We start from the raw sequence: 57,671 nt of genomic DNA, 5'->3' as shown, positions 1-57,671 counted from the left end.
CGCCCGAACCCAACTGCTCGACGGCGGCCAGCCGCGCAATCCCCGGCTGGACGCCCAGTCGCTGCGCCAGGCGCTGGTCGACCTCTACGAACTCTGGCTCACCAGCAAGGGCGCCGAACTGGGCATCGCGCCCGACAGCGGCCTGGCCGTGGTGGCCGTCGGCGGCCTCGGGCGCGGCGAGATGCTGCCGTACTCCGATCTGGATCTGGTGCTGCTGCACGACGACGTCGACCCGGCCCGGGTGGCCGAGGTCGCCGACCAGCTCTGGTATCCGCTGTGGGACGCGCACATCAAACTCGACCACAGTGTGCGCACCGTTCCGCAGGCGCTGCGGGTGGCCGCGGACGATCTGATCGCCGCGCTCGGCATGCTGGAGGCCAGGCACATCGTCGGCGACCAGGAACTGAGCAATCTGCTGATCGGCGGGGTGCGCCGGGAGTGGCGCACCGGCATCCGTTCCCGCTTCGACGAACTCATCGCCCAAGCCCAGGCCAGATGGGAGCGCAACGGCGAGATCGCGCACCGCGCCGAGCCCGACCTGAAGAACGGGCGTGGCGGTCTGCGCGACATCCAGCTGCTTGACGCGCTGGCCATCGCCCAGCTCACCGACGCGATGCCCGGCCTCGGACCGGACGTGCCGGGCGGTGGGTTGAAGCAGGCGCACCGGCGGCTGCTCGACGTGCGCACCGAACTGCACCGCGTGGCAGGCCGCGCCCGCGACCAGCTGCGCGCCCAGGACGCCGACGAGATCGGCGCGGCCCTGCGCATCGGCGATCGGTTCGACCTGGCCCGCACCCTGAGCGATTCGGCTCGGACGGTCAGCTACTCCGTGGACGTCGGGCTGCGCACCGCGGCCAACGCCCTGCCCCGGCGCGGGTTGGCGCGCCTGCGCCGGATGCCGGTGCGCAGGCCGCTGGACGAAGGCGTGGTCGAGCACGCGGGCGAGGTCGTGCTGGCCAGAGACGCCCGCCCCCAGCGCGATCCCGGACTGATCCTGCGCGTCGCGGCGGCGTCGGCGCAGACCGGTCTGCCGATGTCGGCCACCACGCTCAACCGGCTCTCCGAGGACGCTCCCGAGCTACGTGAGCCGTGGCCCAAGGACGCCCTCAACGACTTGCTGGTGTTGCTGGGCGCGGGCCGCGGCACGATCGACGCGATCGAGGCATTGGATCGCACCGGACTGTGGGGCAGGCTGCTGCCGGAATGGGGCGCGGTGCGCGATCTGCCGCCGCGCGACGTCCAGCACATCTGGACCGTCGACCGGCACCTCATGGAGACCGTCGCCTACGCGGGCGGTCTGAGCACCAGAGTGGCCCGGCCCGACCTGCTCGCCCTCGGCGCGCTGCTGCACGACATCGGCAAGGGCCGCGCGGGCGATCACAGCGTGGTCGGCGCGGAACTGGCCACCCACATCGGCCGCCGCCTCGGTCTGTGGCCGTCGGACGTGCGCACGCTCAGCGCGGTCGTGCGCCACCACCTGCTGCTGCCGGACACCGCGACCCGGCGCGATCTGTCCGATCCGGAGACGGTGCGTCATGTCGTCGACGCGCTCGACGGCGATCCGCAACTGCTGGAACTGCTGCATACGCTGGCGGAGGCGGACTCGCAGGCCACCGGTCCCGGCGTGTGGGGCGACTGGAAGGCGTCGCTGATCGGGGAACTGGTCCGGCGCTGCCGGTTGGTCATGGCGGGTGACCAGCTGCCCACCCCGGAGCCGATCGCGCCGGAATTGGTCGAGAAGGCCAGGGCGGGCGGTGTGCACGTCGATCTGAAGCCCGGCGAGAGCAAGCACACCTATGTCGTCACCGTCATCGCGCCCGACAGTTCCGGCTTGCTCTCCGACGCCGCCGGTGTGCTCGCGTTGCATTCGCTGCGCGTGCTGTCGGCGGCGCTCGGCGTCGAAGGCTCCTCCGCGGTGGACACCTTCGTCGTCGCCCCGAAATTCGGCGACCCTCCCGACCCGGGGCTGCTGCGCCAGGAATTGATCCGGGCCACGGCAGGCGACCTGGACGTGCCCGCGGCGCTGGCCAAACGCGAGCGCGAGGCGGACACCATCGGCCGTAGCCGCTACGCGCGGGCCCAGCCCAGGGTGATCTGGTCGGACACCTCGGTGCCGGGGCAGGCGATCCTGGAGCTGCGTGCCGAGGACCGGGTCGGCCTGCTCAGCCGGTTGGCCGCGGAGCTGGCCGGCTGCGGAGCCGACGTCCGCTGGGCCAAGGTGGTCACAATGGGCTCCGCGGTGGTCGACAGCTTCTGCCTCGATCTGGGAGCCGAGGACGGCCCGGCGCGCAGGGAAGCGATCGAGAAAGCGGTTCTCGCGGTGGTTCCCAGAATTGCGCCGAAACCTCCAGCAGACGGTGCTTCAGATCCGGAAAATAAGGATTAGCAGCACTTTTATCCGGTGATAAATCTGTTGCGCAATATTTGCTGCATCCCAACTCTCGGCTCGCGACCGCACCATACGATCTAGAGCGTCCGGCTGTCGCGAGCACGAGGGGAGCAGGTCGATGGCAATTGAGGTCGTTTCGGCGTCCACGATGACGAGTGACGAGACCACGCACATGGCGCGCTGCGTCGGCGGCGACCGGTGGGTGGTCTCCTGGCTTCCTGGTCGCACTTTGACCGGGCGGCAGGCGGTGACCGCGATGACGATCGCCTCCACGGTCGCCTGCTCGCCCATCCCGAGCACGGCCGAGTGGGCACTGCTCGACGGACTGGCCCTCGAGCTGGGCCTGACCGCCAACGAGGCGGTCTTCATGGTGGCCGAGGAGAACCACGACTACCGCAAAACGGCCAGGCCGCGCCGTCGCGTGCTCGACTAGCGAGCCCCGCCGCGCCGGGAAAGGACGCACCGCCTGCGCGAACACGCGGGCGATCCCATTACCCTGGGAGAGAATGTGACGTCCCCCGAGATCAGGAGCGCGATCGGTGTTCGAATCCCTGTCCGACCGGCTTACCGGTGCCCTCAAGGATCTGCGCGGTAAGGGGCGTCTGTCACCGGCCGACATCGACGCCACCTGTCGCGAGATCCGCCTGGCCCTGCTGGAGGCCGACGTCGCGCTGCCCGTGGTGCGCGGATTCATCGGGCGGATCAAGGAGCGCGCCAAGGGCGCGGAGGTCTCCGCCGCACTGAACCCGGCCCAGCAGGTCGTGAAGATCGTCAACGAGGAGCTCATCGGCATCCTCGGCGGCGAGACCAGGCGGCTGAACCTGGCCAAGAACCCGCCGACGGTGGTCATGCTGGCCGGTCTGCAGGGTTCCGGTAAGACCACCCTCGCGGGCAAGCTGGCGAAACTGCTGAAGGGGCAGGGTCATCAGCCGCTGCTGGTGGCGTGCGACCTGCAGCGTCCCGGCGCGGTCACCCAGCTGCAAGTCGTCGGCGAGCGCGCGGGCGTGCCCGTCTACGCGCCGCACCCCGGCACGTCGGTCGGTGGCGGGGAGAACCCGCTGGGCATCTCCGCCGCCGATCCGGTGGACGTGGCCCGCGGCGGTGTCGAGGAGGCGCGGCAGAAGCAGTACGACGTCGTCATCGTCGACACCGCGGGCCGTCTCGGCATCGACGAGGAACTCATGCGCCAGGCCGCCGGCATCCGCGACGCCGTGCAACCGGACGAGACCCTGTTCGTGCTCGACGCCATGATCGGCCAGGACGCGGTGAACACCGCCGAGGCGTTCCGTGACGGCGTCGGCTTCACCGGCGTGGTGCTCACCAAGCTCGACGGCGACGCCCGCGGCGGTGCGGCGCTGAGTGTCCGCGAGGTCACCGGCGTGCCGATCCTGTTCGCCTCGACCGGTGAGAAGCTCGAGGACTTCGACGTCTTCCACCCCGATCGCATGGCCAGCCGCATCCTCGGCATGGGTGACGTGCTCACGCTGATCGAGCAGGCCGAGCAGGTCTACGACGCCAAGCAGGCGGAGGAGGCCGCCCGCAAGATCGGCAGCGGCGAGCTCACGCTGGAGGACTTCCTCGACCAGATGCTGGCCATCCGCAAGATGGGCCCGATCGGCAACCTGCTGGGCATGCTGCCGGGCGCGGGCCAGATGAAGGACGTGCTCGCGCAGGTCGACGACAAGCAACTCGACCGCGTGCAGGCGATCATCCGCGGCATGACCCCGGCCGAGCGGGCGAATCCCAAGATCATCAACGCTTCCCGCCGCCTGCGCATCGCCAACGGCTCCGGCGTCCAGGTCTCCGAGGTCAACCAGCTCGTCGACCGCTTCTTCGAGGCCAAGAAGATGATGACGATGATGGGCCGCCAGATGGGGCTGCCCGGCGCTCGCCGCGGCAACGCCAAGAAGGGCAAGAAAGGCAAGAAGGGCGGTCGTGGCCCGACGCCGCCGAAGGTGCGCGGCGGTTTCCCGGGGATGGGCGGCATGCCCGGCCTTCCGGCGGGGATGCCCGACCTGTCCAACATGCCTGCCGGTCTCGACGAGCTGCCGCCCGGCTTGGAGGGTTTCGACCTCAGCAAGCTGAAGTTCCCGAAGAAGTAGGCCACCCCGTGCCGGCCGTGGGCGGCGCTGCGCTCTGCTGCGCGGCTCGGTCATGCGGCGAGCCCGGGGAGCGGCCTGCCGGACGGGCTTCGCGGCCGTTTCCCGCTCGGAGGACCGATCCGGGAATCGGACAGTAGGTTGGAGGCCGCCGACGAGTTCCTGGAGGTTGCCGTGCATCTACGCGGTGTGGTTCTGCCCGACGGCGAGGTGCGCGACCTCTGGGTGCGCGACGGCCTGGTGTCGTTCGAGCCGGTGCCCGGAGCCGAAACACTCTGCCGCGCAGGGTGGATCGTGCCGGGGTTGGTCGACGCCCACTGCCACGTCGGCATCCGGTACGGCGGGGGCCATGAGGACCGAGCGGGCGCCGTCGCGCAGGCCGAGACCGAACGCGACGCAGGGGCCCTGCTGCTGCGCGACGCGGGCTCGCCCATCGACACCCGGTTCATCGACGACCACGAGGAACTGCCCCGGATCATCCGCGCCGGCCGCCACATCGCCCGCCCGAAGCGCTACATCCGCGAACTGGGCATCGAGCTCGACGACGAACGCGACCTCCCGGAGATCGTCGCCGAGCAGGCCCGCCTCGGTGACGGCTGGGTGAAGATCGTCGGCGACTGGATCGACCGCTCCGTGGGGGACCTGCGCCCGCTGTGGAGCGACGCGATCCTGAAGGAGGCCATCGACGCCGCGCACGCCAACGGCGCGCAGGTCACCGCGCATGTCTTCGGCGAGGACGCGCTACCCGGCCTCATCGACGCGGGCATCGACTGCCTGGAGCACGGCACCGGTCTCACCGACGAGACCATCGAGATGATGGTCGAGCACGGCACCGCGCTGGTCCCCACCCTGATCAATATCGACACCTTCCCCGGCATCGCCGACAGCGCGGGCAAATTCCCCGTGTACGCCGCGCACATGCGCGATCTGCACCGGCGGGTGCGCGGCACGGTCGCCGCCGCGCACGAGGCGGGCGTGCCGATCTTCGCGGGCACGGACGCGGGCGGCTCCATCCGGCACGGCCGCATCGCCGACGAGATCGCCGCGCTCGCCGCCGCCGGCCTGTCCCGCCACGACGCGCTCGGCGCGGCCTCCTGGCAGGCTCGCACCTGGCTGGGGCGGCCCGGCATCGAGGACGGCGCTCCCGCGGATTTCGTCGTCTACGAGGAGGACCCGCGTACCCACCCCGAGACGCTCGGCACGCCGTACGCCGTCGTCCTGCGCGGGCGCGTGTACGGCGGGCACGGTCCGGTCACCGGCCATCGATAATTCGGCGCCGCGGCTCACGCTCGGGTGTCCGGAAGCGGCGTAAGGTCGGGTTTCGTGACAATTCGCCTCGGATATCAGATGCCCAACTTCAGCTACGGCAAGTCGGTGCGTGAGCTGTTCCCCACGGTGATCGCGCAGGCCAGAGAGGCCGAAGCCGCCGGTTTCGACACGGCCTTCGTCATGGACCACTTCTATCAGCTGCCCGGCATCGGCACGCCCGACGAGCCGATGCTCGAGGCCTACACCGCGCTCGGCGGCCTGGCCACGGCGACGCAGCGAATCCAGTTGTCGGCGTTGGTCACCGGCAACACCTACCGCAACCCGGCGATGCTCGCCAAGACGGTCACCACGCTGGACGTGGTCAGCGGCGGCCGCGCGGTGCTCGGCATCGGCGCGGGCTGGTTCGAGCTCGAGCACCGCTCCCTCGGTTACGAATTCGGAACCTTCACCGACCGCTTCGAGCGGCTCGACGAGGCGCTGCACATCATCCGGCCGATGCTGCGCGGCGAGCGGCCCACCTTCGAGGGCAAGTGGTACCGGGTGGAGGACGCGATGAACGAGCCACGGGTGCGCGACGATCTGCCGATCCTGCTCGGCGGCAGCGGTGAGAAGAAGACCTTCGGCCTGGCCGCCCGCTTCGCCGACCATCTCAACATCATCTGCAACGCCTCCGAGCTGCCGCGCAAGATCGAGGCGCTGCGGGCGCGCTGTGCCGAGGTCGGCCGGGATCCGGAGACCCTGGAGACCAGCTACCTGTGCTTCGTCATGATGGACGAAGACGGTGACCTCGTGCGCAAGCAGCAGCGGGATTACCTGAGCCGCATGGGTATCGACCTGTCGGACCTGTCGGACGCCGAGCGCGCGCAGAGTCCGGCCGACCGCCAGTTCGTCGGCACGCCCGACGAGGTTGCCGAGCAGCTGCGGACCCGCGTTCTCGACCACGGCGTCGACGGACTGATCATCAACATGGTGTTCAACGGGCACGAACCGGGCGCGGTCGAGCTCGCCGGGCGCACCTTCGCGCCGCTGGTGCGCTGACGAGCGAGAACCGGGCTCGAATGCGGTTGGCGCTGGATATGATCGGGCGATGATAGCCCCTCCGTGGCGCGCGTCATACGGTGTCGACGCGCCGTCGGTGCTGTTGTTGCTGGGAGTTCTCGCGGTCGGGTATCTCGCCGCAGGTCTGGTGGTGGCGCTGTTCCAGCAACTGCGTCCGAGCCTGCTGCTTCTGCTGATCGGCGTCGTGCTGGCCACGCAGTTCGGGTTGTTCCTGCACGCGACCCGCCGGGGCAAGTTCCGGGTCTGGGCTCGCCTGCTCGACGACCTCGAACTGCGTGGCGACGAACACCTACTCGACATGGGCTGCGGCCGCGGGGCCGTGCTGCTGGCCGCCGCGCGCCGCTTGCCAGCCGGGCGAGCGGTGGGCCTGGATCTGTGGTGCTCGGCCGACCACTGCGGGAACACCCCGGCCACCGCGGAACGGAACGCGCTCGCGGAGAACGTGGCCGATCGGATCGAGCTGCGCACCGGCGACATGACCCGCATGCCGTTCCCCGACGGCGTGTTCGACGTCGTCGTCTCCAGCTTGGCGATTCACGACATCAAGACCGCCGAGGGCCGGGCCTCGGCGGTCAGGGAGGCGTGCCGCGTGCTGCGTCCCGGCGGAAAGCTGGTCATCGTCGATATCGGCAACACCAGGCACTACCGTGCTGTCCTCGCGGCGAACGGCGCGACCGACCTGACCCACCGGCCGGTCGGCTGGCGGATGTGGTGGGGCGGCCCCTGGGTGCCCACCCGCGCGCTCGTCGCGACGGCACCGGGATAGTCCGCGCCTTTCGCCGTCGGCGAGCCGGACGCGATTTCTGGCGTGATCACCTCGTCTGGCACAATGGACCACCGTCCTTCCGGACAAGTGTCAGCCCGTCTCCGGTTCCGCACCGCGCGGCGGTCACACACTCGAAAGCGCAAAACCGGGCTCGCAGACCATGCGGGTCGCCGAATTGCGTCGTGACCAACCAACGAAAGGCAGATCAGCAGTGGCTGTTCGCATCAAGCTCACCCGCCTGGGCAAGATCCGCAACCCGCAGTACCGCGTCGTCGTCGCGGACGCCCGCACCCGCAGGGACGGCCGGGCCATCGAGTCCATCGGCAAGTACCACCCGAAGGAAGAGCCCTCGCTGATCGAGATCGACTCCGAGCGCGTGCAGTACTGGCTCGGTGTCGGCGCGCAGCCGACCGAGCCGGTCCTCCAGCTGCTGAAGATCACCGGCGACTGGCAGAAGTTCAAGGGCATCGAGGGCGCCGAGGGCACCCTGAAGGTCAAGCCGGCCAAGCCGTCGAAGCTGGACCTGTTCAACGCCGCGCTGGCCGCCGCCGACAACGAGCCGGTCGCCGAGGCGGTCACCCCCAAGAAGAAGGGCAAGAAGGACGCCGAAGAGGGCGCCGAGGCCGAGGCCGCCGAGTAATGATCGGGCGATACCCGTCCATCCGATACCCGTGGGGAGCCGTTCGCAGACCGGCCTCGACGACGGGTGAGTCGCGTCGCGAGGTGATGAAGCAGTGAGCGCCGTCGTCGCCGATGCCGTCGAGCACTTGGTGCGCGGCATCGTCGCCAATCCCGATGACGTCCGCGTCGAGCTGATCACCGGCCGCCGCGGACGCACCGTCGAGGTGCACGTCCACCCCGACGACCTGGGCAAAGTGATCGGACGCGGCGGACGTACCGCGACCGCGCTGCGCACCCTCGTCGCCGGGATCGGCGGCCGTGGCATCCGGGTCGACGTGGTCGACACCGACCAGTAGATGGAACTCGTCGTCGGACGGGTCGCCAAGTCGCACGGCGTGCGCGGCGAACTCGTCGTCGAGGTGCGCACCGACGAACCGGAGGCGCGTTTCGCGCCGGGCGCCAGGTTGCGCGGCAGACTGCCGCGCGCGACGGAGGTTCGCGAGTTCACCGTGGAGTCGGCCCGGGAGCACTCGGGCCGACTTCTGGTGTTTCTGGCCGGTGTGACCGATCGCACCGGAGCCGACGCGCTGCGCGGCATGCTGTTCGTGGTCGACAGTGCCGACCTCCCGCCTTCCGAGGACCCGGACGAGTTCTACGACCACGAGCTCGAGGGGTTGGAGGTCCGGCTCCTCGACGGCACCGTGGTCGGCTCCGTCCGCGAAGTGCTGCATTCCGCGGCCGGTGAGTTGCTGGAGGTGCGGGCCGCGGACGACGGACGGGAGATCCTGATCCCGTTCGTCACCGCCATCGTGCCCACGGTGTCGCTCGCCGATGGCGTGATCGTGATCGATCCGCCCGAGGGTTTGCTCGACCCGGAATGAGACGGTGCCCGATCGCGCCCGCCCCGGCCCGCGACGTGCGGCCCGGCGGCGCTAGGAGACAGGCATGAAACTCGACGTCGTCACGATCTTCCCGGAGTATCTGGAGCCGCTGCGCACTGCGCTGCTCGGTAAGGCGATCGACAAGGGGCTGATCTCGCTCACGGTGCACGACCTGCGCCGGTGGACCCACGACGTGCACAAGTCGGTCGACGATTCCCCCTACGGGGGCGGGCCCGGCATGGTGATGAAGCCGACCGTGTGGGGCGACGCGCTCGACGAGGTGTGCCCCGATGACGCGCTGCTCGTGGTGCCCACGCCTGCGGGCGTGCCGTTCACGCAGGCCACGGCGCACCGCTGGGCCGCGGAGCGGCATCTCGTCTTCGCCTGCGGCCGCTACGAGGGCATCGACCAGCGCGTCTTCGACGACGCCGCCCGCCGCGTCCGGGTGGAGGAGGTCAGCATCGGCGACTACGTGCTGATCGGCGGCGAGGCGGCCGTGCTGGTGATGGTCGAGGCCGTGGTCCGGCTGCTGCCCGGCGTGCTGGGCAATCAGCAGTCCCATCAAGAGGACTCGTTCTCCGACGGGTTGCTCGAAGGGCCGAGCTACACCCGCCCGGTCTCCTGGCGCGGGCTCGACGTCCCGCCGATCCTGCTGTCCGGCGACCACGCCAAGGTGGCCGCTTGGCGGCGCGAGCAATCCCTCGCGCGTACCCGCGAACGCCGCCCTGACCTGCTCGCGCAGCACGACACGACCGACTCCGAGCGGTAGACCGGAAGCGTTCGGCTCAGTGCCGGGTGCCCGCGTCCCGGCCTGGGGTCGTTCAGCGTGTGGGTGATGTCCTGCCGAGGCACCCGACCCGGTCGATGATCTCGCCCACCTCCGCGGGTGTGCGCGGGACTGTGCCCTGTCTCACGGCAGCAAGCCGTGGCGGCGCGCCGCCACCACCGCCTCGTGCCGGGAGTGGGCGTCCAGTTTCACCATCGCGTTGCGCAGGTAGCTCTTCACGGTTTCCGGGCCGAGTGAGAGACGTTGCGCCGCCTCCTGATTGGTGCAGCCCAGGGCGATCTGGGACAGCACGTCCAGCTCGCGGCGGGACAGTTTCGGGCTGTCCGGCCGCGGCTCGCCGGTCATGACCCGGGTGAGTCGTTCGCAGACCGCGTGCAGGCGTCCGCGTAACCGGTCGTCCTCGGTCGAACGGGCCATGCCGCGCAGTTCGGCGTGGATGTCGCGGAGTTCCTCCGTGATCGCCGGGGCCGCCGCCGCCGACGGGGCGGTGACCTCGAGCATCCGCAGCCTGCGGTCGACCTCGTCGCGCACGGCGATCTCGGTGGCCAGCCTGCGCCCGGCCTGGACGACGAGATCCGCGGTGCGGTCGCCCAGCGGGCTCGCGCCGCGCGTCGCGGCGTAGAGCACCGCGCGGGAGCGCTGGTCCACCACCACGGGTACGGCGAGCACCGAGCGGATGCCCTCGCCGGAGACCGGCCCGTCGTAGTCGTGGGTGATCGAGGAGGCGCGGCGATAGTCGGAGACCGCGGCGGGCCGTCCCGACTCCATCACCCGGCCGCCCAACCCCGAAGCCCGCACGACGGCCAGACCGCGCAGGCCGTTGGTCAGCGTGCCGAAGAACTCCGTCAGCAGCAGCGCGTCCTCGTGCACTTCGCCGCCGAACGCCACCGGCACGCCCGCGGTGCTCGCCACCCAGCGGATCTCGGCACGCAGCGCGTCGCTGTCACGCGGACGCAGCAAGGCGGTGTGGGTCACGGGACTCACCCCTTTTCGGGGGTAGTGGGCGGCGGGATGTGACCCACATCCTATTGCACACCCGGGTTGCGCTGGATCACAGAACGAGGAGAACCGAAGATGGGCACCGATCCGAATCAGCGGGTGCGCGAACTGCTGGACTGTTACGACCGCGCCGACGCGTCGGCGGCGGACCTGCTGTGCGATCGGCACCCGGCCGACCGGGTCGCCTTCACGATCGTCGAGGCCGACCTGTCCTCGACCGACCTCACCTACGGCGAACTGCGCGAACGCTCCGCCCGCTGCGCCGCCGCCCTCGCCGCACTCGGCGTCGGACCCGGTGACCGGGTGGCCACGCTGATGGCGAAATCGGCGGACCTGGTGGTCGCCCTGCTCGGCATCTGGCGCCGCGGTGCGGTGCACGTTCCGCTGTTCACCGCCTTCGCTCCGCCCGCGATCGCGCTGCGGTTGCACGCCAGCCGCACGTCGGTCGTCATCGCCGATGCCGACCAGGCGCCGAAGCTGGCGCCCGGCCCCGATTTCCCCGGCGACCCGGCCTGGCGGCTGATCGTCGCCGGAGCAGAGGCGCCCGAGGGCGCGCTGCGGATGGACGAGTTGCTCGACGCTCACACGGCCACCTCCGCGGAGGCTCACCCGGTCGCGGTGGGCGGCGACGGACTACTCGTCCAGCTGTTCACCAGCGGCACCACGGGCACGCCCAAGGGCGTCCCGATCCCGCTGCGCGCGCTGGCCTCCTTCCACGCGTACCAGGAATTCGCGCTGGACGTGCGGCCCGACGACGTCTTCTGGAACGCCGCCGATCCGGGCTGGGCCTACGGGCTGTACTACGCCATCCTCGCCCCCCTGGCCACCGGTATCCGCAGCATCCTGCTGCACGCGGGTTTCTCGGCCGCGCTGACCTGGCAGGTGCTGGAGACGTTCGGCGTCACCAACTTCGCCGCCGCCCCGACGGTGTATCGGGCGTTGCGCGCCGACAGCGCAACGCCGCCCGTGCATTCCCGGCTCCGCCGCGCCTCGTCGGCGGGTGAACCGCTCACCCCCGAAGTGGTCGCCTGGTCCGTCGAATACCTGGGTGTCGCGGTGCGCGACCACTACGGCCAGACCGAGCACGGCATGGTCATCTGCAACGCCTGGCACGAAGACCTGGACACCGAGACCCCCGCCGGATCGATGGGGCGCTCGCTGCCGGGCTGGACCTGCGCCGTGCTCGCCGACGACGCCGACACCGTCGCTGCCCCCGGCGAATTGGGCCGGGTGGCGATCGACACCGAACGCAGTCCGCTGCTGTGGTTCCTCGGTTACCTCGACGCTCCGGAACGCACCGCGCAGCGTTACACCGCCGACGGCCGCTGGTATCTGACCGGCGACGCGGGCTCGCAGGACGCGGACGGCTTCTTCCGTTTCTCCTCCCGCGACGACGACGTGATCATCATGGCCGGCTACCGCATCGGCCCGTTCGAGGTGGAAAGCGTGCTGGTGCTGCACGAGCAGGTGGCGGAGGCGGCCGTGGTCGGCATGCCGGACGAACTGCGCGGCGAAGTGCTCGAGGCGTTCGTCGTGCTGCGCGACGGCGCGTCGGGTGGTCCCGAGCTGGAAGCCGAGCTACAGAGCCTGGTGAAGCGGAAGTTCGCCGCGCACGCCTACCCGCGCAAGGTGCACTTCGTGGCGAGCCTGCCGAAGACGCCCAGCGGCAAGGTGCAGCGGTTCGTGCTGCGGCAGGGCGGTGCCCGATGACCTCGGCCGCGCTGCCACTGCCCAGTTACGCCTCCGGCGTGTCGGACGTCCCGCTGCTCGGCGACACCATCGGCGGCAATCTCGATCGCACGGTGGCGGCGTTCCCGGATCGGGAAGCGCTGGTGGACCGTCCGACCGGACGGCGCTGGACCTACCGCGCACTCGGCGCCGCGGTCGACGCGCTGGCCTGCGGCCTCGCCGGACACGGCATCGGCAAGGGGGACCGGGTCGGCATCTGGGCGCCGAACTGCGCGGAGTGGTTCCTGGTGCAGTACGCCACGGCGAAGATCGGCGCGATCCTGGTCAACATCAATCCGGCCTACCGCACCAGCGAACTGGAGTACGTGCTGCGTCAGGCGGGCGTGCGGATGCTCATCGCGGCCGAGCGGTTCAAGTCGTCGGACTACGTGGCGATGATCGAGCAGGTCCGCCCGAGCTGCCCCGCGCTGGCGCAGGTGGTCGTGCTCGGCACACCGGAGTGGGAGGCACTGTGCGGCACCGCGATCGACGCCGATCGGCTTGCCGAACTGGGTGCGCTGCTGTCGGCCGACGACCCGATCAACATCCAATACACCTCGGGCACAACCGGATTCCCGAAGGGTGCCACGCTCAGTCACCACAACATCTTGAACAACGGCTATTTCGTCGGCGAACTGTGCGGATACACCGAGCGGGACCGGATCTGCGTGCCCGTGCCGTTCTATCACTGCTTCGGCATGGTGATGGGCAACCTGGCGAGTACGAGCCACGGTGCGGCCATCGTGATCCCGGCCGCGTCGTTCGATCCGGAAGCGGCCTTGGCCGCGGTCGAAGCCGAGCGCTGCACCTCCCTGTACGGCGTGCCGACGATGTTCATCGACATGCTCGCCGCGCTGGACTCGACGGCCGCGGACCTGTCCACACTGCGCACCGGGATCATGGCGGGATCTCCGTGCCCGGTGGAGGTGATGAAGCGGGTGATCGACCGGATGGGTATGCGCGAGGTCTGCATCTGCTACGGCATGACCGAAACGTCTCCGGTCAGCACCCAGACCCGGCGCGACGACGGCATCGATCGGCGCACCGCGACGGTCGGCCGGGTCGGACCGCACCTGGAGGTGAAGATCATTGATCCGGCAACGGGACTCACGGTGCCGCGCGGCGAACCCGGCGAACTGTGCACCCGTGGCTATTCGGTGATGCTCGGGTACTGGGACGAGCCGGACAAGACCGCCGAGGCCATCGACGCCGCCCGCTGGATGCACACCGGCGACATCGGTGTGATGGACGACGAGGGCTATGTGGCCGTCACCGGCCGGATCAAGGACATGGTCATCCGCGGCGGCGAGAACGTCTACCCGAGGGAGATCGAGGAATTCCTCTATACCCATCCTGACATCCTGGACGCGCAGGTGATCGGCGTACCCGATGCGAAGTACGGCGAGGAGTTGATGGCCTGGATCCGGATGCGCGAGGGCGCAACGCCGTTGGACGCCGCGGCCGTGCGCGCCTTCGCCACCGGCAAGCTGGCGCACTTCAAGATTCCCCGTTACGTGCACGTGGTGGAGGAATTCCCGATGACGGTGACCGGCAAGATCCGCAAGGCCGAGATGCGGGAACTGTCGCGGCGGTTGCTCGGCCTGGACGACAGCTGAGATGCGCGAGGTTCACCTGGGTGTGGACCGTCTGTCGGGCGGCGACGGTAGTGTCTCCGACGTGACGACAGCGCCCGAGACTGCCAGTGCAGAGTCCACACCCGCCGTGCCACGCTCCGACACCGCGGGCCCAGCCAGCGTGAACCGTCGCATCGCCGAGGAACTCGCGGTGCGCGAGACCCAGGTGCGCGCCGCCGTCGAGCTGCTCGACGCGGGCTCGACGGTGCCGTTCATCGCCCGGTACCGCAAGGAGATCACCGGCGGTCTGGACGACGCGCAGCTGCGTTTGCTCGAGGAGCGTCTGCACTATCTGCGCGAACTCGACGAGCGCAGGGCCGCGATCATCGAATCGATCCGCGGCCAGGGCAAACTCGACGACGCGCTGCACCGGCAGATCCTGCTGGCCGAGACCAAGGCCCGGCTGGAGGACATCTACCTGCCGTACAAGCCGAAGCGGCGCACCAAGGCGCAGATCGCGCGCGAAGCCGGGCACGAGCCGGTCGCCGACGCCCTGATCGGGGATCCGAACACCGATCCGGCGCAGTACACCGCCGAGCAGCTCGACGGCGCGCGCGCCATCCTGGTCGAACGTTTCGCCGAGGACGCCGACCTGGTCGGCGAGTTGCGCGAACTGATGTGGAGCCGCGGGCAGATCACCTCGACCGTGCGCGCGGGCAAGGAGGAGGCGGGCGCGAAGTTCGCCGACTACTTCGACTTCAGCGAGCCGTTCGACAAACTGCCCTCCCACCGCGTGCTCGCGCTGCTGCGCGGCGAGAAGGAGGAGGTGCTCACCCTGCACCTCGAGCCGGACACCGAGGAGCCGCAGCCGGGCGAGCGCACCGTCTACGAGGGTCGCATCGCCACTCGCTTCGGCATCGCCGACCGTGGCCGCCCCGCCGACTCCTGGCTGCTGGACACGGTGCGCTGGGCCTGGCGGACCAAGCTGCAGGTCAGCCTCGGCATCGACACCAGGATGCGGCTGCGGCAGGCGGCGGAGAAGGACGCGGTCGACGTGTTCGCCGCGAATCTGCGCGATCTGCTGCTCGCCGCCCCCGCGGGCACCCGCACGACCATGGGCCTCGACCCCGGCTACCGCACCGGTGTGAAGGTGGCCGTGGTCGACGCCACCGGCAAGGTGGTCGCCACCGAGGTGATCTACCCGCACAAGCCGCAGGGCCAGACCGAGAAGTCGCTGGCGGTGCTCGCCGCGCTGGTCGCCCGGTTCGGCGTCGAACTCATCGCCATCGGCAACGGCACCGCCTCCCGCGAGACCGACGCCCTTGCCGCCGAGCTGATCTCGCGCATCCCGGAGAACAAGCCCACCAAGATCGTGGTCTCCGAGGCGGGAGCTTCGGTGTACTCCGCGTCCGCCTACGCCTCGCAGGAGCTGCCCGACCTGGACGTGTCGCTGCGCGGCGCGGTGTCGATCGCGCGGCGGTTGCAGGACCCGCTGGCCGAGCTGGTGAAGATCGACCCGAAATCCATCGGCGTCGGCCAGTACCAGCACGACGTGTCCGAATCGCTGCTGGCCCGGTCGCTGGGCGCGGTGGTGGAGGACGCGGTGAACGCGGTCGGCGTGGACGTGAACACCGCCTCGGTGCCGCTGCTGTCACGGGTATCCGGCATCGCGGGGTCGGTGGCGGAGAGCATCGTGGCGCACCGGGATCAGAACGGCCCGTTCCGCAGCAGGACCGCGCTGCTCGACGTCCCGCGCCTGGGCCCGAAGGCATTCGAACAATGCGCGGGCTTCCTGCGCATCCGCGGCGGCGACGATCCGCTGGACACTTCCGCGGTGCATCCGGAGGCGTATCCGGTGGTGCGGCGCATTCTCGAATCGACGGGGCGCGGCATCGCGGAGATCATCGGCAACACCACGGCGCTGCGCTCGCTGCGGGCGAGCGATTTCACCGACGAGCGCTTCGGTGTCCCCACCGTCACCGACATCATCGCCGAGCTGGAGAAGCCGGGTCGTGACCCGCGTCCGGAATTCAAGACCGCCGAGTTCGCCGCGGGCGTGGAGAAGGTCGCCGACCTGAAGCCGGGCATGGTGCTCGAGGGCGTGGTGACGAACGTGGCCGCGTTCGGCGCTTTCGTCGACGTCGGCGTGCACCAGGACGGCTTGGTGCACGTCTCGGCCATGTCGCACAATTTCGTCAAGGACCCGCGCGAAGTGGTCAAGTCCGGCGACGTGGTGAAGGTGAAGGTGCTCGAGGTGGACGTGGCGCGCCAGCGCATTGGCCTGACCCTGCGCCTGGACGACGAGCCGGGCGCACCCGCCAAGGGCGGCGACAACCGGCAGCGTGGGCAGGGCGGCCGATCCGGAGGCGATCAGCGGCAGCGCCAGTCCGGCCAGAACCGGCAGCAGGGCCAGAACCGCAATCAGGGGCAGGCCCGCGGCGGCAATCAGCGCCGGAACGCGCCCGCGCCGAGCGGCGCGATGGCCGACGCGTTGCGCAGGGCCGGTTTCGGCCGGTAGTCCGATGCGCGGGAGGGAGTAGCGGCCATGCGACGGTGGCTCCATGAGGACGTGATCGCCCAAGGGCGGCTGCCGTTGCTGTGCTTCCTTCTCGGATTCATCGTCGGGTTCCTGGTCATCCGGGTCAGCGTCCGGCTCATCCGTGCCCGGGTGCGCTGGTGGCCTGGCAACGTGCGGGCCGGTGACACGCACGTGCACCACATGGTGTTCGGGGTGATCCTGGTGCTCTCCTCCGGCGTCGGCATGGTCGCCCAGTACGAGAGCGCCGACACCGCAACGGCCAGCATCCTCGCCGCGCTCTTCGGTGTGGGCGCCGCGCTGGTGCTCGACGAATTCGCGCTGATCTTCTATCTGCGCGACGTGTACTGGGAGGAGCAGGGGCGCACGTCGGTGGACGCGGTGTTCGTCGCGCTCGCCGTGACGGGATTGCTGCTGCTGGGCTTCCATCCGCTGTGGATGCTGGACATCAACGACTTCCGGCGCGATCCGAGCATCGAGGTCCGCGCGTTCGTCGTCGTGTTCGCCATCGTCAATCTGGCGCTCGCCGCGATCGTGATCGCCAAGGGGAAGATCTGGACCGGCCTGTTCGGCATGTTCTTCCTGCCGCTGCTGGTCGTCGGCGCGTTGCGGCTCAGCAGGCCGGGCGCCCCATGGGCGCGCTGGCGCTACAGCGACCGCAGGCGCCTGAGGTACCGGGCCATCGTCCGGGAACGGCGCTACCGTCGCCCGGTGATCCGCGCCAAGATCTTCGTGCAGGATCTGGTCGCCGGGAAACCGGATGTGGAGCACGTCCGCAAGGCGGCGGAGGCGGAACTCACCCGCACGGTCGTGCCCGCTCCGCCCGCGCCGCACCGCGACCATTCGTTCTGGCATCCCGACCACGGCCCGCTGCATACGCCCGGCCCGCCGCCCGCTCAGGACGCGATATCCGGCGAACAGCACCGCTGAGGATGCGTGGTCCTGTGGCGGGGGCGGTTCGGCGTGGGGCTGCCGCGCGTCATCAGGGGGAGACGTAGTTCCGAGGAGCGTCTTTACCCAGATATGCGTATACGTATACTGCATTCATGTTGGATCCGCTCAGTCTTGCGGTCGGCGCAGGTCTCGCCGGTGTCGGATGGGTATGTGGTCGATTCGGCTCTCGACGCGGCCGTCTCGGGGGGAAGCCGCTCTCCGCACGCTGCGGTTGTAGTCACGACCTGGCGGTGCACGACCGCGCGTCGGGCAAATGCCATGCCGAGATCTCCCGCAAAGGAACCCACGGCCTGCGCGAGTGGGTCGGTTGCCCCTGCCGCCGCTATACCGGCCCGACACCGCTCGAGGAAGTGTTCGCCTCGCCCATACTCCCGCCGGAGTCGTGAACCCGGCCGCGCCTGGCGTAGCGTGAAGGAGGCCGCCGACTCGCCGCTACCAGGGTCGATTTCTTCCGCGACCCGGCGGTCTGGCACAATGCTCAGGTTGCCCTGGGTGGTTGTCGACCCGGCGCACCCCATTTGATCGGAGCATGAACCGGCCGAGCACGTCCAGTGCCGCCAGGGTCCTCTGTTCGCGCGAAACCAGAAGGATGGAAATGAACACCCTTGACTTCGTCGATGAGAAGTCGCTGCGCAGCGACGTCCCCGAGTTCCGGCCGGGCGACACGCTGAACGTGCACGTGAAGGTCATCGAAGGCTCGAAGGAGCGCATCCAGGTCTTCAAGGGCGTCGTGATCCGTCGCCAGGGTGGTGGCATCCGCGAGACCTTCACCGTCCGCAAGGTGTCGTTCGGCGTCGGCGTGGAGCGCACCTTCCCGGTGCACAGCCCGAACATCGACCACATCGATGTCGTGACCCGCGGTGACGTCCGTCGTGCCAAGCTGTACTACCTGCGCGAGCTGCGTGGCAAGGCCGCCAAGATCAAGGAAAAGCGCTGAGTTAGCTTTTCGGCACAACAGATCTTCCTCAGCCCGGCATCGGACTTCGGTTTCGCTGCCGGGCTAATCTGTTCGGCGTGGCAGACGAAAGTGGGTCGGTGTCGGTGTCCGAATCGGGCGACGAGAGTACGCGAGCGGGTCGCGCCAAGCGGCGAGCGAAGAAGAAGCAGCGGCCGTTCTGGCAGGAACTGCCGATCCTCATCGTGATCGCCGCGGTGATCGCCGCGCTGATGGTCACCTTCGTCGGTCGGCCGTACGTGATTCCGTCGGAGTCGATGGAAACCACGCTGCACGGATGCGCCGGATGCACCGGTGACCGCATCTACGTGCAGAAGCTGAGCTACTACTGGGGTGATCCGCAGCCGGGCGACGTGGTCGTGTTCGTCGGCCCGCCGTCGTGGAACACCCACTATCAGTCCATCCGCTCGGACAATCCCGCGGTCCGCGGCGTGCAGAACTTCTTCTCCTTCTTCGGCCTGGTGCCGCCGGACGAGAACGATCTCGTGAAGCGGGTGATCGCGGTGGGCGGCCAGACCGTGCAGTGCTGCGACGCGCAGGGCCGGGTCATCGTGGACGGCAAGCCACTGGACGAGCCGTACGCCCGGTATCTGTTCCCCTACGTGCCGGGGCAGCCCTACAACGCGAACGGTGGACGCGAGTTCAAGCCCGTGAAGGTGCCCGAAGGGCACCTGTGGGTGATGGGCGACAACCGCAACCAGTCCGCCGACTCCCGCGCCCACATCACCGACGAACTGCAGGGCACCATCCCCGTGGAGAACGTTCGCGGCAAGGCGGTGTTCAAGATCTGGCCGCCGGGGCGGATCGGTCCGGTGCGTTCGGAGAATCCCCAGCAGAACTGATCACGCGGGACGCAGGATAATTGGACGGTGGGGCAAGGTCGAGTGCCGGTGGGTAACGGTTGGCCGCCGCGTGTGGTGATGCGCAAGGCCGGAGGATTGCGCACGCTGGAGGCGGCGTTGATCCGCAGCGGTCTCGGGCCGGTCGCCGGTGTCGACGAGGCCGGGCGCGGTCCGTGCGCGGGGCCGCTCGTGGTGGCGGCGTGCCTGCTCGCGCCGAAGGCGTACGACAAGCTGGCCGGGCTCGACGACTCCAAGAAGCTCACCGAGGCCGTCCGCGAGGAGCTGTACCCGGTGATCGTGCGCTTGGCGCTCGCCTACCGGGTCGTCGTGATCCCGGCCTGGGAGATCGACTCGATCGGCATCCACGTCGCCAATATCGAAGGGATGCGCCGCGCCGTGGCCGGGCTCGGCCACACCCCCGGCTACGTGCTGACCGACGGATTCCGGGTGCCGGGCATACCGGTGCCCTCGCTGCCGGTGATCGGCGGCGACGGTGCGGCGGCCTGTATCGCGGCGGCCAGCATCCTGGCCAAGGTCACCAGGGACCGCATCATGGTCGAGCTGGATCAGCGGTTCCCCGGCTACGGCTTCGCCGCCCACAAGGGCTACAACACGCCCGAGCACACCGCCGCACTGCAACGCCTCGGCCCCAGCAGCGAGCATCGCCGCTCCTGGCGCAATGTGCGGGAAGCCACGGGGTTGCGGCCGGTCGCCGCGGCGGCCGATGCCGCGGACGCCGTGCTGGCCGAAGGCTTGGACGAGACGCTGTCCGAGCAGTTTCCGAACGGGCGTACGGCTGGCCGAGTAGCTACCGACGCAGCGCATGCGCGATGATGTCACCACACGACGCGATGCGGCGAGAAGGAGGACGTCCCACCCGATGAGTGCCGAGGACCTCGAGAAGTACGAAACCGAGATGGAGCTCTCGCTGTATCGCGAGTACAAGGACATCGTCGGTCAGTTTTCGTACGTGGTGGAGACCGAGCGCCGCTTCTACCTGGCCAATTCCGTGGAGCTGCGACCGCAGAACGCGGACGGCGAGGTGTACTTCGAGGTGCGGATGAGCGACGCGTGGGTGTGGGACATGTACCGCCCGGCCCGCTTCGTCAAGCACGTCCGGGTCATCACCTTCAAAGACGTGAACATCGAGGAGCTGGAGAAGCCGGACCTGCGTTTGCCCGAGTGAGCCCGGCTTGAGTTCCGCACAGCGGCTCGGTTATCAACAGGTTTTCCGTTTGCCCAGGTCGGCGGCGCTGACCTGCTCGGCTCCTGGCGCACGCTGGCCGGGTGACAGACAAACAGGCGCTCGGCGCGCACGGGGAGGAACTGGCGGCGGACTTCCTGCGCGCCGCGGGGATGGAAATCGTCGCCAGGAATTGGCGGTGCCGGTACGGCGAACTCGATCTGATCGTCGAAGACGGGGATGTGACCGCGTTCGTCGAGGTCAAGACCCGGTCCGGATTGGGCTACGGCACCCCTGCGGAGTCGGTCACCTTCGCCAAGCGGCAGCGGATCAGGCGGCTGGCCCTGCTCTGGCTGGCCGAGCAGGACGGGCCGTGGCGGCGCATCCGTTTCGACGTGGTGTCGGTGCTGGTGGCGCGGGGTCGCACACCGGTCATCGACCATCTCGAGGCGGTGTTCTGAATGGCCCTCGGGCGAGCGCATTCGGTCGCGGTCACCGGCGTGGACGGTCTGCTCGTCGAGATCGAGGCCGATATCGGCCAGGGCCTGCCATCGGTCCATCTGGTCGGGCTCCCCGACACCGCGTTGCAGGAGTCCCGCGACCGGGTCCGCTCCGCGGTGGCGAACTCGGGGGAGAAGTGGCCCGACGGCCGGGTGGTTCTCGCGCTGTCGCCCGCGACGCTGCCGAAGCTGGGCAGCGTGTACGACCTGGCGCTCGCCGTCGCGGTACTGGACGCGTCCGGCTCGGTGCCATCAGAACGGCTCGCGAAGACGGTGCTGCTCGGCGAACTCGCGCTGGACGGACGGGTGCGGCGGGTGCGCGGCATCCTGCCCGCGGTGCTCGCCGCGCGCAAGGCAGGCTGGTCCACCGTTGTGGTGCCCGCGGTGACTCTGGCCGAGGCCGGTCTGGTCGAAGGCATCGATGTCCTCGGTGCGCGCAGCCTGCGCGCAGTGGTGGCCTGGTTGCGCGGGGAAGGCGCACTCGACGAGCCGGACGGCGACCTGCCGGACATGGTGCGGCAGGTCGGCGATCTGAGCGAGGTGGTCGGGCAGGAAGAAGCCCGCTGGGCCTTGGAGGTGGCCGCGGCCGGCGGGCATCATCTGCTGCTCACGGGGCCGCCCGGCATCGGTAAGACCATGCTGGCCCAACGTCTTCCCGGGCTGCTGCCCCCGCTCACGGAGGCAGAGGCGCTGGAGGTCACCGCCATCCATTCCATGGCGGGCACGCTCGCCGGTGAGCACCCGTTGATCACCGCGCCGCCGTTCGTCGCCCCGCACCACTCCACCTCGGTGACCGCGATGATCGGCGGCGGTTCGGGGACCGCGAGGCCGGGCGCGGTCAGCCGGGCCCACCGCGGCGTCCTGTTCCTCGACGAATGCGCCGAACTCGGCACGAAGGTGCTGGAGGCGATGCGGACGCCGCTGGAGGAAGGGGAGGTGCGCATCGCCCGGCGCGACGGTGTCGCGCGGTATCCGGCCCGCTTCCAGCTGGTCCTGGCGGCCAACCCGTGCCCGTGCGCTCCGGCACGCGATGTCGACTGCATCTGCGCGCCACTGGCCCGCCGCCGCTATCTCGGCAAATTGTCCGGGCCGCTGATGGACCGGATCGATATCTGGGTGCGGATGCACGGGCAGTCCGGCGCGGCGTTCAGCACCGACGCGGCCGAGAGCAGCGAGGTGGTCCGCGGCCGCGTCGCCGTGGCACGTCGCGCCGCCGCCGCACGCTGGCGCGAATACGGATGGCTCACCAATGCCGAAGTCCCCGGCCACATCTTGCGTCAGCGCTTCCGCTTGCCGCGCGAATCGCTCGCTCCCGTCGAGGCCGCATTGCGTCTCGGTCGCATGTCCGCGCGCGGCGCCGATCGAGCCATCCGAGTCGCCTGGACCATCTGCGATCTGCGCGGCGGGGAGCTGCCCTCGGCGCAGGACGTGCTGTCCGCGTTGAACTTTCGTCAGCGGGGTGCGCAATGAGCGGGCCGGTGCCACCGGCACAGGCTGGAGCCGACCTGCCTATGGGCGTCGACCGACCCGCCGTCGAGGATGTACCTGGTGCGGGCGACGCGCCCGCGGTCGTCGACGCGCCCGCAGTACTCGACGTGCCTGCTGTGGGGGACGTTTCCGCAGTAGCGGACCCGCCCGCAGTCAGCGGGAAATCCGGGGCCGTGGACCTGGCGGCGAGAGTCGACATCCCTGACGCCGGGAGCGTGTCCGAAGCCGCGGACGTGCCTCCGGTGGCAGAGGTGGCTGCGGTCGCCGATCGGCCCGGGGTCGCCGACGGCTCCGCGGTGGATCGTGTCCTCGCGGGCACAGATGTGGCTGCGGTCGTGGGGGTGCCTGCGTCGGTGGGGGCGTCGGGAGTCGGAGACGTGCCCGCGGTCGCTGATCTGCCTGCGGTCGCCGACGGCTCCGTGGTGGATCGTGTCCTCGCGGGCACAGATGTGGCTGCGGTTGTCGGGGTGCCTGCGTCGGTGGGGGTGCCGGGAGTCGGGGACGTGGCTGCGGTCGCCGATCGGCCTGGGGTCGCTGATGGCTCCGTGGTGGATCGTGTCCTCGCGGGCACAGATGTGGCTGCGGTTGTGGGGGTGCCTGCGTCGGTGGGGGTGCCGGGAGTCGGAGACGTGCCTGTGGGCGCGGATTTCCGTCTGGTCGCGGACGTGTCGGCTACGGCGAACGCGGCCGCGTTTGTCGACACGCCAGTGGCGGTCCGCGTGCCGATGGCAACGGATGCGCCCGCGGTGGTCGGCGTGCCCGTGAGCGGGACGGGATCGTCGTCTCGTGAATACGACGAGCGGCGGCTCGCGTGGGTGTACCTGTCGCGGGTGGTGCAGGGGCCGTGTGCGCCGCTGTCGGCGCTCATCGAGTCGGTGGGGGTGGTCGAAGCGGCACGTGCCGTGCGGGAGTGCGTGCTTCCGGAGCCGCTTCGCGGGCCGACTCAGCAGCGGCGCGCCATCGACGTCGCGGCGCGGGATCTCGAGCTCGTCGAGCGGATCGGCGGGCGCGTGGTGACGCCGGACGACCCGGAGTGGCCTGCCTGGCGCATGCTCGGCCTCGCCCAGCTCGAGCCGGGCAAGGATCGCGACGGCGCCGTACCGCTGGTGCTGTGGGCGCGTGGCCCGCGCTCCCTGCTCGAGTCCAGTGAACGCGCGGTCGCGGTGGTCGGGGCGCGGTGCAGCACCGGCTACGGCAACCGGGTCACGGCGGAGATCGCGGGCGACCTCGCCGCGCAGGGCTGGACCATCGTGTCCGGAGCCGCGTTCGGTATCGACGGCATGGCACACCGGGCGGCGCTGGCGGTGGATGGGCGCACGATCGCCGTGCTGGCCTGCGGCATCGACCGGCCTTACCCGGCGCAGCACGAACGCCTGCTGGCCGATATCGCCGAATCCGGTGTGGTGGTCAGCGAATACCCGCCCGGTGTCGCCGCGCAGAAGCATCAATTCCTGGCCAGGAACCGCTTGATCGCCGCTCTTGCCGACGGCGTGCTCGTCGTCGAGGCGGGGCTGCGCAGCGGCGCGCGTAACACCGTCAAATGGGCTCGCCGCATGGGCCGCCCCGCCTTGGCCGTGCCGGGCTCGGTGACCTCTGCCGCTTCGGTGGGCTGTCATCGCATGATCCGCGACGGCGAAGCCCTGCTGGTGACCCGGGCCGAAGAAGTCGTCGACGAGGCGGGGCCGCTGCGGTTGTCCATTCCCGAAGCGGCGGCCTCGAATGGCAAGGAGGATCAGCTGACCGGAGACGAGGCGTTGGTCTTCGAAGCGCTGCCGAGAATCGGCTCACGACTGCCGCTGGAGGTGTCCCGGCAGTGCGGCTTGCCGCTTCCGGTGGTTCGTGCGACCTTGTCCGCTCTGGAACTGGCCGGTCTGGTGGCCAGCGACGAAAGCGGTTGGCACCGAACGGCACGACGCCGATGAACGTGTCCGGCGCGGTCGCTTGCCATTCGGACCGCGGGTGGGGACGGTGGAGGCATGGCGGAATTGCCCGACGATCTGGAAGCGCTGCTGGCCGAGTACGGCAGACATCTGCGGCTCGGGCGCAACCGCTCGGAGCACACGGTGCGTGCGTATCTGGGGGACGCACGATCCTTGCTGGAGCATCTGTACACCCGGTCGGCGGATTCGGCGATCCGCGAGCTGGACCTGATGTTGCTGCGTTCGTGGCTGGCCAGGCAAGCCGCCGCGGGCGCGGCGCGAACCACCGTGGCACGGCGGGCGTCCTCGGCGCGCACGTTCACCGCTTGGCTCACGCGGACCGGTCGGCTTCCGGTCGATCCCGGGCTGCGGCTCGGGTCGCCGAAGGCGCATCGTGTGCTGCCCGCCGTGCTCGGGCGGCAGCAGGCGCTCGGCGCCATGGATGCGGCGGAATCCGGTGCGGCGCAGCGTGATCCGATGGCATTGCGCGACCGGGCGATCGTGGAATTGCTGTACGCCACCGGCATCAGGGTCAGTGAGTTGTGCGGGCTGGACATCGAGGACGTGGACCGCGAGCGGCGCGTGGTGCGTGTGCTGGGCAAAGGCAGCAAGGAGCGTTCGGCGCCGTTCGGCGCGCCCGCGGACGAGGCTGTCGGCAACTGGCTGCGCTACGGACGCCCCGCCTTCGCCACCGCTGAGTCCGGTCGAGCCCTGCTGCTCGGCCGCCGCGGCAGGCGGTTGGACCAGCGTCAGGCCAGAACGGTCGTGCACGAGGTGGTCTCGGCCATCCCCGGTGCGCCGGACGTCGGCCCGCACGGTCTGCGGCACACCGCGGCGACCCACCTGCTCGAGGGCGGCGCCGACCTGCGTGTGGTTCAGGAACTGCTCGGGCACGCGAGCATGGCCACCACGCAGCTCTACACCCACGTCTCCATCGACCGGCTCAAGAAGGTGCACGACCAAGCCCACCCCCGCGCCTGACCAGCTCTCGGCGACCGCCAGGGCGGGAAGGTGTCCCGCAGCGGCGGTGCGGCCTCGATCGAGTGCGCCGCGTCCATAATGCGTCCCTCGCGACGTCGTGGGACAACGTACGAAGCGTACGGTCACCGGTTCCACCGAAGCGGAGGACACCAACACGACGGCGTCCGCCGGGGGCACGTGGGCCGACATTGTGCAACCCGTCCGCTCACGGACTGACGTAGTAGTGCATCCAAGCCTCTCGCCCGTCCGTGGTCCGCCAGCCGCCCGGCCCACTGTGCACCTGCCGCCAACCGTGCCTCTCGTACATGGCTATCGCCGCCGGACTGCCGGAGGTCACCGTGAGCACGGCACGCTGCCCCCGGCTCGTGGCCATGCGCACGGCCTCGGCGAGCAACAGCGAACCCACCCCTGCCCGGCGCGCCTCCGGGACGACATACAACCGGATCACCGAGACGACAGTCTCCGCGCCGGCCGACGCACGCACGACCTCCGGCATGCTCCCGCTCGCGCCGAGCGCGGCGTGTCCGACCACGGTCCCGTCGCGCTCGGCGACGACGGCCGCGAGGAGTTTGGGCGGTGACAGCCAGCCCGCCGGGTCCGTGGGCCAGGCGTCCGGGTACCGATCGTTGTCGTGGACCTGTCGCAGGGCGGCGGCGCAGGCGGCGAGGTCGCTGTCGGTGCGCGGCCGGATGATGACGCTCACCCGGACCATTCTGACTGGCCACGCTTGGAGGCAGTCTTATCCAGACCGTTCGGTTGGTTTTTCGCCTTTTGTCCTGCGCTGCGGTCCGGTACTGCCTCGCTCGGACAGCGAACTAATCGAATACGCATGTGATCGGCGCCGAGAAAGCGCACCCTTGAGTTAGCGAATCAGTGCCCGCAGTTCCACGGCCTACTTCGAGTGGGAAGACGAGCGATGTCTACCTCCAGCGGACCACAGGCTCTGCGTCGCGAACTGTACCCATTGGTGGGGCAGTCCGCGTGGCGGCGCTCGGCCACTGCTTCCGCATCGCCTCAGCCCGCGGCATCGAACGGGGCGCGTGAGATCTCCCTCGACGGCGGCGCGTCCAGAATGACGATCGGGCGGTCCGTCGCGGCCGACATCATCGTCAATTCCGATCCCACCGTTTCCCGGCTGCACGCCATTCTCGAGCGGGTGGGCGGATGCTGGGTCATCGTCGACGACGGATTGTCCAAGAACGGGACATTCGTCAATGGCGAACGCGTGGGCGGGCGGCGGAAACTCGGCTCCGGCGACACTATTCGCGTCGGTCGATCGGTATTCGTCTTCCGGGCGGACGAGTCCGTCGACGGAGAAATGACTCTCGCCCATTCGCCGCTGCCGACCCGTAGTTCGCTGACGCCGGCCCAGTATGTGGTTCTGGAGGCGCTGTGCCGTCCCTACGACGCGCGCGACGCGTATTCGTATCCCGCGTCCAACCGGCAGATCGCGGACGATTTGTGTCTGAGCCTGTCCACGGTCAAGACACATATGCGGGCGCTGTTCCGAATATTCCAGGTGGAAGCCTTACCTCCCAACCAGAAGAGGCTGTTTCTGGTCGAACGCGCTATCGAATTCGGCATAGTCGCCGACCAGGAGAGGTAAGGCTCCGGCGGAAGAGCGGAGGAAATCCGGTCAAATCGGCTGGAAACCGGACCCGGCGCCGCCGCGTGCGTTCACGTCGGCGACGACCGCGGTGAAATCCGTGCCGAGCTCCGGCCCCAGGCAGGGCACCGCCAAGTAGCCGCTGACCATGCCGACAAGCGTCGTCCCCACGACGAGCGGAGCTCCCGAGTCGCCTTCGACGACACACGTCTGGGTCCAGGTGGAATTGCCGCCCGTGAACATGTCACCGTAAGCGGCCCCGCAGGTGCGGCCGGTGGTCCTGCCTTCCTTGCAGACGGTGTCCGGTGGGCGGGCAGGGCCACCCAATCCGGTGATGGTGGTTCCGCCCACGTGGTTGACCGGCGTCACCTTCCCCGGATCGAATTCGATGACGGAATAGTCCAAATCGCTGTTGGCGTACACGACCGTGCCGACGGTACCTGCGTCGCGATCGCTCTCCGGGACGATGGCGGAACTCGCCTCACCGCAATGCGCCGCGGTGAATCCGACCAGCCTGCCGCCGGAGTCGCGTCCGATCGTGGTGAGCGTGCAGATGTTCTGACCGCCGACGACGATCCCGGAGCCGCCACCCAGCACGGATGGCGGTGCGGCCTGCGCGGTCCCAGGTGCTCCGAACGGCGCCGTCATGGCGGTGAGTGCCGCCGCGGCGCCTACGAATTTCCTGAACTTGGTCATCCGGTAATTCAACCGCACTCACCCGCGCGTCACCGCCGATTTCCGGATGTTCACCGGCCCGTTGTCCGGCAAGGGCCGGAATCGAATTGGATGGGCACGAGAGAAGCGCCTCGGGCTACGCGCTGCCCCGAGGCGCTCTCGTGTTCGATGCGCTTCTGGCGAAACGCGATCACGCGGCGCAAATGGCCACCGTAACCGCGTTGACCACCGGCGGAAGCAGCAGCAGAGGAGCGCAGAAAATGCCCAGCGGCCAAATCAGGCCCAGTGTCGCGGGCTCGACCTGCACGGGTACCGGATGATCCGCCACCTGCATCGGCCCCGGTGCTACGTCGGGGGCTGCGGAAGCGAAACCCGAACCAAGGGCGATGATCGGTGCGAGCGCTACCGCCGCCGCCGTTACACGCATTTTGTTCGTGATCATGATGTCTCCAGTGGTTGATTGCTTCACCAGCCCTCGTTGGTTGAAGGCCTCAGTGTGAACACACTCACAACTCTTCTCGAAGCGCGCGCGCGAGACCATCAACCTCCGGGTCGGAATCATTCATCCCGGGTGAATCGAGAAGACATCGGAATCGCTATTCTGCGCGAGCCGACCGCGCTTTCGGGGCCGTGCCGGACCGATGAGGACATCTGGCAGGCACGGCCCCGCGGAACGATCAGCCGTGCGCGACCGGGGCCGGTTCCGGCTGTCCGGCCTGCTGCGGACGCCTTGCGCGCAGCAGGACCGCACCGAGCGCGGCGGCGGCGATGCTGAATCCGGCGCTGATCCACGCGCCGGTGGACATGGCGGCGGTGAAGGCGTCCTTCGCGGGCTCGATGTAGCCGAGCTGGAAGGCCGCGCCGATGGACTCCCGCGCCGCGTCCGGCGCGTCGACGGGCATGTTCGAGGTGAACACACCGGCCAGCACGCTACCGAGGACGGCGATGCTGATCGCCATGCCGACTTGCTGGATCGTGTCGTTCATCGCGGAGCCGACGCCCGCGTGTTCCAGCGGTATCGCGCTCATGATGGCGGCGTAGGCCGCCGGACCCGCCAAGCCGCCGCCGACACCCATCACCAGCATGCTGACCAGCACCCAGAGATATCCGCTGCCCATCGCGAGGATGCCGAACGCCACACCCATGACGAGCAGGCCGGACACGACGAGCGTCTTGTTGCTCAGCGTCTTGCCGAGCGTCGCCCCGAGGCCGTTGCACACCGCGGCGGCCACGGCGTACGGCAGCAACGCCAGTCCGGCCTTCATCGGGCCGTAGCCGAGCACGAACTGCAGGTACTGGGTGAGCATCAGCATGACCGCGCCCATGCCGAAGACCATCAGCAGCAGGGTGAAGCAGGTGCCGGTGAAATCGCGGCTGCGGAACACCGCCAACGGCAGCATCGGATGCGCCGACCGGCTCTCCCATACGACGAAGGCGGTCGCCGTGACAGCGGCCAGCGCGAGCACACCGAAGTTCCATTCCCGTTCGATGATCACGTAGACCGTCGCGCTCAGCGCCACGACGGACAGGACCACGCCGACGAGGTCGATCGGCCGCTGCTCACCGGTGGTCTCCGGCATCAGCACGACGGCCGCGACGATCGCGAGCGCCGCCACCGGGATGTTGAGCAGGAACACCGAACCCCACCAGTAGTGCTGGAGGAGGAAGCCGCCCAGGGTGGGTCCGGCCACGATGCCGACCATGGAGACCGTCGACCACGCCGCCATCGCCGTGCGCCGTTCGTCCTCGGCGAAGGTGGTCATCAGGATCGACAGCGTCGACGGCATCAGCAGCGACCCGCCGACGCCCATGGCGACGCGGGCGGCAACGACCTGCCACGGTTCGGTCGCCAGTACGGCGGCCAGCGACGCCACCCCGAAGACGGCGAGCCCGGTGATCAGCGCTCGTCGCCTGCCGAACCGGTCGGACAGGCTGCCCGCGGTGAGCAGCAGCCCGGCGAAGACCAGCACGTAGGCGTCCAGGATCCACTGGACATCCGACGGTGTCGCGCCCAGCTCGCGGATCAGCGAGGGAATGGCGAGATTCAGCACGGTGCTGTCGAGCATCAGCACCAGCAAGGACAGACAGAGGACCCCCAGGACCCACCAGCGCCGGGGGTCTCGCACAATGTTCGATTCCACTCGCACAGCGTACGAGAATATCGAACAGTGTGCGAGCGAATATAAGATCGTGTTGTGACCAAGCAGTTCGCGTCGGTATGGACCAAGCAACCGCGCCAGCCCAAGTCGTCCGGTCTGCGCCGCGAGCAGATCGTCGCGGCGGCGGTGGAGATCCTCGACGCCGAGGGGCTGGAATCGCTGAGCATGCGCAAGCTCGGCGCGAAACTGGGCGCGGGGGCGACCAGTCTCTACTGGCACGTCTCCAACAAGGACGAGTTGCTCGAATTGGTGCTGGACGAGTTCTGGGGTCTGGTGCGCACGCCGGAGCCCGAACAGGCGTCCTGGCGTGAACTGCTGGACACCTTCGCCTACAGCCTGCGCGCGTCCATCAGGGAGCATCCGTGGATGGCGTCGCTGGTGGGGCAGTTGCCCAGCATCGGCCCCAACTCGCTGCGTTTGAGCGATCGGCTGCGCCGCGCGTTCGTCCAGGCGGGGTTCCACGGCGTGGACATCTATCTGGCCAGCGGGACGGTGATGTGTTTCGTGCTCGGTCAGGTGATCCCCGAGATCGCTTGGGACAAAGTGTCCAAGGGGATGGAGATCGACGCCGACGGCGTGCTGCGCGTGATGGAGGATGTGGCCGGCGACTATCCCGAGATGCTCGCCGACTACCGGGCGACCGTGCCGACCGATAGTGAGGCCGCGCGGGCGATGGCGTTCGACTTCGGTCTGCTGTGCGTTCTCGACGGCTTGGAAGCCCGCTTGCGCAACGTGTCCGGCCCCGGCTCGCAGTCGCCGGTGGCGGGCTCTCCAGCACGTGACACCGGCCGATCCTGAAACAGGTTCTCGATGACCGAAACGACCATGGAACCGTATCGGGCCGATAAATTGGAACGTGTTCTATAGGGAATTCGGCGGAAGGATACCGCGGGGCAACGCGGCGCCGATGCGCGGAAAGGCGTCTACGTGAGCACTCACACCGTTCTCGGCCGGGAGGTGCGCATGCCGGTTCGCATCCGGCTGGCGCACGCGTTCATGGCCACCTATCTGGTGCCCGCCGAGCCCGCGCAACGCCTCATCGACTACTCCGGCCTGCGAATTCTGCGGCTTCCGGGCGGGCGGGCGATGTGCACCCTGGTCTTCGTCGACTACGTCGACGGCGATCTGGGTCCGTACAACGAGTTCGGCGTCTCGTTCATGGTGCGTCACCACACCGCGGCAGCCGCATCCGGCACCGGTGATCTGCGGGCGCTGGCGACCGGGCGGGCCGGCGTCCTGATCCACAAGCTGCCGGTGGACGGCGACTTCACCTTGGCCGCCGGGCGCGGCATCTGGGGCTTCCCGAAGGAACTCGCCGAATTCGTTGTCGATCACGACAGCCGGACGCGCAGCGGCGCGCTGCACCAGAACGGACAGCTCATCGCGGATCTCACGGTGCGGCCCGGGTTCGCGACCCCGAACGGCCGCGCCGCCGCGTCCTCGTTCGACGCCTACTCGCACATCGACGGCGTCACCCGCTGCACGCGCTGGGAAATGCGGCCTTCCGGCATGCGAGCGCGTCTCGGCGGGGCGGAACTGACGCTGGGCGAGCATGCGATAGCCGCGGAACTCCGGTCGCTGGGCCTGCCGCGACGGGCGCTGATGTCCTCGTCCGTCGCGCGACTGGCGATGACGTTCGAAGACGCGATCGTCATCTGACGCCCGTGCCGCATAACCACCCGGTCACGGGCGGGCGAGGCGCGTGGACGGTCCGGCTCGGCGGCGGTTAGCCTGACGTAGCAGATTGTTTGCCAACGCTCTAAATCATGGAGTGTGCCCGTGATCGTCGCCGATCGGACCTGCGCTGACATATGTGCCGGTGAGCTGTGGTTATCGCGCGACGGTGAACGCCATCGGCAAGCGATTCGCCGTCCATCACATGCCCGGTTCATTCGATTGCTGAAATGTTCCGGAACCCTCGAGTGTGCGGTCGGCCGTCCGGACCACCTCATGGTCGGCGCGCTCGCCCCGACATCGTTTCCAGCCCGCGTACCTGAATCGGAGGCGTTCCCGCCGCCGGTGATGATGGGCCGCGAGCTTCCCCGAACCCCACTAGCGTGGTGCGTCGTGACCACCGTGCAGTCCGGCGTCCACCCGTGCCTCGGAACATCGCTCGGCGCAATGGCATGCCTGCCATTCGGGCGCGAGCGGAGAACCCGCGTGCGGCGCGGATTCCCCGACATCCGCTGTCGTTCGACCCGAACCGAGGCGGCGTGAGCCTGCCGAACCCCGGGCCCGCGCCGGAAGAGGGCGAGGAGGAACTCGACTACCGCTTCACGCTGGCCAACGAGCGCACCTTCCTGGCCTGGATGCGGACGTCGCTGGGACTGCTGGCCGGCGGCGTCGCGGTGCACACACTGGTCCAGTCGTTCCGGATCGCGGGATTGCGGCGCGCGATCGCGCTCAGTTGCCTGGTCTTGGCGGCGGTGGTCGCCATCGGCGCCTACGGGCATTGGCGGCGCATCGGCGTGGCCATGCGGCGCGGCGACGCGCTGCCGGAGACGGTGCTGGTGCCGATCCTGTCGGCGGGCATCGCGATCGTCTCGGTGCTGGCGGCGGTGGCGGTGCTGCTGCGGTGAGCGCGCCACATCTCGCCGTCGAACGCACCGCACTGGCGTGGCGGCGCACCGCCGTGGCGGCGGTGGTCGTCGGCACTCTGTTCACGCATCAGGCGCTCGGCAGCGGATGGCGCGCGGCCGCGATCGCGCCCATCGGCGGTGCGATCGCGATGGCGGCGCTGACGGGAGCCTGCTACCTGCGCAACCGCGAGCTCCGCCGGGGCCGCTACGCCCACGGCGGCCGCGTTGTCGCCGCGACGGCCGCCGCGGTGGTCGTGGTCGCGCTGGCCGCGGCGGCGGCCGGTTTCCTCGAACCGCTGCCCTGACCGGATGGCGGCCAAGCAAGGTTGGCCGAGACGACAGGAGGACGACAATGTGCACAGCGAGCGAGCCGAGCGGTTTCATCGTCGCGGAGCACGAGCGTGCGGCCGCCGCACTGCCGTTCGGCGACACGACCGATCCGGCCGACGCCGATCGCGGCTTCATCGCCGCGCTCGATCCCGGCGTGATCACCTCCGAAGACGGAACCGTCGTGTGGGACAACGACTCCTACTCGTTCCTGCGTGAGCCCTGCCCGGTCTCGGTCCATCCGAGCCTGTGGCGGCAGTCGGGTCTCGCGGTGCGCCAGGGGTTGTACGAAGTCTGCGAGGGCATCTACCAGATCCGCGGTTTCGACATCTCCAATATGACGCTGGTCGAAGGCGATACCGGAGTGCTCGTGATCGATCCACTTATCTCGGTGGAGACCGCGGCGGCCGGTCTCGCGCTCTACCGCGCGCATCGTGGCGACCGCCCGGTGACCGGGCTGATCTACACCCATTCGCACGCCGACCATTTCGGCGGGGCGGGTGGCGTCACCACTGTGGAAGCGGTCGAGGCGGGGCGCTGCCCGGTGCTGGCGCCCGCGGGCTTCCTGGAACACGCGGTGGCGGAGAACATCTACGCGGGCACGGCGATGGCGCGCCGCGCGGGGTACATGTACGGCGCCGTGCTGCCGCGCGGGCCGCTGGGCGCGGTGGGCTCCGGGCTGGGGCAGACCACGTCGGTCGGCACGGTCACGTTGATCCCGCCGACCGTCGACATCACCGCCACCGGCGAGGAGAAGACGATCGACGGCATCCGGATGGTCTTCCAGCTCACGCCAGGCACCGAGGCGCCCGCGGAGATGAACTTCCATTTTCCCGACCACCGCGCGTTGTGCATGGCGGAGAACGCGACCCACACCCAGCACAATGTGCTCACGTTGCGCGGTGCGCTGGTGCGCGACGCGAACGTCTGGGCGAAATACCTGACCGAGGCGATCAACCTGTTCGCCCGTGACTCCGACGTCGTCTTCACCTCGCACCACTGGCCGACCTGGGGCACCGACCGCTTGGTGGAATTCCTTTCGCAGCAACGGGATCTGTACGGATACCTGCACGACCAGACCGTCCGCCTGCTGAACCAGGGCTACGTCGGCGCCGAGATCGCCGAGCTGGTCACCCTCCCTCCCGCCATCGCCCAGGCGTGGCATACCCGCGGCTACTACGGCTCGGTCAGCCACAATGTGAAGGCCATCTACCAGCGCTACATGGGATGGTTCGACGGCAACCCCGCCCATCTGTGGGAGCATCCGCCGGTCGAATCCGCCCGCAGGCATGTGGAATTCATGGGCGGCGCGGAGGAGATCCTGCGCAAAGCACGGGCCTGCTACGACGCCGGGGACTACCGCTGGGTGGCACAGGTGCTCAACTACGTGATCTTCGCCGATCCGGACAACGATGCCGCGAAACACTTGCAGGCCAGCACCTTCGAGCAGCTCGGCTACGGCGCGGAGAACGCCACCTGGCGCAACTTCTATCTCAGCGGAGCCTACGAGCTGCGCTACGGCTCGTTCGGCACGCCGACCAAAACCGAATCGCCGACCATGGTGGCGGCGCTGTCCGCCGACCAGATCTTCGACGCGTTGGCGCTGCGCGTCGACGGACCGAAGGCCTGGGACCTTCGGCTGGTGACGGACTGGATCCTCACCGACCAGGCCCGCACCCACCGGCTCGAGATGCGCAACGGCCGCCTCACCCACTTCGACGTCGCCTCCGGCATGGCCCTGCCGGAGGCCGATGCCACCTTCACCCTGAGCAAGGCCACATTGATCCGGGTGTTGCTGGCCGGCGAAGACTTCGGCGTCGCCGCGGCGGCGGGCGACATCGTCATCGAGGGAGACGTCACCAAGCTCGCCGAACTGGCCGACATCTTCGACGCCCCTGACCCCGACTTCGCGATCGTCACACCGTAGCCGCCTTTCTCTGTGTGCCACCGGGCAGCCGGGGGCACCATCGGCGCCGTTCCGTCCTGGGCGGGAAAGCCGGTTAGCAAGATGCGGTACTGCGCGGGCACGCACCCCGGTCGCTCGTCCGGCGGCACCGGCGGCTGCGCGACGCTGCCGGTGCCGTGTAGCCAGGGCCGGAATCGCGCCGCCGCCGAGCGTGCTGAGGAAATCTGCCCTGTCCGGAGCCGGATAGTCCGTCGAAGCACCGTCACCGAACGACAGCCCGGTAGCTGCCGTCCGTCTTCACGCGGAGGTGGGCAACGTCGCCAGGTAGCGGCCCGCGACGAAGCGCTGGATCAGTCGCACCACGGGTCCGCCGAGCCGGGTGTACCAGGTGGCAGGGCGGGAGAACGCCACGATCAGCCCGTACACCGTGTCGTCGGCGGAGTCGTACTCGACGGCGAACAGTTCCTCGCCGGAGGCCGGGTGGCCCGGCAGGGTCCCGTAGGCGAAGCCCCGCCGGTCGGGTTCGTCGAGGACGTACACCACGCGGCACGGGGCGGTGACCCCGAGCGGGCCGAGGCCGAGCCGCACGGTGATGGCGGTGCCGGGCTCGGCCGTCGCAGTGTCGGCGGATCGGAAGATGCCCGTGCCCTTCTGCACGCGGTAGGCCAGGATCTCCGTGCCCGCCCGCTCGAACAGCGCGCGCCCCCGCCCGATGCGTCGCCGCAGCCGCAGCCCGTGATAGCCCTCCGGCAGCACCCCCCGGGTCGCGCCGACTTCGGAGTACGTGAACGGCTCCAGCCCATCCGCCATGCCCTGATCTTCACCCCAGCCCCTGCGGTCTCGCCACCTTCCACCTCCGACACGCCGGTGGACGAGGCAGCCGACCGATGCGCGGAGGATCGTCCGGCGCCTGATGCGGGACGCACTGGTTTGAGCCGCAGGGGAGTGAGGCGCAGAAGCCCGAGCGGATCCAGATACTCACGGTTGCGGCGACCGCCCTCGATGCGGGCTCCCCAGTGCAGACAGGCCGCCACGCATCCCGGATGCCCGGACTCCAGCGTGCCGATGCGGGCACCGCGCCCGACCCGCCTACCCACGGGGACTTCGGCGCGAACGGGCTCGTAGGTCGTGCGCAGCCCGCCGGGGTGGTCGATGGACACGACCGGCTTGCCTGCCACCGTTCCGGCGAAAACGACGATCCCTTCCCCCGCCGCGAGCACGGCCTGGCCCTCGGCACCGGCCAGATCGACCCCGCGATGGCCCGGCAGCCAGTTCTGCGCGGGTTTGTCGAAGCGCCGCACCACCGCGGGGCGCGGTTGCAGCGGCCAGTCGAATCGTCCTTCGGGACGGGCTGTCGCGCTCGGCGTCGCCGCGACGATCGCGGCGACGCCGAGCACCAGCGCCGAGGAAATGCGCCGACCACCCCGTATGGCCTTCGCGCCGCTCATGCGTGCCGGGCCGGAAGACCCGGCTACGCGCCGCAGAGGGGCGCGGGCGGTGCGCACAGGTCGCTCCCGGAGGCCGAAGCCGTTTCGAGCCGCTCGTCACCGCCGCGCCCGGATTGACGGAAGGGCTGCGGCGTGCGCCGCGGCAGGTGGGACAGCGACGGCAGGCACGCCGATCCCGTGCACGCCCCCGGCGCGGGTTTCGCGGTAGGAGTGTCGGCCCCGACCGGCGGCGCGGTCACCAAACCGAGCACGAAGAACAGCGGGACGAGAAAGGTGGTCGTAGTGGAGATCGGTTTCATGGCTCCACCCTTCCGCGATCGCGGCCTCGCCGATGGCTCGATGTGCGGACTGGGGATAACCGGCTCGACTGTGGAAAGCCGCCGTTCCGCCTGGTCGAAGCCGTCCGATGGGACCGATTTAGATCTGGTGCCGGGAGGTCGTAAACTGATCGGGCGGTCTGTGCATGCATGGACCGACTTCGCGCGCCACCCGTGCTTGTCCCCAGCGGCGCTGTTCGAATCGAGCTCGAGACCATTGGGTTCGCGGCAGCGTGTTCGGAACAGTGAATCGCCGGCTGGTCCCCACCTTCGTGGTCGGGTCCGACGATTCGGTGGCGCCAGGGCAGCGGATCGCCGATTCGCTGCGTCAACCGGCAACGAAAGAGAGATACGGGAGCCATGGCTGTCGTAACCATGAAGCAGCTGCTCGACAGCGGCGCGCACTTCGGACACCAGACCCGGCGCTGGAACCCGAAGATGAAGCGGTTCATCTTCACCGACCGCAACGGCATCTACATCATCGACCTGCAGCAGACGCTGACCTACATCGACAAGGCCTACGAGTTCGTCAAGGAGACCGTCGCCCACGGTGGCACCGTCCTCTTCGTCGGCACCAAGAAGCAGGCCCAGGAGTCGATCGCGGCCGAGGCGACTCGCGTCGGGATGCCCTACGTCAACCAGCGCTGGCTGGGCGGCATGCTCACCAACTTCTCCACCGTGCACAAGCGTCTGCAGCGCCTCAAGGAGCTCGAGGCCATGGAGCAGACCGGTGGCTTCGAGGGTCGCACCAAGAAGGAAATCCTCATGCTCACGCGTGAGATGAACAAGCTGGAGCGCACCCTCGGCGGTATCCGCGACATGCAGAAGGTGCCCTCGGCCATCTGGGTCGTCGACACCAACAAGGAGCACATCGCCGTCGGCGAGGCGCGCAAGCTGAACATCCCGGTCATCGCGATCCTGGACACCAACTGCGACCCCGACCTGGTCGACTACCCGATCCCGGGTAACGACGACGCGATCCGTTCCGCCGCCCTGCTGACCAAGGTCGTCGCCTCCGCGGTGGCCGAGGGCGTGCAGGCGCGCGCCGGTCTGTCCTCGGGCGACGAGAAGCCGGAGGCGGGCGCGGGCGAGCCGCTGGCCGAGTGGGAGCAGGAGCTGCTCGCGCAGGCCGCCCCCGGCGCCGAGGCCGCCGAGACCTCGGCCGAAGCGTCGGCCGAAGCGTCGGCCGAAGCCTGAGACTCGTCACCACCGCGGCGTCAGCGAACGGTCCCGGAGGCAGTAGCTTGCGCAACCACGCGGGGCCCGTGAACGCCGCGGTCGGGCACAGTTCCGGCGGCGTTCACGGGCGAGTGCCATCGTGATCACCGCTGCCAACACTCACACTTCTCCGAAGGAGGCTCGCCGAGAATGGCGAACTACACCGCTGCCGATGTGAAGCGGCTCCGGGAGCTGACCGGCTCCGGGATGATGGACTGCAAGAACGCGCTGGCCGAGACCGACGGTGACTTCGACAAGGCCGTCGAGCTGCTGCGCATCAAGGGCGCCAAGGACGTCGGCAAGCGTGCCGAGCGCACCACCGCCGAAGGCCTGGTCGCCGCCAAGGACGGCGTCATGGTCGAGATCAACTCCGAGACCGACTTCGTCGCCAAGAACGCGGAGTTCCAGCAGCTGGCCGAGCAGGTCGTCACCGCGGCGGCGGCGGCGAAGCCGGGCGACCTGGACACGCTGAAGGCGCTGGACCTGGGCGGCAAGACCGTCGACGAGGCCGTGCAGGCGCTCGCCGCGAAGATCGGCGAGAAGCTGGAGCTGCGCCGCGTCATCTCGCTGGACGGCCCGGTCGCCGTCTACCTGCACAAGCGTGCCTCCGACCTGCCGCCGGCCGTCGGCGTGCTGGTCGAGTACACCGGTGAGGGCGACGCCGCGGCCGAGGCCGCCCGCGCCGCCGCCATGCAGGTGGCCGCGCTCAAGGCGAAGTACGTGAGCCGCGACGAGGTTCCGGCCGACGTCGTGGAGAACGAGCGCCGTATCGCCGAGCAGACCGCTCGCGAGGAGGGCAAGCCGGAAGCCGCGCTGCCGAAGATCACCGAAGGCCGGGTCAACGGCTTCTTCAAGGACGTCGTGCTGCTCGAGCAGTCGTCGGTCACCGACTCCAAGAAGACCGTCAAGGCGCTGCTGGACGAGGCCGGTGTCACCGTCACCCGCTTCGCCCGCTTCGAGGTCGGCGCGAACTGAGTTTCGCCGCACCTCCAGCGTGCAGGCCCCCCGCCGACCGAAGGAACGCCGGTTGACGGGGGGCCTTCTGCTGCCGCTCCAACCGAATAAGGCAGGATAGGTGCCGCTCTGCCTTGCTCTACGTCACAGGCGCCTGCCGTGCGCAACGAGATCGCCGCAAGAACGACAATCCCTCGCCGAAGGAGACTGGAGACCCATGACGGACCCGGGGACCGATCGCCCAGGATATCGCCGGGTGCTGCTGAAACTCGGCGGGGAGATGTTCGGCGGCGGGAAGGTCGGACTGGACCCGGACGTCGTGCAGACGGTGGCCGAGCAGATCGCCGAGGTGGTCGGCACCGGCGTCCAGGTGGCCGTGGTGATCGGCGGCGGCAACTTCTTCCGCGGCGCCGAACTCGAGGAGCGCGGCATGGAACGCGCCCGCTCGGACTACATGGGCATGCTCGGCACGGTGATGAACAGCCTTGCGCTGCAAGACTTCTTGCAGCAGCAGGGCGTGGACACCCGGGTGCAGACCGCGATCACCATGGGTCAGGTCGCCGAGCCCTACCTTCCGCTGCGCGCCAAGCGGCACCTGGAGAAGGGCCGCGTGGTCATCTTCGGAGCCGGCATGGGCATGCCGTACTTCTCCACCGACACCACCGCAGCGCAGCGCGCACTGGAGATCGGCGCGGACGTGGTGTTGATGGCCAAGGCGGTCGACGGGGTGTTCACCGCCGACCCGCGCGTCGACGAGACCGCGACCATGTACACCGAGATCACCCACAAAGAGGTCATCGAGCGCGACCTCAAGGTCGCGGACGCGACCGCCTTCAGCTTGTGCATGGACAACCAGATGCCGATTCTGGTGTTCAATTTGTTGACCAAGGGCAATATCGCCCGCGCGGTCGCCGGTGAGAAGATCGGCACACTGGTTCGGTCCTGATACTCGCGGACCGCGGATCATGACATGACGACGCTGTGGAGGAAACGGTCGTGATTGAAGAAGCGCTCTTCGACGCCGAGGAGAAGATGGAGAAGGCCGTCTCGGTGGCGAAGGACGATCTCGGAACCATTCGTACCGGTCGGGCGAATCCGGGCATGTTCTCCCGGGTCGTGGTCGACTATTACGGATCGCCGACCCCGATCACCCAGATGTCCAGCATCACGGTGCCGGAGCCGCGCATGGTCGTGATCAAGCCCTACGAGGCGGCCCAGCTCGGGGCGATCGAGACCGCGATCCGCAATTCGGATCTGGGCGTCAACCCCACCAACAACGGCGACATCATCCGGATCTCGGTGCCGCAGCTGACCGAGGAGCGCCGCCGTGAGCTCGCCAAGCAGGCGAAGGGCAAGGGCGAGGACGCGAAGGTCGCCATCCGCAATGTCCGTCGCAAGGCGATGGACGAACTGTCCCGCATCCAGAAAGATGGCGAGGCAGGCGAGGACGAGGTCGGGCGTGCCGAGAAGGAACTCGACAAGACGACCGCCAAGTATGTCGGCCAGGTGGACGAACTGGTCAAGCACAAGGAAGCCGAACTGCTCGAGGTCTGACGCGGATCGGTCGGCACGCGGGACCGGGCCCGGAGGAGGCCCGGGTCACCGTGAGTGCCGCCGGTGATTGCGCCTAGGCCCACCCGGGCGGGGGACGAACGGAACGACGAGTTGAGCGACGGGACAATCGTGGCCGAGAACGCCGCCGCGACCGGTGCGGCAAAGGAGCCGCCGGTGAACGGGACAGCCGATGCGATGCGACAGCACCCGCACGATGCTGGTGCTTCCGGTCATGAACCGCTAGGCCCCACGAATCCTCCCGCGCCGCACCCGGCTCCCGCGTCGAGTGGTTCCCGCGCGGGTCGCAATCTGCCCGCAGCGCTGACGGTCGGCTTCGGGCTCGGCCTCTCGCTGATCGCGATCCTGCTGTTCGTGCCGAAGGTGTTCATCGGCGTCGCGGCGGCCGGAGTCGGCGTGGCCACCTGGGAGGTCGCCAAGCGGCTGCGCGAGGCGGATGTGCTCGTGCCTCGGGTTCCGCTGATCGCGGGCGGCCAAGCGGTGTTCTGGCTGGGCTGGCCGTACGGCGCCAGCGGCGTTGCGGGCGCGTTCGCCGCGACCACGTTGGTCTGCATGGTGTGGCGGCTGTTCGACCACGGCTTGCGGACCGCTCCGCGAAACTTCTTGCGCGACACCGCCATCACGGTGTTCACGCTGGCCTGGATTCCGCTGCTCGCCTCGTTCGCCACGCTGCTGCTGCTCGAACCGGACGGCAACCTGCGGGTGCTGACCTTCATGATCCTGGTGGTCTGCTCCGACGTCGGCGGTTACGTGGCGGGCGTGCTGTTCGGCAAGCACCCGATGGTGCCGTCGATCAGTCCCAAGAAGTCGTGGGAGGGCTTCGGCGGCTCGCTGGTGTTCAGCGTGATCGGCGGCCTGCTCACGGTGACCTTGCTGCTGGACGCCAACTCGATGATCGGCGTCGTCCTCGGCGTCGGCCTGGTGCTGGTGGCCACCTGCGGCGATCTGATCGAATCGCAGATCAAGCGGGAACTCGGCATCAAGGACATGGGCACGCTGCTGCCCGGCCACGGTGGCATCATGGACCGGCTCGACTCGATGCTCCCCTCGGCGTTCGTCTCCTGGCTGGTGCTGTCCACGCTGCTGTGAGCTCGCGCGTCAGACCTTCTTGGCCGCACGGCGCAATTGCAGGATGCGCATGCCGCCCACCGATGCCATGACGAGTGCGCCACCGATCACCGACAACAGCACGGTGACGCCGAGCGGCAGCGAGAAGTCCCAGAAGAAGAAGTGCACCTGGACCTGCTCGAGGTTCTGCACGATGAAGATCAGCAACAGGACGAGGATCAAGACGCCTGCGACGAGCCCGGTCCAGGCGTAACCGGTGCGCGAGGCCAGCGACTTCTTGACCGGAGCGACGGCCGGGGCACCCGGGACCACGGGCGGTTCGGCCGGCGGTGTCGTGCGCTGGCGCTTCGACAGGTCCGGATCCGGTTCGGGCGGGTGTTCGGCATGCGTGGACATATCTCGATCATGGCTGACGGCTATCGCCGCCGCAGGCATTTCCCGGTGGCGAGCCCGGCATGTCGAGCCGCATGCGGTCGAGTGCGGGCATGTTTCCTCCGGATGGGACAATGGAGCAACTATGACCGTCTCCCTGCCCCTGGTTTTCGACGCCCCACGCCGCGGCATGCCGCCGCGTCATCTCGCCGACCTCGACGCCGAGGGCAGGCGCGCGGCCGTCGCGGAACTGGGCCTGCCGAAGTTCCGCGCCGATCAGATCGCCCGGCAGTACTACGCGCGTTTGCAAGCCGATCCGGCGCAGATGACGGATCTGCCCGCCGCGGTCAGGGAGAAGATCGGCGAAGCGCTGTTCCCGCCGCTGCTCGACGTGGTCAAGCATGTGGCGTGCGACGACGGGGAGACCCGTAAGACGCTCTGGCGCGCCGGCGACGGCACGCTGCTGGAAAGCGTGCTCATGCGCTACCCCGACCGGGCGACCCTGTGCATCTCCAGCCAGGCCGGTTGCGGCATGGCGTGCCCGTTCTGCGCCACCGGACAGGGCGGACTGAACCGCAACCTGTCCACCGCCGAGATCGTCGACCAGGTGCGTGCCGCGGCCGCCGCGCTACGGGACGGGGAAGTGGCGGGTGGGCCGGGCAGGCTGTCCAACATCGTCTTCATGGGCATGGGGGAGCCGCTGGCGAACTACAAGCGGGTGATCGCCGCGGTCCGCCGGATCACCTCGCCCGCGCCGGACGGTCTCGGCATCTCCCAGCGCAATGTCGTGGTCTCGACCGTCGGGCTGGCTCCGGCCATCCGCAAACTGGCCGACGAGGGATTGTCCGTCACGCTCGCGGTCTCGCTGCACACGCCCGACGACGAACTGCGCGACACCCTGGTCCCGGTCAACAATCGCTGGCCGGTCGCCGAAGTGCTGGACGCGGCCCGCTACTACGCCGACAAGACCGGCCGCCGCGTCTCGGTCGAATACGCGCTCATCCGCGACATCAACGACCACCCATGGCGCGCGGACATGCTCGGCGAGAAGCTGCACAAGGCGCTCGGCTCACGGGTGCACGTCAACGTCATCCCGCTCAACCCGACCCCCGGGTCCAAGTGGGACGCCAGCCCCAAGCCGGTCGAGCAGGAGTTCGTCCGCCGCGTCAACGCCAAGGGCGTGCCCTGCACCGTCCGCGATACCCGCGGCCAGGAGATCGCGGCCGCCTGCGGACAGTTGGCCGCGGAGAACTGAGCTACCCGGCCGGCGTGACCCCGGCTGTCGCAGCTCGCTGACGGTCGACGGATGCCCTACCCGCGGTTCTTCGCCGGACGGTTGGTCGCGGCGCGACGTTCGGCTTCCTTCGTCTTGATGCGCTCGTTCTCCGCGCGGACCGCGGCGTAGTTCTCCCGCTCGCGCACGAGCCACTCCGGCGGGTCGGCGAGCAGAGCATCGATCTCGTCGACGGTGAGGTGGTCGGAGACCCCGGCACGGGTCAGGCCGGTGTTGGAGACGCCGAGCTTGCGCGCCACCACATCGCGCGGGAACGGACCGGTGCGGCGCAGCTCGACGAGCCATTCGGGGGGATCGTTGCGCAGCGCGTCGAGCTGGGTGCGGGAGATCGGCGCGTTGCGGAACTCCTCGGGTGCGGCCGGAAGGTAGATGCCGAGCTTGTTCGCCGCCGTCAACGGCTTCATCATCTGCGATTTCTGGTCCGGGCTCACCGGCCCAGCTTACTGGGCGGCGCGGCGGGGCCCGACCGTGCGGTGGCATACGCTTCCACGAATGAGCCGGTTGGAGTCGATCGATGTCGTGCGCCTGCGCTGGTTCGTCGCGGTCGCGCAGGAGTTGCACTTCGCGCGCGCGGCGAAGTCGCTGCACATCTCGCGGCAGAAGCTCAGCCATACCGTCATCGACTTGGAGAACGAGCTCGGCACAAAGCTGTTCGTGCCGGGCGCGCAGCCGACCCAGCTCACCGATGACGGGCGGGAGCTGCTCGAGCAGGCGCGCGAGATCCTCGCGCGGGCCGAATCGGCGGCGCGGCGGGACGAGCCCGAGGTTCCGGCCGCCCTGCGGGTGGGTTTCGTGCCGGGCGTCACGGTGTCCAAGTGGACCCGGATCTGGGCCGAGCGGTTCCCGGACGTCCCGCTCGAGGTGAGCGCGCTGGCGCAGGCGGATCAGGAAGCGGCTTTGCGCACCGGCCGGGTGGACATGTGCTTCGTCCGGCTCCCGATCGACCGCGAAGGCCTGAGCGCGATCCCGCTCTACCGGGAGGTTCCGGTCGTCGTGGTGCAGAAGGAACACCCGCTGTCGGTGTTCGACGAGGTGCGCATGGCCGACCTGGCCGACGAGCGGCTCCAGGACGCCTCGGACGTCGACGCGGTGGGCGGCGCACTGGAACTGGTCGCCGCGGCCGGTGGCGCGGCGATCGTGCCGCACTCGCTCGCTCGCCTGCATCATCGTCGCGACCTGGTCTACCGTCCGATGCTCGACGTTCCCGACACCGAGGTCGCGCTGGCCTGGCCCGCCGACCGCACCACCGATCTGGTCGAGGAGTTCGTCGGGGTGGTCCGTGGCCGCTCCGCGCGCAGCTCCCGCGGCCAGGCCCGAGCCGAGCAGAACGAGCCGCGGAAGAAGCCGGCGGCCAAGAAGACCGGAGGGCGTCCGGCCCCGGCCAAGAAGCCCACCCGGCGTCGCGGACGGTAGCCCGGCCGTCCGGCGGCGGCGCGAACCGGCCCGGGTCCGCGCCGCCCGGCGATCAGCCCTTGCAGACTCGGTTCAGTTCGTCGGTCGCGGCGTCCATGCTCGTGACCTTCTCGTCGGTGAGGGCGCGGGCATAGCCGGCGATGGCGTCCTTCTCCGCGCCCTCGGCCGGGATGGCCGAGAGCTTGGCGGCCAGCGACTGCTGCACGGTCGGGTCCAGATTGCCGCCCGACTCGTCGATGGCGGCGTTGATCGCGTCGACGGCAGCGCCGCACGCCGGTGACTGGGCATGCGCGGGCGCGGCGGGCGACAACAGCAGCGAGCCGAACGCGCTCGCGGCGAGCAGGGCGGCCGAACAGGTCTTGATCATTGCGTCCTAAGTGGTCGTCGGAACAGAAACCGAGGTCCGCGACCCGGCTGGGACGCGGACCTCGGACGCACACGGTACCGGGCCATGGGCCGCGGTACAGGACGAATGAACTTGTGCGAGAAGGATTTCCGGCTAGCGCGGCTTGCGCTGGAGCACCGAGTCGCGGATCAGGATGCCCGCGATCAGGACGGCGAAGCCGACGAGGAAGATGTCCTCGACCTTGCCCTTGTGGTTGCCGACCAGCATGGCGAGCAGGATCAGCGCGACGATCCAGCCCGCGATCCGGAAGGTACGACGCGACTCGCCGCTCCAGCCCCAGGCCGCGGAGGGAACTTCGGCGGGATCGACGCGAGTGACGACGCGCTCGGTTTCGACGTGTTCGAGTTCCGTGGCGGCCACGATCGCTCCTTAGCTGTTACTTGTACCGCGATTCCGGTACGCCCTCGATGAGCTGCTGCCGCATATCGTGACATACGACGGTGCGTCGTTGTAAGTCGGCCCGCGCCCGTCGAACGCGTTTCGGAGGTAGGACACAATGAAGACGTGTCCGACATCGTGAGAGTCCTGCTGCTGGGCAGCACCGGATCCATTGGCACTCAAGCGCTCGAGGTGATCGCCGCCAATCCCGACCGCTTCGAAGTGGTCGGACTCGCCGCGCGCGGCGGCAACACCGAGCTGCTCGCCGCCCAGATGGCCGCCACGGGCACCCGCAATGTGGCCGTCGCCGATCCGGCCGCGGCCCAGCGGTTGGACCTGCCGCTCGGCGGTCCGGGAGCGGTGACCGAGCTGGTGCGCCGCACCGAGGCGGACGTGGTGCTCAACGCCCTGGTCGGCTCGCTCGGGCTGGAGCCGACCCTGGCGACTCTCCAGTCCGGCACGCGCCTGGCCCTGGCCAACAAGGAGTCGCTGGTCGCCGGCGGCTCCCTGGTCACCCGTGCCGCCGCTCCCGGCCAGATCGTCCCGGTGGACTCGGAACATTCCGCGCTGGCGCAATGCCTGCGCGGCGGCCGTGCCGACGAGGTCGAGCGGCTGGTGCTGACCGCCTCCGGCGGCCCGTTCCGCGGCTGGACCGCCGAGATGCTGGAGTCGGTCGAGCCGGCCGAGGCCAAGGCGCATCCCACCTGGTCGATGGGTTTGATGAACACCCTGAACTCGGCCTCGCTGGTGAACAAGGGACTCGAGCTGATCGAGACGCACCTGCTGTTCGGAGTGCCCTACGACCGCATCGACGTCACCGTGCACCCGCAATCGATCGTGCACTCGATGGTCACCTTCACCGACGGCTCCACGCTCGCCCAGGCCAGTCCGCCGGACATGAAACTGCCGATCGCCCTGGCGCTCGGGTGGCCGGACCGGGTGCCGGGCGCCGCCGCGGCCTGCGATTTCGGCACCGCGTCCACCTGGACGTTCGAACCGGTCGACAACGACGTCTTCCCCGCGGTGGAGCTGGCGCGTGCCGCGGGTGAGGCCGGTGGCAGCGTGACCGCGGTCTACAACGCCGCGAACGAAGTCGCGGTGCAGGCTTTCCTGGACGGCGCCATCCGTTTCCCGCAGATCGTCGGCACGGTGGCCGCCGCCGTGGAGGCCGCGCGGCAGTGGCGCGCGGAGCCCGATTCGCTCGACGAAGTCCTCGCCGCGGACGCCTGGGCGCGGGAGTTCGCCGCTGCTCGGGTGCGCGGCTGAGGCTTCGACGGCGGATCGGACGCGCGGAGCGACGGCGTCCTGGCACACTGAACACACCGGGCAGGACTTTGTCCCATTAGGGTGGTGGGAGTGCTCGCGGCCAGGAGCGGACGCGTGCGTGCGGGATATTCGAGCTGCGCATACGCAGGAGGGCTGTAGAGCAAATGGTGTTCGCGTTGGGATTCGTGCTGTTCGCGCTGGGCATCACGGTGTCGATCGCGCTGCACGAATGTGGGCACATGTGGACCGCCCAGGCGACCGGCATGAAGGTGCGACGGTATTTCATCGGATTCGGGCCGAAGATCTTCTCGTTCCGCCGCGGTGAGACCGAATACGGCCTCAAGGCGCTTCCGCTCGGCGGTTTCTGCGACATCGCCGGCATGACGGCGCTCGACGAGCTGCGCCCGGAAGAACTCGACCGCGCCATGTACCGCCAGGCCACCTGGAAGCGGCTGGTGGTGATGTCCGGCGGCATCGCGATGAACTTCGTGCTCGGCTTCATCCTGATCGTGCTGCTCGCCGTCGGCTGGGGGTTGCCGAACTTGAAGGAACCGCCCGCGACCGCGCTGGGGGTCATGAGCTGCGTGCCGCAAGGCAAGCCCGACGGCTCCAGCGAGCCGTGCACCGGCACGGGCCCGGCGCAGCGCGCCGGATTGCAGCGCGGCGACATCGTCAAAGAGGTCAACGGCGTCAAGGTGGACACTTGGCGGCAGTTCCAGGCCGAAACCCAGAAGCAGACCGGCCCGTTCACCTACGTGATCGAACGCGACGGCCGCACCCTCACCATTCCGGTGACTCCGGAACGCGTCGTCCGGTATCCCGAGGGCGGCGGCGAGGGCCGCGTGGTCGGCGCCATCGGTGTGGCGCCGGAGCGCTACGACCCCGTGCGATACGACCTGCTCGGCGCCGTTCCCGCAGCCGCAGGGTTCACCGGCGACATGTTCCTGCGCACGGTCGACTCGCTGACGCAGATGCCGGCGAAGGTATCCGCGCTGTGGGACGCGGTGACCGGAGGCGAGCGGGATCCGGAGACCCCGGTCAGCGTGTACGGCGCCAGCAAGATCGGCGGCGAGACCGCCGAGCGCGGCCTGTGGAACGTCTTCATCCTGGTGCTGGCCAGCCTGAACTTCTTCCTCGGCATCTTCAACCTGCTGCCGCTGCTCCCCCTGGACGGTGGGCACATCGCGGTGGTGATCTACGAGAAGATCCGCAACACCATCCGCGGCTGGAAGGGGCTCGCACCGGGTGCGCCGGTGAACTACCTGAAGCTGCTGCCTGCGACCTATGTCGTCGTGGTGATCGGCGGTGCGTACATGCTGCTCACCCTGGCCGCCGACATCGTCAACCCCATCAAGCTGTTCTGACCGGGGCCCGGATGGGGTGGTGTGACCGGCGACGTACGGTGGGCTTCGCGCGCCACGGCTAGACTCGGCACCGAACCGGCCGGACACGACGAAAGTAGGCAGCCGAAGGTGACCAGCACAATCGGATTGGGGATGCCGACCGCCCCCGCGGCAGTGCTCGCTCCACGGCGTAAGACCCGCCAGCTGATGGTGGGCAATGTCGGGGTTGGCAGCGACCACCCGATCTCGGTGCAGTCCATGACCACGACCAAGACGCACGACGTGAACGCCACCCTGCAGCAGATCGCGGAGCTCACCGCGTCGGGGTGCGACATCGTGCGGGTGGCCTGCCCGCGTCAGGAGGACGCGGACGCGCTGGCCACGATCGCCGCGAAATCCCAGATCCCGGTGATCGCCGACATCCACTTCCAGCCCCGCTACATCTTCGCCGCGATCGACGCCGGATGCGCCGCGGTGCGGGTCAACCCCGGCAACATCAAGGAGTTCGACGGCCGGGTCAAGGAGGTCGCCAAGGCCGCGGGCGCGGCGGGCATCCCGATCCGCATCGGCGTGAACGCCGGTTCGCTGGACAAGCGGATGCTGGAGAAGTACGGCAAGGCCACGCCGGAGGCGCTGGTGGAGTCGGCGCTGTGGGAGGCGAGCCTGTTCGAGGAGCACGGGTTCGGCGACATCAAGATCTCGGTCAAGCACAACGACCCGGTGGTCATGGTGGAGGCATACCGTCAGCTGGCCGCGCAGTGCGACTACCCGCTGCACCTCGGCGTCACCGAGGCGGGCCCGGCGTTCCAGGGCACGATCAAGTCGGCGGTCGCCTTCGGCGCGCTGCTGTCGGAGGGTATCGGCGACACGATCCGCGTGTCGCTGTCCGCACCGCCCGCCGAAGAGGTCAAGGTCGGCGGGCAGATCCTGCAATCGCTGAACCTGCGCCCCCGCAAGCTGGAGATCGTGTCGTGCCCGTCCTGCGGGCGCGCCCAGGTCGACGTGTACACGCTGGCCAACGAGGTGACCGCGGGCCTGGAGGGCATGGCGGTGCCGCTGCGGGTGGCCGTGATGGGCTGTGTCGTGAACGGCCCCGGCGAGGCGCGCGAGGCGGACCTGGGTGTGGCCTCCGGCAACGGCAAGGGCCAGATCTTCGTCAAGGGCGAGGTCATCAAGACCGTCCCGGAGGCGCAGATCGTCGAGACGCTCATCGAAGAGGCGATGCGCATCGCCGAGGAGATGGGCGAGGACGCAGGCACCGGCGAACCGGTCGTCACCGTCCGCTGAGGACGCGCCTACCAGCGCTTTCGGCATAGCCGTACCGCATCGCGCCGGTTCGTGGCAGGCTGTCACCGTGCGGAGTCTGCTGGAGCCGGCGCGTCGGGCCAAATACGCCCCTGCGCGGCAGCTCGCTAATCGGGATCTTGCTCAGGTGCTGCGTGTGCTGGATGCCGATCCGGTGGCCTCATGCATGGTCGCGGCCCGCTTGCAGGAGTTCGGCCTGGACAACCGGTGCGGCCAAGGGGAGCTGTGGAGCAGGGGCGGCCCGGCGGAGTCGCTGTGTTTCTCGGGGGCGAACCTGGTGCCGTTGCTGGGGGATCGTGACGCGTTGCGCGCTTTCGCCGATCGCGCCGTCCGCTGGCCCCGGGTCTGTTCCTCGGTGGTGGGGCGCAGGGAACTGACGTTGCCGCTGTGGGAGATGCTGGCCGGTCATTGGGGTCCGGAGCGCGAGTTGCGCGGGGAACAGCCGCTGCTGGCGCTGGCCCAGCCGCCGCTGGCCACGCCGGACGCGGAGGTCCGCCGGGTGCGTCGCGACGAACTCGACCGCTACCTCTCGGCCGCGATCGCCATGTTCATCGAGGAGGTCGGCGTCGATCCGCGCGCGGGGGACGGCGGCCGCGGCTACCGCCGCCGCATCCAGAGCTTGATCGAATCCGGCCGTGCCTGGGCTCGTTTCGAGGACGGGGAAGTGGTCTTCAAAGCTGAGGTCGGTTCGCTGTCGCGGCGCACAGGTCAGATCCAAGGCGTCTGGGTGCACCCGGAGCACCGGGGGAGGGGATACGGCACCGCGGGCACCGCGGCTGTCGCGAACGCCGTGATCGCCTCGGGCCGCACGGCGAGCCTGTATGTGAACGACTACAACGCGATCGCTCGCCGCGCCTACAGCCGGGTCGGATTCCGGCAGATCGCGACCTTCGCCACCGTCTTGGTCGACTGAGCGCGGCCGTCCGCGCGGCGAATCCCGGAGTGCCGCAGGCGTTTGCCCGGCAGTGACTACTACCATCGGTCCCGATGTGGACTCGGATGCTCCTCTCGCTCGCCGTCGCGGCCGTCACGGTGGCCGCCGCCGGTTGTGCGAGCAAGCCGCAGGGGCCGGTCCCCGTCGCGGACGCGTTCGTCAAAGCGTTCGCCGAGCACCGGGTGAGCGCCGCCGCCGACCTCACGAACCTGCCCGAGAAGGCGAGCAGCGCCCTGCGTTCCGCGTGGGATCAGCTCCAGGCCGAACAGCTCACGGCGCGCACCGGCGCGGCGCGCGTGACCGGTGACACCGCCACCGTCGACTACACCTACGAGTGGCGGCTGCCCAAGAACCGGACCTGGAAGTACTCGGGCCAACTGCAGATGGGCCGCAGCAACGGGCGCTGGATGGTCCGCTGGACCTCCTCCGACATCCATCCCAAACTCGGCGACACCCAGACCATGGCGTTGCGATCCGATCCACCGCCGCGGGCGCGGGTGAACGAGCAGTCCGGCAGCGACGTCATGGTGCCGGGCAAGGTGTCCAGGGTCGCGTTCGTCGCGGCCGACGCCGCCGATCCGAAAAGCGTGGCCACCGCCCTGTCCGCCGCGCTGTACCGCTTCGACAAGTCGCTGACGCCCCAGTCGATCCTGGACGCGGCCGAGGCCGCGCACGGTCCCTACACGGTCGCGCTGCTCAACGACCTCGAATCCGCCGAGGTGACCACCGATCTGATCGGTCTGCCCGGCGTCACACTGACGCAGCAATGGGATCTGGTCGCCACCGATCGGGAGTTCGCGCCCGACCTGCTGGCCCAGGTGCGCAAGACGGTGATCGCGGAAGTGGACGGCAAGGCCGGGTGGAGCGTGGTCACTCTGAACGCCAACGGCGCCGACACCGACGTCCTGATGGAGGTGCCCTCGCAGCCGGCGCCGTCGTTCTCGCTCAGCATCGACCGCACTGTGCAGAACGCCGCCCAGCGCGCCGTGCAGCCGCGTGCCGAGCAGACCATGATGGTGGTGCTGCGCCCGTCCACCGGTGCGATTCTGGCCGTCGCGCAGAACAAGGCCGCCGATCGGGACGGCCCACTCGCCACGATCGGCCAGTATCCGCCCGGCTCGGTGTTCAAGACGGTGACCGCCGCCGCGGCCATGTCGAACGGCCTCGCGACCCCGGACACGGTGCTGCCGTGCCCGAGCCGGATCGTGATCGGGGAGCGAACGATCCCCAACTACAACCTGTTCACCGTCGGCAATGTGCCGATGTCCACGGCCTACGAGCGGTCCTGCAACACTTCGTTCGCCAAACTCGCCAGTGCACTGCCCGGTCCCGCGTTGCGCGAGGCCGCCGCGAAGCTCGGTGTCGGGCCCACCTATTCGGTGGTGGGGCTGCCGACGACTTCCGGCTCGGTGCCCGCCTCCGACGACCTGATCCAGCGCACCGAGGACGGGATCGGCCAGGGCAAAGTGGTGGTCAGCCCGTTCGGCATGGCGCTCATGGCGGCGACCATCGCGCACGGCTCGGCGCCCGTGCCGTACCTGATCGCCGGGCGGCCCACCCGGATCGATGGCGACCGCCCGGCGCCGGCCCCCGATGTCATCGAGGGACTGCGCACCATGATGCGCCAGGTGGTGGTCGGCGGTACAGCCGAGCGGATCGCCGATCAGGGCGAGGTCTACGGCAAGACCGGCGAAGCCGAAGTGGACGGCGGATCGCACTCCTGGTTCGTCGGCTTCCGAGGCGATCTCGCCTTCGCGACGCTCCTGGTCAAGGGCGGCAGCTCCGACAACGCCGTCGCGGTGACCCGCGACATGCTGGCGGCGCTGCCACCCGAGTACTGAGGCGTGGTCGCCGCACCGTCAGTCACCGACCGACGGCCCGATCAGCAGATGCTCCAGACTGACCGTGTGATCGGAGTACTCGTCGACGCCGATGACAGCGACGAAGTCGCGATCGCCGGCACGCTGTTGCAACGCGCCCCACGCGTGGGCGAGGTACCACCCCGCTCCAGCGGTGCCACGTGGACCCAAACCGCCGCAGTACATCCAATAGCGGCCGGGATGTCGCTGCGGACTGGGACGCACGCGGGCGACGACGCCGATATTGCGGTCGTCGCCGGAGTCGTACCCGCTTCCGTCCGACAGCCATAGCCGCACGGCAGGGGAGCCGTCGGCGGTGCCTTCCCGCAGGGTGAACAGCGGACGCTGCGCCGTGTCCAGATACAGCTGCAAGCAATCGTTGCCGATGAGCCCGAAGCTGATGTACGGGCGGTCGCGGTGTGCGCGGATATCGCGGTCGCTGCGAACGTCGATCGGAATGCTGGTGTGTCGCTGCAGGAAGGACAGCACATACAGCAATCCGCGAAGATCGTTCTCCGCCACCACCGACGGGACGTCGGCATTCCGGTTGCCGAGCGCGCCTTGCTTCTGGAACACCCGCTGTCGGCTGATCCCGGCCGCTCGGAGCGCTTCCACCGACGACTGCGCCAGTTCGAACGCCGGGTAGACCAGCGTCGTTCCGTCGGTGGTCGCCTCCGCCCCGAGGAATGCCTCCAGCGAGGCGTCGACGCCGACGAACCCCATCTCCTGCGAACGGTCGACGGGTATGGAATTGGCCATTTGAAACAGTCCCTCGACGGTCCAGCCCGGGAACATCCGTTCCAGCACCCGGCAGTGATAGTCGCGCGGCAGTCCGATCATGCGCCCGGACAACCACTGGTAGTACTGCGCCTTCGCCGGCCCGTGCCCAGGCGGGATGGGCGGATCGAGCCGCGCCGCGCACCGGTCGTACGCGGCCAGAAAATCGTGATGACTTTTGAGATGCCGCTCCGCCAGCAGCATCTTGAGTACGGTCGCCAACGAAACCCCCTTACCCCTGCAGCCTCCGTCAACGGTGACGGAGACTCGTGTCGTATTCGCTCAACCGCGACGAAACTGGGCCGCCGGCAAGAGCGTGCCGACGGCCCAGCCGCTTCAGCCGTCAGATGTAGGTGAACGCAAGGCCATTACTGGTTCCTCCTGCTGTGGTGACGGTGAGTTGTACGGTGCCCGTGCCGGGGGGCGTCACCGCCGTGATCTGCAGTGCCGAGTCGACGGTGAACGACGCCGCCGGTGTGCCGCCGAAGTCCACCGAAGTGGCTCCGAGCAGGTTCGTTCCGGCGATGACGACCGTGGTTCCGCCCGCGATCGGCCCGACGTTCGGCAGCGCCGTGACCAACGTGGGAACCCCGAGGTAGGTGTAGGCGACGCCGTTGCTGGTTCCTCCTGCGGTGGTGGCGGTGACCTGCACGGTGCCGGTCCCGGCAGGTGCGACAGCGGTGATCTGGGTATCGGAGTTGACGGTGAACGAGGTCGCCGGTGTGCCGCCGAAATCGACCGCGGTGGCGGTGGACAGCCCCGTCCCGGTCAGGACGACGATCGTCCCACCGGCTTCCAATCCCACATTCGGCAGCACCGTGGTGAGGGTGGGGAGCGGAATGTAGGTGTAGGCGACGGCGTTGCTGGTTCCGCCTGGTGTGGTGGCGGTGACCGACACAGTTCCGGTTCCGGCGGGTGCGACGGCGGTGATCTGGGTGGCGGAGTTGACGGTGAACGACGTCGCCGGGGTGGCGCCGAAGTCGACCGCTGTGGTGCCGGTCAGCCCCGTCCCGGTGAGAACGACGATCGTTCCGCCCGCCTCCACGCCCACATTCGGGACAGCAGCCGTCAGCGTGGGAACCGCGATGTAGGTGTAGGTGAGGCCGTTGCTGGTTCCGCCGGATGTGGTGGCGGTGACCTGCACTGTACCGGTTCCGGCGGGTGCGACGGCGGTGATCTGGGTATCGGAGTCGACCGTGAACGAGGTCGCCGGTGTGCCACCGAAAGTGACCGCGGTAGTGCCGGTCAATCCGGTTCCCGTGAGGACGACCGTCGTTCCGCCCGACGCGGATCCGGCATTCGGGACCGCCGTGATGAGGGCGGGCACCGGAATGTAGGTGTAGGCCACGCCGTTGCTGGTTCCGCCCGCTGTGGTGACGGTGACCGACACCGTTCCCGTTCCGGCGGGTGCGACGGCGGTGATCTGGGTATCGGAGTTCACGGTGAACGAGGTCGCCGGTGTGCCACCGAAAGCGACCGCGGTAGCCGTCGACAATCCGGTGCCGGTGATGACGACCGTCGTCCCGCCCGCTGCCACACCCGCGTTCGGGGCCAGCGCGGTGAGCGTGGGAACCGCGATGTAGGTGTAAGCGAGGGCGTTGCTGGTTCCGCCCGGTGTGGTGACGGTGACCGATACTGTCCCGGTTCCCGCCGGTGCGACGGCGGTGATCTGGGTGGCGGAATTGACGGTGAACGACGTGGCCGGTGTGCCACCGAAAGTGACCGCCGTGGCTCCCGACAGGTTCGTTCCGGTGATCACCACCGTTGTTCCGCCGGCCACCGGACCGACATTCGGCACCACTGCGGTGAGCGTGGGAACCGAAACGTAGGTGTAAGCGAGGGCATTGCTCGTTCCACCCGGCGTGGTGACGGTGACCGACACCGTTCCCGTTCCGGCGGGTGCGACGGCGGTGATCTGGGTGGCGGAGTTGACGGTGAACGACGTCGCCGGGGTAGCGCCGAAGTTGACCGCTGTGGCTCCGTTCAGCCCGGTTCCGGTGATGACGACCGTTGTCCCGCCCGACACCGGACCCACGTTCGGGACCAGCGCGGTGAGCGTGGGAACCGCGATGTAGGTGTAAGCGAGGGCGTTGCTGGTTCCGCCCGCTGTGGTGACGGTGACCGATACCGTTCCGGTCCCCGCGGGTGCGACGGCGGTGATCTGGGTGGCGGAGTTGACCGTGAACGAAGCCGCCGGTGTGCCACCGAAAGTGACCGCCGTGGCTCCGGACAGGTTGGTTCCGGTGAGGATGACCGTCGTTCCGCCCGCGGCCGGCCCGGAGTTCGGAACCAGCGCGGTCAGGGTGGGAGCCGCGACGTAGGTGTAAGCGAGGGCGTTGCTGGTTCCGCCCGGCGTGGTGACGGTGACCGACACTGTGCCCGTTCCGGCGGGTGCGACGGCGGTGATCTGGGTGGCGGAGTTGACGGTGAACGAGGTCGCCGGTGTGCCACCGAAGTTCACCGCGGTGGCTCCGGTCAGGTTCGTGCCTGTGAGCACGACCGTCGTCCCACCGGTCACCGGCCCGGAGCTGGGCGCGATGCTCGTCAGAGCGGGCACCGCGGCGTAGGTGTAGGCGACGCCGTTGCTTGTTCCACCCGAGCCGGTGACGGTGACTTGCACCGTTCCGGTCCCCGCGGGCGCGACGGCCGTGATCTGGGTCGGGGAATTGATCGTGAACACCGTCGCGGTGCTTCCGAACCGCACCGTCAGCGGGCCGGTGAACCCGGTGCCGGTGATGACGACGTTGTTGCCGCCCGAGGTGGGGCCTGAGGTCGGCGAGATCGACGTGATCGTGGGGACCACGACATAGATGTAAGGGACCGCGCCGCTGGTGCCGCCGGGACCGGTCACGGTGACCGGGACGATCCCTGTTCCGGCCGGAGTGACGGCCGTGATCTGCGTGTCGGAGACGACCGTGAACGAAGACGCGGGCGTGCTGCCGAAAGTGACCGCCGTAGCGCCGGTGAAGCCGGATCCGTTCAGCGTGACGGTCGTTCCGCCCGCCGTGGAGCCCTGATTGGGCGTGATGCTGTTCAACGCTGGAACCGCGACGTAGGTGTAGGCGACCCCGTTGCTGGTTCCGCTCGAGTTGGAGACGGTGACCTGTACGGTGCCGACCGACCCGGCGGGTGCGACGGCGGTGATCTGGGTCGCGGAGTCGAGCGTGAACGTGGTTGCGGTACTGCCGAATCGTACGGTGGTCGGGCCGCCGAATCCGGTGCCCGTGATCGTGACGCTCGTACCGCCGGTGGTCGGTCCCGATGTCGGGGACAGAGAGGTGATGGTAGGCATGACGCTGCCTCCTTGTTGCCGTGGTGATTGTTCCTCTGTACCGGGGGGCGCCCGACTGTCCAGTGGCCCGGCTAGTTCCCATCGAACTCCGAGTTCACGGGCCTGGCAACGAGTCTGGAATCCGTTTTGGTCCGTTTTCGGATCGGTGGCGGCGTGGATACTTGCGAAGTGAACGACTTGGCAAGCGTTGCGGCAGCAGTCTTTTCGGCGGCGCCGAAACGCCGCCGATTATTTGCCGATTCGAAGCGGTCGGCCGGAGACCGGAAGACCGCGAACATTCGGCGACCACCTGGTAACGCCCCGCGTGTTCCGATCGTCGAGTTCCTGTCCGGATCAAAGGAACAGTTCGGGCGGATCGTCGAATTCGATGCCCGCTTGTCGCGCTCGGGACACCATTTTCCGATCCCATTCCCGGTGCACCCGCAGTGCCATCCGGAACTCGCCCATCTGCTGGGACATCTGCTGCGTTTGCGAAATGGCGAGGTCGCTCAATACTTTCGCGGCATCGGCCTTCGTCTTGGTCATATGGGCGTCGACGTCGCCGCGTTTGAACCACGCCGTCACCGCCGCCGACAGAGCCGACGAGCCGGCGATGAGCACGAGCGCCGCGAAGATCGGCGACTGCTGGACCAGATTCATGACGCCTCCCTCAGCTTCACGGCACGCAGTATCCGGACGTCTTGCAGAACCTGTCGGCGTTTCCACAGGAACGCCAGACCCAACGCCATCGGCAGCGGCCCGCCGAGAACGGTGGGCGGACCGAAGGTTCCGTGCTGCAGCTGCAACAGCAGCAGTTGCGCACCGAAGGCGACCAGGGACCAGCCGAGCGCGCCCAGACCGACCTGCTCGATCAGATAACCCCAGACCCGCCGGGCGAACAGACCGACCAGTGTCGTTGCGCAGCCGATCAGCATGAGGACGAGCCACAGGGTGCGGAATCCCGGCGGCATGGCGGCGAACACCGAATCGGGCGGCGGCCCATAGACGCACTGCAACAGCATCGAGGCACCGAAGACGGCGCACAGCACCACCTCGAAGGGGTCGTGGCGGGTCTTCTCCTTCCTGGCTTTCATGCTGGTTCACCGCTGTCCGGTGGCGCCGGGCTGACCCGGTGGCGTGCCGACTCGACCGCGGGCAGACCCAGCGCCGCCGCGACGAGGGCGAGGACGAACCCGGAGAGGTCGGACGAGACAACGCCCTTGGTGACCCCGTACCCGATCAGCGCGACCAGCAGTGGATACAGCAAGGCGCGGACGGGCTCGCTGTGCAGGATCGCGATCACTTTGTTCATCGTTTCTTCCCTTTCTCTCTTGACGGCAGCAACGGCGCCGCCGACCGTTTCTCGAGCCCGGTGACCGGAAATCGGATGTACCCAGTTGCCGGGGTCTGCTGGGACACGGTCAGGAGTTCTGACCGCGTCGGTGTCATGGCGTCCCACCCCCGACCGGGGGACTAGTTGAACCCGTGTGTGGTGGAGGACGGTTCGTGGTGGGCTGTTTCCGCCCGCACCCCGGCGGCGCCGTCCCGTCGAACGCCGGTTGTCACCGTGGCAAGAGGATCCCGCGCGCGCCGTCTCGAGGACGGGGGGAGGAAGGTAGGCATGGCGCTGCCTCTCTGTTTGCTGGTTCCTCCGAAGCGGGGGTGCGCGAAGCTGGTGCCGGATCGGTTAACTC

56 protein-coding genes and 1 pseudogene (1 of these 57 running past the window's edge) are annotated in these 57,671 nt (G+C 69.0%); 40 read left to right on the top strand and 17 right to left on the bottom strand.

The genetic code is table 11. From position 1 onward, the window contains the following. From NB3_RS26570 to trmD, 10 genes are all read left to right on the top strand, one after another. Nucleotides 1–2,386: the 3' portion of a [protein-PII] uridylyltransferase gene (locus NB3_RS26570; protein WP_157112021.1), read on the top strand. It extends 29 nt beyond the left edge of the window; only the last 2,386 of its 2,415 coding nucleotides appear in the window; the start codon falls outside the window, past its left edge; the stop codon is at nt 2,384–2,386. Between the two features lie 121 nt (nt 2,387–2,507). After that, on the top strand, nt 2,508–2,822 hold the full coding sequence (locus NB3_RS26565; RefSeq protein WP_067808803.1) for a hypothetical protein: 315 nt from the start codon (nt 2,508–2,510) through the stop codon (nt 2,820–2,822). Between the two features lie 106 nt (nt 2,823–2,928). Next, a complete protein-coding gene (gene ffh / locus NB3_RS26560) occupies nt 2,929–4,491 on the top strand; it encodes a signal recognition particle protein (protein WP_067808801.1) in 1,563 nt (520 codons plus the stop codon). A gap of 171 nt (nt 4,492–4,662) precedes the next feature. Beyond that, nucleotides 4,663–5,757, top strand: coding sequence for an amidohydrolase family protein (locus NB3_RS26555; RefSeq protein WP_067808852.1), 1,095 nt, complete (start codon nt 4,663–4,665; stop codon nt 5,755–5,757). A gap of 54 nt (nt 5,758–5,811) precedes the next feature. Further along, entirely contained in the window at nt 5,812–6,795 is a 984-nt protein-coding gene (locus NB3_RS26550; protein ID WP_067808799.1) for an LLM class F420-dependent oxidoreductase, read from the top strand. Nucleotides 6,796–6,844: 49 nt separating this feature from the next. Beyond that, nucleotides 6,845–7,582 (top strand): class I SAM-dependent methyltransferase, encoded by a 738-nt coding sequence (locus NB3_RS26545; RefSeq protein WP_067808797.1) that lies wholly within the window; start codon nt 6,845–6,847, stop codon nt 7,580–7,582. A 211-nt stretch (nt 7,583–7,793) separates the two neighbouring features. Continuing rightward, entirely contained in the window at nt 7,794–8,222 is a 429-nt protein-coding gene (rpsP, locus tag NB3_RS26540; protein ID WP_067808795.1) for a 30S ribosomal protein S16, read from the top strand. 94 nt (nt 8,223–8,316) lie between these two features. Further along, a complete protein-coding gene (locus NB3_RS26535) occupies nt 8,317–8,559 on the top strand; it encodes an RNA-binding protein (protein ID WP_011210690.1) in 243 nt (80 codons plus the stop codon). After that, nucleotides 8,560–9,084: a ribosome maturation factor RimM gene (rimM, locus tag NB3_RS26530; RefSeq protein ID WP_067808793.1), complete on the top strand. Its 525-nt coding sequence runs from the start codon at nt 8,560–8,562 to the stop codon at nt 9,082–9,084. 64 nt (nt 9,085–9,148) lie between these two features. Continuing rightward, a complete protein-coding gene (gene trmD, locus NB3_RS26525; protein ID WP_067808791.1) occupies nt 9,149–9,853 on the top strand; it encodes a tRNA (guanosine(37)-N1)-methyltransferase TrmD in 705 nt (234 codons plus the stop codon). Nucleotides 9,854–9,994: 141 nt separating this feature from the next. Here the strand turns inward: trmD and NB3_RS26520 are convergent, their stop codons facing one another. Continuing rightward, a complete protein-coding gene (locus NB3_RS26520; protein ID WP_157112016.1) occupies nt 9,995–10,846 on the bottom strand; it encodes a helix-turn-helix transcriptional regulator in 852 nt (283 codons plus the stop codon). 99 nt (nt 10,847–10,945) lie between these two features. Here NB3_RS26520 and NB3_RS26515 point away from each other — a divergent pair, with 99 nt between their 5' ends. The 12 genes from NB3_RS26515 (at nt 10,946) to NB3_RS26460 (ending at nt 25,530) form a co-directional block, all read left to right on the top strand. Beyond that, nucleotides 10,946–12,580, top strand: coding sequence for an AMP-binding protein (locus NB3_RS26515; RefSeq protein WP_067808787.1), 1,635 nt, complete (start codon nt 10,946–10,948; stop codon nt 12,578–12,580). Further along, on the top strand, nt 12,577–14,214 hold the full coding sequence (locus NB3_RS26510; RefSeq protein ID WP_067808785.1) for an AMP-binding protein: 1,638 nt from the start codon (nt 12,577–12,579) through the stop codon (nt 14,212–14,214). The genes NB3_RS26515 and NB3_RS26510 overlap by 4 nt, the downstream gene beginning before the upstream one ends. A 61-nt stretch (nt 14,215–14,275) precedes the next feature. After that, a complete protein-coding gene (locus NB3_RS26505) occupies nt 14,276–16,690 on the top strand; it encodes a Tex family protein (protein ID WP_371855942.1) in 2,415 nt (804 codons plus the stop codon). Between the two features lie 27 nt (nt 16,691–16,717). Further along, entirely contained in the window at nt 16,718–17,638 is a 921-nt protein-coding gene (locus tag NB3_RS26500) for a hypothetical protein (protein WP_067808783.1), read from the top strand. Between the two features lie 619 nt (nt 17,639–18,257). Beyond that, nucleotides 18,258–18,599 carry a 50S ribosomal protein L19 gene (gene rplS / locus NB3_RS26495; RefSeq protein WP_040780792.1) on the top strand — a complete coding sequence of 114 codons (342 nt, stop codon included), beginning with the start codon at nt 18,258–18,260 and terminating at the stop codon, nt 18,597–18,599. A gap of 77 nt (nt 18,600–18,676) precedes the next feature. Continuing rightward, nucleotides 18,677–19,459 carry a signal peptidase I gene (lepB, locus tag NB3_RS26490; RefSeq protein WP_157112015.1) on the top strand — a complete coding sequence of 261 codons (783 nt, stop codon included), beginning with the start codon at nt 18,677–18,679 and terminating at the stop codon, nt 19,457–19,459. Between the two features lie 48 nt (nt 19,460–19,507). Beyond that, nucleotides 19,508–20,293: a ribonuclease HII gene (locus tag NB3_RS26485; protein WP_157112020.1), complete on the top strand. Its 786-nt coding sequence runs from the start codon at nt 19,508–19,510 to the stop codon at nt 20,291–20,293. A gap of 46 nt (nt 20,294–20,339) precedes the next feature. Beyond that, nucleotides 20,340–20,645, top strand: a complete 306-nt coding sequence (locus NB3_RS26480; protein WP_011210678.1) for a DUF2469 domain-containing protein — start codon at nt 20,340–20,342, stop codon at nt 20,643–20,645. 101 nt (nt 20,646–20,746) lie between these two features. Next, a complete protein-coding gene (locus NB3_RS26475) occupies nt 20,747–21,103 on the top strand; it encodes a YraN family protein (RefSeq protein ID WP_067808778.1) in 357 nt (118 codons plus the stop codon). Then, nucleotides 21,104–22,612 (top strand): YifB family Mg chelatase-like AAA ATPase, encoded by a 1,509-nt coding sequence (locus NB3_RS26470; RefSeq protein WP_067808776.1) that lies wholly within the window; start codon nt 21,104–21,106, stop codon nt 22,610–22,612. Between the two features lie 743 nt (nt 22,613–23,355). Next, the gene (gene dprA, locus NB3_RS26465; protein WP_084823696.1) at nt 23,356–24,552 is read left to right on the top strand and encodes a DNA-processing protein DprA; all 1,197 of its coding nucleotides are present in this window, start codon (nt 23,356–23,358) and stop codon (nt 24,550–24,552) included. 54 nt (nt 24,553–24,606) lie between these two features. Continuing rightward, complete coding sequence (locus NB3_RS26460; protein WP_067808774.1) at nt 24,607–25,530, top strand: tyrosine-type recombinase/integrase; 924 nt, start codon at nt 24,607–24,609, stop codon at nt 25,528–25,530. 205 nt (nt 25,531–25,735) lie between these two features. Here the strand turns inward: NB3_RS26460 and NB3_RS26455 are convergent, their stop codons facing one another. After that, entirely contained in the window at nt 25,736–26,233 is a 498-nt protein-coding gene (locus NB3_RS26455) for a GNAT family N-acetyltransferase (RefSeq protein WP_169810751.1), read from the bottom strand. Nucleotides 26,234–26,602: 369 nt separating this feature from the next. On the opposite strand from NB3_RS26455, the gene NB3_RS26450 reads away from it, so the two are divergent. Next, on the top strand, nt 26,603–27,136 hold the full coding sequence (locus tag NB3_RS26450; protein ID WP_244892094.1) for an FHA domain-containing protein: 534 nt from the start codon (nt 26,603–26,605) through the stop codon (nt 27,134–27,136). 30 nt (nt 27,137–27,166) lie between these two features. On the opposite strand, the gene NB3_RS26445 is transcribed toward NB3_RS26450, so the two are convergent. From NB3_RS26445 to NB3_RS26440, 3 genes are all read right to left on the bottom strand, one after another. After that, a complete protein-coding gene (locus NB3_RS26445; RefSeq protein ID WP_371855941.1) occupies nt 27,167–27,832 on the bottom strand; it encodes a chymotrypsin family serine protease in 666 nt (221 codons plus the stop codon). A gap of 169 nt (nt 27,833–28,001) precedes the next feature. Further along, on the bottom strand, nt 28,002–28,280 hold the full coding sequence (locus tag NB3_RS35285) for a hypothetical protein (protein WP_157112014.1): 279 nt from the start codon (nt 28,278–28,280) through the stop codon (nt 28,002–28,004). A 208-nt stretch (nt 28,281–28,488) separates the two neighbouring features. Then, a complete protein-coding gene (locus tag NB3_RS26440) occupies nt 28,489–29,952 on the bottom strand; it encodes an MFS transporter (RefSeq protein WP_067808770.1) in 1,464 nt (487 codons plus the stop codon). A gap of 54 nt (nt 29,953–30,006) precedes the next feature. Here NB3_RS26440 and NB3_RS26435 point away from each other — a divergent pair, with 54 nt between their 5' ends. The 5 genes from NB3_RS26435 to NB3_RS26415 all read left to right on the top strand — a co-directional run bounded on the left by NB3_RS26435 (nt 30,007) and on the right by NB3_RS26415 (nt 34,803). Further along, a complete protein-coding gene (locus NB3_RS26435) occupies nt 30,007–30,768 on the top strand; it encodes a TetR/AcrR family transcriptional regulator (protein WP_067808768.1) in 762 nt (253 codons plus the stop codon). A gap of 129 nt (nt 30,769–30,897) precedes the next feature. Beyond that, the gene (locus tag NB3_RS26430) at nt 30,898–31,629 is read left to right on the top strand and encodes an acetoacetate decarboxylase family protein (protein ID WP_067808766.1); all 732 of its coding nucleotides are present in this window, start codon (nt 30,898–30,900) and stop codon (nt 31,627–31,629) included. A 554-nt stretch (nt 31,630–32,183) separates the two neighbouring features. Then, nucleotides 32,184–32,549, top strand: coding sequence for a YidH family protein (locus NB3_RS26425; RefSeq protein WP_067808763.1), 366 nt, complete (start codon nt 32,184–32,186; stop codon nt 32,547–32,549). Beyond that, complete coding sequence (locus NB3_RS26420; RefSeq protein ID WP_067808762.1) at nt 32,546–32,854, top strand: DUF202 domain-containing protein; 309 nt, start codon at nt 32,546–32,548, stop codon at nt 32,852–32,854. Before NB3_RS26425 ends, NB3_RS26420 begins: the two co-directional genes overlap by 4 nt. Nucleotides 32,855–32,901: 47 nt before the next feature. Continuing rightward, nucleotides 32,902–34,803 carry an alkyl/aryl-sulfatase gene (locus NB3_RS26415; RefSeq protein ID WP_067808760.1) on the top strand — a complete coding sequence of 634 codons (1,902 nt, stop codon included), beginning with the start codon at nt 32,902–32,904 and terminating at the stop codon, nt 34,801–34,803. A gap of 276 nt (nt 34,804–35,079) precedes the next feature. Here NB3_RS26415 and NB3_RS26410 read toward each other — a convergent pair whose 3' ends face one another. The 3 genes and pseudogenes from NB3_RS26410 to NB3_RS26405 form a co-directional block, all read right to left on the bottom strand. Then, nucleotides 35,080–35,592 (bottom strand): DUF1990 domain-containing protein, encoded by a 513-nt coding sequence (locus NB3_RS26410; RefSeq protein ID WP_067808758.1) that lies wholly within the window; start codon nt 35,590–35,592, stop codon nt 35,080–35,082. A 10-nt stretch (nt 35,593–35,602) separates the two neighbouring features. Beyond that, nucleotides 35,603–36,230: pseudogene (locus NB3_RS34520) on the bottom strand (M23 family metallopeptidase). Between the two features lie 23 nt (nt 36,231–36,253). Beyond that, on the bottom strand, nt 36,254–36,529 hold the full coding sequence (locus NB3_RS26405) for a hypothetical protein (RefSeq protein ID WP_067808755.1): 276 nt from the start codon (nt 36,527–36,529) through the stop codon (nt 36,254–36,256). Between the two features lie 378 nt (nt 36,530–36,907). Between NB3_RS26405 and rpsB the strand changes: the two genes are divergently transcribed. The 5 genes from rpsB (at nt 36,908) to NB3_RS26380 (ending at nt 41,380) form a co-directional block, all read left to right on the top strand. Next, nucleotides 36,908–37,744: a 30S ribosomal protein S2 gene (rpsB, locus tag NB3_RS26400; protein ID WP_067808753.1), complete on the top strand. Its 837-nt coding sequence runs from the start codon at nt 36,908–36,910 to the stop codon at nt 37,742–37,744. 171 nt (nt 37,745–37,915) lie between these two features. Beyond that, nucleotides 37,916–38,740: a translation elongation factor Ts gene (gene tsf / locus NB3_RS26395; protein ID WP_067808751.1), complete on the top strand. Its 825-nt coding sequence runs from the start codon at nt 37,916–37,918 to the stop codon at nt 38,738–38,740. Nucleotides 38,741–38,936: 196 nt separating this feature from the next. After that, nucleotides 38,937–39,665 carry a UMP kinase gene (gene pyrH / locus NB3_RS26390; RefSeq protein ID WP_067808749.1) on the top strand — a complete coding sequence of 243 codons (729 nt, stop codon included), beginning with the start codon at nt 38,937–38,939 and terminating at the stop codon, nt 39,663–39,665. A gap of 50 nt (nt 39,666–39,715) precedes the next feature. Next, entirely contained in the window at nt 39,716–40,273 is a 558-nt protein-coding gene (frr, locus tag NB3_RS26385; protein ID WP_039799509.1) for a ribosome recycling factor, read from the top strand. A gap of 195 nt (nt 40,274–40,468) precedes the next feature. Then, nucleotides 40,469–41,380 (top strand): phosphatidate cytidylyltransferase, encoded by a 912-nt coding sequence (locus NB3_RS26380; protein WP_067808842.1) that lies wholly within the window; start codon nt 40,469–40,471, stop codon nt 41,378–41,380. Nucleotides 41,381–41,389: 9 nt separating this feature from the next. Here the strand turns inward: NB3_RS26380 and NB3_RS26375 are convergent, their stop codons facing one another. Continuing rightward, a complete protein-coding gene (locus NB3_RS26375) occupies nt 41,390–41,755 on the bottom strand; it encodes a LapA family protein (protein WP_067808746.1) in 366 nt (121 codons plus the stop codon). Nucleotides 41,756–41,876: 121 nt separating this feature from the next. Here NB3_RS26375 and rlmN point away from each other — a divergent pair, with 121 nt between their 5' ends. After that, nucleotides 41,877–42,986, top strand: a complete 1,110-nt coding sequence (rlmN, locus tag NB3_RS26370) for a dual-specificity RNA methyltransferase RlmN (protein WP_067808744.1) — start codon at nt 41,877–41,879, stop codon at nt 42,984–42,986. Between the two features lie 56 nt (nt 42,987–43,042). On the opposite strand, the gene NB3_RS26365 is transcribed toward rlmN, so the two are convergent. Continuing rightward, nucleotides 43,043–43,456 (bottom strand): DUF5997 family protein, encoded by a 414-nt coding sequence (locus NB3_RS26365; protein WP_067808742.1) that lies wholly within the window; start codon nt 43,454–43,456, stop codon nt 43,043–43,045. Between the two features lie 61 nt (nt 43,457–43,517). Here NB3_RS26365 and NB3_RS26360 point away from each other — a divergent pair, with 61 nt between their 5' ends. After that, entirely contained in the window at nt 43,518–44,438 is a 921-nt protein-coding gene (locus NB3_RS26360; RefSeq protein WP_067808740.1) for a LysR family transcriptional regulator, read from the top strand. Nucleotides 44,439–44,490: 52 nt separating this feature from the next. On the opposite strand, the gene NB3_RS26355 is transcribed toward NB3_RS26360, so the two are convergent. Next, the gene (locus tag NB3_RS26355) at nt 44,491–44,805 is read right to left on the bottom strand and encodes a hypothetical protein (protein ID WP_067808738.1); all 315 of its coding nucleotides are present in this window, start codon (nt 44,803–44,805) and stop codon (nt 44,491–44,493) included. A gap of 132 nt (nt 44,806–44,937) precedes the next feature. Continuing rightward, nucleotides 44,938–45,204: a DUF2631 domain-containing protein gene (locus NB3_RS26350; protein ID WP_067808736.1), complete on the bottom strand. Its 267-nt coding sequence runs from the start codon at nt 45,202–45,204 to the stop codon at nt 44,938–44,940. A gap of 144 nt (nt 45,205–45,348) precedes the next feature. On the opposite strand from NB3_RS26350, the gene dxr reads away from it, so the two are divergent. The 5 genes from dxr to NB3_RS26325 all read left to right on the top strand — a co-directional run bounded on the left by dxr (nt 45,349) and on the right by NB3_RS26325 (nt 51,911). Beyond that, complete coding sequence (dxr, locus tag NB3_RS26345; protein WP_067808734.1) at nt 45,349–46,488, top strand: 1-deoxy-D-xylulose-5-phosphate reductoisomerase; 1,140 nt, start codon at nt 45,349–45,351, stop codon at nt 46,486–46,488. A gap of 164 nt (nt 46,489–46,652) precedes the next feature. Further along, nucleotides 46,653–47,852: a M50 family metallopeptidase gene (locus tag NB3_RS26340; RefSeq protein ID WP_067808732.1), complete on the top strand. Its 1,200-nt coding sequence runs from the start codon at nt 46,653–46,655 to the stop codon at nt 47,850–47,852. A 108-nt stretch (nt 47,853–47,960) separates the two neighbouring features. Beyond that, nucleotides 47,961–49,118, top strand: coding sequence for a flavodoxin-dependent (E)-4-hydroxy-3-methylbut-2-enyl-diphosphate synthase (gene ispG, locus NB3_RS26335; protein ID WP_067808730.1), 1,158 nt, complete (start codon nt 47,961–47,963; stop codon nt 49,116–49,118). A gap of 67 nt (nt 49,119–49,185) precedes the next feature. Beyond that, nucleotides 49,186–50,049 carry a GNAT family N-acetyltransferase gene (locus NB3_RS26330; RefSeq protein ID WP_084823687.1) on the top strand — a complete coding sequence of 288 codons (864 nt, stop codon included), beginning with the start codon at nt 49,186–49,188 and terminating at the stop codon, nt 50,047–50,049. 74 nt (nt 50,050–50,123) lie between these two features. Continuing rightward, complete coding sequence (locus tag NB3_RS26325; RefSeq protein ID WP_067808728.1) at nt 50,124–51,911, top strand: penicillin-binding transpeptidase domain-containing protein; 1,788 nt, start codon at nt 50,124–50,126, stop codon at nt 51,909–51,911. Between the two features lie 18 nt (nt 51,912–51,929). On the opposite strand, the gene NB3_RS26320 is transcribed toward NB3_RS26325, so the two are convergent. The 5 genes from NB3_RS26320 to NB3_RS26300 form a co-directional block, all read right to left on the bottom strand. Further along, on the bottom strand, nt 51,930–52,928 hold the full coding sequence (locus NB3_RS26320; RefSeq protein ID WP_067808726.1) for a hypothetical protein: 999 nt from the start codon (nt 52,926–52,928) through the stop codon (nt 51,930–51,932). A 121-nt stretch (nt 52,929–53,049) separates the two neighbouring features. Then, nucleotides 53,050–55,998 (bottom strand): IPT/TIG domain-containing protein, encoded by a 2,949-nt coding sequence (locus NB3_RS26315; protein WP_067808724.1) that lies wholly within the window; start codon nt 55,996–55,998, stop codon nt 53,050–53,052. Nucleotides 55,999–56,331: 333 nt separating this feature from the next. Then, a complete protein-coding gene (locus tag NB3_RS26310; RefSeq protein WP_067808723.1) occupies nt 56,332–56,637 on the bottom strand; it encodes a hypothetical protein in 306 nt (101 codons plus the stop codon). Then, a complete protein-coding gene (locus NB3_RS26305; RefSeq protein WP_067808721.1) occupies nt 56,634–57,071 on the bottom strand; it encodes a hypothetical protein in 438 nt (145 codons plus the stop codon). The genes NB3_RS26310 and NB3_RS26305 overlap by 4 nt, the downstream gene beginning before the upstream one ends. Further along, a complete protein-coding gene (locus tag NB3_RS26300; RefSeq protein ID WP_067808719.1) occupies nt 57,068–57,289 on the bottom strand; it encodes a hypothetical protein in 222 nt (73 codons plus the stop codon). The genes NB3_RS26305 and NB3_RS26300 overlap by 4 nt, the downstream gene beginning before the upstream one ends. Nucleotides 57,290–57,671 lie beyond the last annotated feature (382 nt).

Source organism: Nocardia beijingensis NBRC 16342 (assembly GCF_001612785.1).
In the GTDB taxonomy this organism is placed as follows: Bacteria; Actinomycetota; Actinomycetes; order Mycobacteriales; family Mycobacteriaceae; genus Nocardia; species Nocardia beijingensis.
The sequence above is the reverse complement of the archived record's forward strand: the minus strand, read 5'-3'. Positions and strand labels throughout refer to the sequence as shown.

Excerpts from the sequence above, each read along its gene's own strand:
- NB3_RS26565 (WP_067808803.1), top strand. The coding sequence starts at position 2,508 with ATGGCAATTGAGGTCGTTTCGGCGTCCACGATGACGAGTGACGAGACC.
- NB3_RS26545 (WP_067808797.1), top strand. The coding sequence starts at position 6,845 with ATGATAGCCCCTCCGTGGCGCGCGTCATACGGTGTCGACGCGCCGTCG.
- rimM (WP_067808793.1), top strand. The coding sequence starts at position 8,560 with ATGGAACTCGTCGTCGGACGGGTCGCCAAGTCGCACGGCGTGCGCGGC.
- trmD (WP_067808791.1), top strand. The coding sequence starts at position 9,149 with ATGAAACTCGACGTCGTCACGATCTTCCCGGAGTATCTGGAGCCGCTG.
- NB3_RS26515 (WP_067808787.1), top strand. The coding sequence starts at position 10,946 with ATGGGCACCGATCCGAATCAGCGGGTGCGCGAACTGCTGGACTGTTAC.
- NB3_RS26510 (WP_067808785.1), top strand. The coding sequence starts at position 12,577 with ATGACCTCGGCCGCGCTGCCACTGCCCAGTTACGCCTCCGGCGTGTCG.
- NB3_RS26500 (WP_067808783.1), top strand. The coding sequence starts at position 16,718 with ATGCGACGGTGGCTCCATGAGGACGTGATCGCCCAAGGGCGGCTGCCG.
- rplS (WP_040780792.1), top strand. The coding sequence starts at position 18,258 with ATGAACACCCTTGACTTCGTCGATGAGAAGTCGCTGCGCAGCGACGTC.
- NB3_RS26480 (WP_011210678.1), top strand. The coding sequence starts at position 20,340 with ATGAGTGCCGAGGACCTCGAGAAGTACGAAACCGAGATGGAGCTCTCG.
- NB3_RS26470 (WP_067808776.1), top strand. The coding sequence starts at position 21,104 with ATGGCCCTCGGGCGAGCGCATTCGGTCGCGGTCACCGGCGTGGACGGT.
- dprA (WP_084823696.1), top strand. The coding sequence starts at position 23,356 with ATGGCAACGGATGCGCCCGCGGTGGTCGGCGTGCCCGTGAGCGGGACG.
- NB3_RS26460 (WP_067808774.1), top strand. The coding sequence starts at position 24,607 with ATGGCGGAATTGCCCGACGATCTGGAAGCGCTGCTGGCCGAGTACGGC.
- NB3_RS26450 (WP_244892094.1), top strand. The coding sequence starts at position 26,603 with ATGACGATCGGGCGGTCCGTCGCGGCCGACATCATCGTCAATTCCGAT.
- NB3_RS26445 (WP_371855941.1), bottom strand. The coding sequence starts at position 27,832 with ATGACCAAGTTCAGGAAATTCGTAGGCGCCGCGGCGGCACTCACCGCC.
- NB3_RS26415 (WP_067808760.1), top strand. The coding sequence starts at position 32,902 with ATGTGCACAGCGAGCGAGCCGAGCGGTTTCATCGTCGCGGAGCACGAG.
- NB3_RS26410 (WP_067808758.1), bottom strand. The coding sequence starts at position 35,592 with ATGGCGGATGGGCTGGAGCCGTTCACGTACTCCGAAGTCGGCGCGACC.
- NB3_RS26405 (WP_067808755.1), bottom strand. The coding sequence starts at position 36,529 with ATGAAACCGATCTCCACTACGACCACCTTTCTCGTCCCGCTGTTCTTC.
- rpsB (WP_067808753.1), top strand. The coding sequence starts at position 36,908 with ATGGCTGTCGTAACCATGAAGCAGCTGCTCGACAGCGGCGCGCACTTC.
- tsf (WP_067808751.1), top strand. The coding sequence starts at position 37,916 with ATGGCGAACTACACCGCTGCCGATGTGAAGCGGCTCCGGGAGCTGACC.
- pyrH (WP_067808749.1), top strand. The coding sequence starts at position 38,937 with ATGACGGACCCGGGGACCGATCGCCCAGGATATCGCCGGGTGCTGCTG.
- NB3_RS26380 (WP_067808842.1), top strand. The coding sequence starts at position 40,469 with ATGCGACAGCACCCGCACGATGCTGGTGCTTCCGGTCATGAACCGCTA.
- NB3_RS26375 (WP_067808746.1), bottom strand. The coding sequence starts at position 41,755 with ATGTCCACGCATGCCGAACACCCGCCCGAACCGGATCCGGACCTGTCG.
- rlmN (WP_067808744.1), top strand. The coding sequence starts at position 41,877 with ATGACCGTCTCCCTGCCCCTGGTTTTCGACGCCCCACGCCGCGGCATG.
- NB3_RS26360 (WP_067808740.1), top strand. The coding sequence starts at position 43,518 with ATGAGCCGGTTGGAGTCGATCGATGTCGTGCGCCTGCGCTGGTTCGTC.
- NB3_RS26355 (WP_067808738.1), bottom strand. The coding sequence starts at position 44,805 with ATGATCAAGACCTGTTCGGCCGCCCTGCTCGCCGCGAGCGCGTTCGGC.
- NB3_RS26340 (WP_067808732.1), top strand. The coding sequence starts at position 46,653 with ATGGTGTTCGCGTTGGGATTCGTGCTGTTCGCGCTGGGCATCACGGTG.
- NB3_RS26325 (WP_067808728.1), top strand. The coding sequence starts at position 50,124 with ATGTGGACTCGGATGCTCCTCTCGCTCGCCGTCGCGGCCGTCACGGTG.
- NB3_RS26315 (WP_067808724.1), bottom strand. The coding sequence starts at position 55,998 with ATGCCTACCATCACCTCTCTGTCCCCGACATCGGGACCGACCACCGGC.
- NB3_RS26310 (WP_067808723.1), bottom strand. The coding sequence starts at position 56,637 with ATGAATCTGGTCCAGCAGTCGCCGATCTTCGCGGCGCTCGTGCTCATC.
- NB3_RS26305 (WP_067808721.1), bottom strand. The coding sequence starts at position 57,071 with ATGAAAGCCAGGAAGGAGAAGACCCGCCACGACCCCTTCGAGGTGGTG.
- NB3_RS26300 (WP_067808719.1), bottom strand. The coding sequence starts at position 57,289 with ATGAACAAAGTGATCGCGATCCTGCACAGCGAGCCCGTCCGCGCCTTG.